Origin of the sequence: Pseudomonas yamanorum, from assembly GCF_013386765.1 — a bacterium.
Classification (GTDB): domain Bacteria; phylum Pseudomonadota; class Gammaproteobacteria; order Pseudomonadales; family Pseudomonadaceae; genus Aquipseudomonas; species Aquipseudomonas yamanorum_A.
Map to the genome: position 1 here is coordinate 1 of NZ_JACARE010000015.1, position 56258 is coordinate 56258.

Consider the following 56258-nt stretch of genomic DNA (forward strand, 5'->3'; position numbering starts at 1 on the left):
CAGTCAATTTCGCAGTTGATTGTGCATTGCGAAAGCGAATGGCACCGGCCACAACGTTGGGACATTTTGGATGAGATCTTGGGCCACAGTGGTTCGACTCCGCATTTGAATTGGTTGGCGGAGAAAGAGCGGATCCAGGCGTTGAGTTGGTGGGGGGAGGTGGCTGAGAAAGTGGGGTTGCCTCCTTACGGGAAGGTGTATCACTTTCATCCGGTGGGGATAGTAGGGCATTTTTATGTATTTCGGCGGGAGAACTATCTGGCCGTGAGGCAAGGCCAAGTTACCTTTGATGCAGAGGGGAATGATATTTTGAATAGTCCTTATTTTAGCCGAAGTTTACATTGGCCGGGAGGGGCCTCTGGTGTGACGTTAGGACGTGGTTATGATATGCGTCACAGGACGAGTAGTGCGGTCTATGATGACTTGATTGCAGCAGGTGTTGAGTCAAACTCAGCGGAGAACTTTTCTCGTGGGGCTGGGCTGTCTGGTCAGGTCGCTCGTGATTTTGTATATACAAATAAATTGGGTTTTGGAGTTATTTCACTGGAGGCGCAACGCGTCTTATTTGAAGAGGTGATCTACCCGCGATATGAAGTGGCAGCTCAAAAAAGGTATAGCTCCGCTATGGCGTCAAACTCTGTGCCATGGGAACAGCTTGATGGGCTTGTTAGAGATGTCGCTGTCGACCTGACCTATCAGCAAGGCAGTCTCTGGGATAGGCAGTTACCATATGTCTTTGCAAACAATCGCGGTGTGTTGGCGCAATATATACGAAATACGCCGGAATTAGCGCAATATGAGAATGGTAGGAATAGAGCGCGGTATTTAATGAGTGGGGGGTTGAATTGAAGCTGCTTAAAAGTTGTGCTCTGCCAATAGTTACTTTTTTTTTAATGTTGGAGGTTCACGGGGCGACTCTGGAGGTAGTGGGGAGGGACAAGTCGTCAAAGTACTTATGGGGCGGGCATTACTCAAGAGACAGTGATTTGTGCACTGATCCTGGTAGTGGGGCTTCTTGTTCTGAAAAGTTTCGTGACGTTCTGGATATACAGCCCAATGGTCAGCGCTATCTTGTAAGTTTGAATAGTACGCAGGCGGCACAGCATGTGTGTTCTTTTACATTTCAGATGAATTATGTGAGTGAGGCGCTTGTGTATAAAACAGAGTTTGGAGACGTTGTGATAAGAAAGAATGACAGTTCGCTCAAGATTTACTCAAGTGGAATTGATCCGACAGCATTGGGATTAGCGGTATGTGGAGCGCACGCTGATATCGATGGCCTGGAGTTTTCTTTGGATAGCAGAATGGACTGATAAAATCACCAAAAAATCGGACACTCTCCTTGCTCACCACCTCGAACCCTCGCTATACCGGCGCTGTAATCCCTGAGCATCTTTCGACCAGCAGCATCATCAGTATCGCTGATGCGTCGGGGGAGGGTTATCAAGAGCCACCAGCCTATTTTGACTACCTCCCCAACGATGCTTTTTCCCCAGACTGTGCTAAAAAGGCTGCCATGGCGTATCAGCCCTTGAATTCCAAGGCTTCTGGCGCTCATCCTGTGCAACATCAGGCAGTACACACCGAAAACCTATTCGCTGTGGCGATGGTAGAGCAGATATGGAACAGCATTCCAACGCCTTGAAAGTGATGGTGATCGACGATTCGAAAACGATTCGCCGCACGGCCGAAACACTGTTGAAGAACGTAGGGTGCGATGTCATCACGGCCATCGACGGTTTCGATGCCCTGGCCAAGATTGTTGACCATCACCCGCACATTATCTTTGTCGACATCATGATGCCGCGCCTGGATGGCTATCAGACCTGCGCGCTGGTGAAGAACAACCCGGCGTTCAAGTCGACCCCGGTGATCATGCTGTCGTCCAAGGATGGTCTGTTCGACAAGGCCAAGGGGCGTATCGTCGGTTCTGATCAGTTTTTGACCAAGCCTTTCAGCAAGGAAGAACTGCTGAGCGCGATCAAGGCCTATGTGCCGGGCTTCGCTGCAGTAGAACAAGCACACTGACGGGGGCCCCACGAGGGCTTGCGTCTACTAAAGAAGTGGGGAAAACCATGGCACGTGTTCTGATCGTCGACGATTCGCCGACTGAAATGTACAAACTGACCGAAATGCTCGAAAAGCACGGTCACGAAGTCCTCAAGGCCCAGAACGGCGGCGATGGCGTCGCGCTGGCCCGCCAGGAAAAGCCCGACGCGGTCCTGATGGACATCGTCATGCCCGGGCTCAATGGTTTTCAGGCTACCCGCCAGTTGACCAAGGACCCTGAAACCGGGCACATCCCGGTGATCATCATCACCACCAAGGATCAGGAAACCGACAAGATCTGGGGCGAACGCCAGGGCGCCAAGGATTACCTGACCAAGCCGGTAGATGAAGAGACGCTGATCGCCACCCTGAACAAGGTGCTGGCCGGCTGACGGCACGTTCCCATGACCGAGTCGCAAACCGCCTTCGAGCTGCTGCTGGACATCGACCGCCGCTGCCGCTTGCTGGCCGCCGACCTGCCGTCCCAGGAAACCCGGCTGCACAGCTGGAGCGGTATCGGCTTTCGCTTGGGCGAGCAGTGGTACGTGGCGCCCATGGGTGAAGTCGCCGAAGTGCTGCACGAACCACGCTGCACCGTGATGCCCGGGGTCAAGCCGTGGGTCAAGGGCGTGGCCAACCTGCGCGGGCGCTTGTTGCCGGTGATGGACCTGGGCGCTTTCCTCGGCCTTGAGCGGTCGGTGGCGCGCAAACAACGGCGGGTGCTGGTGGTGGAATATCAGGACGTGTTTGTCGGCCTGTTGGTGGACGAGGTGGTGGGCATGCAGCATTTCGCACAAGACGCACTGCACACGAGCACCGTGGCCGGCGCGCCGTTTATCCAGGGCCAGTTTGACGGCGACCAGCTGTGGCAGGTCTTCAGCCCCTTCGCCCTGGCCCAGGCTCCAGGCTTCATGGATGTAGCCGCATGAGTACCGTTACCCCGGTCAAACCTCAGGAGGCGTCCCGCAGCCGCTCGCAGATCATCGTGCTGTTTATCGCGCTGATCGTGTTCATCATGCTGCTGTTCGCCAACTTCGCGTACCTCAACACCCAGTCCACCTACGACAAACAGTACATCGGCCACGCCGGTGAGCTGCGGGTGCTGTCCCAGCGCATCGCCAAGAACGCCACCGAGGCCGCCGCCGGCAAGGCCGCTGCGTTCAAGCTGCTGGGGGATGCGCGCAACGATTTTGCCCAGCGCTGGGGTTACCTGAAAAAAGGCGACCCGGCCACCGGCCTGCCCGCCGCACCCACCGCCGTGCGTGCAGAAATGCGTGCGGTGCAGACCGACTGGGAAGCCCTGCTGAAAAACGCCGATGCGATTCTGGCCAGCGAGCAAACGGTGCTGTCGCTGCATCAAGTGGCTGCGACCCTGGCGGAAACCGTTCCGCAGCTGCAGATGGAATCGGAAAAGGTCGTCGATATCCTCCTGCAACGCGGCGCACCGGCCAGCCAGGTGGCGTTGGCCCAGCGCCAATCGTTGCTGGCTGAACGTATCCTGGGGGCGGTGAACACCGTGCTGGCGGGCGACGAGACCGCCGTGCAGGCCGCCGATGCCTTTGGCCGCGATGCCAACCGTTTCGGCGTGGTGCTCAGCGGCATGCTCAACGGCAATCCCGGGCTGCGCATCAGCCAGGTTGAAGACCACGACGCCCGCGCCCGTTTGGCGGAAATTTCCGAGCTGTTCGAATTCGTTTCGGGTTCGGTGGATGAAATCCTCGAAACCTCGCCGCAGCTGTTCCAGGTGCGGGCTTCGGCGAGCAATATCTTCAACCTGTCGCAAACCCTGCTGGACGAAGCCTCGCACCTGGCCACCGGTTTTGAAAACCTGGCAGACGGGCGCACCTTCGACACCATCGGCGGCTACGTGCTGGGCTTGCTGGCGCTGGCCTCGATCATCCTGATCGGCCTGGTGATGGTCCGCGAAACCAACCGCCAGTTGCGGGAAACCGCCGAGAAGAACGAGCGCAACCAGAACGCGATCATGCGCCTGCTGGACGAAATCGAAGACCTGGCCGACGGCGACCTGACCGTCACCGCCTCGGTCACCGAAGACTTTACCGGCACCATCGCCGACTCCATCAACTATTCCGTGGACCAACTGCGCGACCTGGTGGCCACCATCAACCTCACCGCCGGCCAGGTGGCGGGCGCGGTGCAGGACACCCAGGCCACCGCCATGCACCTGGCCCAAGCGTCGGAGCATCAGGCACAGCAGATTGCCGAAGCCTCCACGGCGATCAACCAGATGGCCCAGTCCATCGACCAGGTCTCGGCCAACGCTGCCGAATCTTCGGCCGTGGCCGAGCGCTCGGTGGAGATCGCCAACAAGGGCAACGAGGTGGTGCACAACACCATTCACGGCATGGACAACATCCGCGAACAGATCCAGGACACCGCCAAGCGCATCAAGCGCCTGGGGGAATCGTCCCAGGAGATTGGCGACATCGTCAGCCTGATCGACGACATCGCCGAGCAGACCAACATCCTCGCCCTCAACGCTGCGATCCAGGCGAGCATGGCCGGTGATGCCGGGCGTGGTTTTGCGGTGGTGGCCGATGAGGTGCAGCGGTTGGCCGAGCGCTCTTCGGCAGCGACCCGGCAGATCGAGACCCTGGTGCGAGCGATCCAGACCGACACCAACGAAGCCGTGATTTCCATGGAACAGACCACCACCGAAGTGGTGCGCGGTGCGCGGCTGGCCCAGGACGCCGGGGTGGCGCTGGAAGAGATCGAAGGCGTGTCGAAAACCCTGGCGGCGCTGATCCAGAGCATTTCCAACGCGGCACAGCAACAGACGTCGTCGGCGGGGCAGATTTCCCTGACGATGAACGTGATTCAGCAGATCACCACCCAGACTTCGTCAGGCTCCACAGCCACGGCCGAGAGCATCGGCAACCTGGCGAAAATGGCCAGTCAGTTGCGGCGTTCGGTGTCGGGGTTCACCTTGCCGGCGGCGAAGCAGGTGGATGAGTGAAATACTATCTGCCAAGCACCACCGAACCCCTGTGGGAGCTGGCTTGCCTGCGATAGCGGTGTGTCAGTGCCGAAGATGCAAACTGATGCACCGCCATCGCAGGCAAGCCAGCTCCCACATTCGATTTCCATTGTGCTTGGAATCGTCATTCACAAAGCGACAAATGAATTCAGGCGGGAGCAGTTATGGTTGATCGGCACGACTACGTGGCCCTCGAATGGGTCAAGGGCGAGATTGCCGAAACCCTGAAACAGGCCCGTTCGGCGCTGGACGCCTATGTGGAAGACGGCACCCGCGAGGCCATCGGCCAGTGCCTGGAATGCATTCATCAAGTCCACGGCAGCCTGCTGATGGTCGAGTTCTACGGCGCGGCCCTGTTCGCTGAAGAAATGGAACAACTGGCCCTCGCCCTGCAAGGCGCGCGCGTCAGCCAACACGATGAAGGCATTCGCCTGCTGCAACAGGGCCTCGGCCAACTGCCGCTGTACCTCGACCGTGTGCACAGCGCCCGACGCGATTTGCCCTTGGTGGTGCTGCCGCTGCTCAACGACCTGCGCAGCGTGCGCGGCGAAAGCCTGCTCTCCGAGACCAGCCTGTTCAGCCCGCAACTGCTGGTGATCCCGCCGCTGCCCGAAGAGGCACTGGCCCAGCGCACGCCGCAGGATTTCCCCGGGCTGCTGCGCCAATGGCGGCAGATGCTGCAACAGGCGTTGGTCGGTTTGCTGCGCGAAGACCACGGCCCCAGCAACCTGGAAGACATGGCGCGGGTGTTCGCCCGCCTCGAAGCCCTGTGCCATGGTGCGCCGCTGTTACCGTTGTGGCAGGTGACCTCGGCGCTGGTGGAAGGCATGCTGATCGGCGTGGTCGCCAACAGCCCGGCGTTGCGCAGCTTGCTCAAGGCCAGCGACAAGGAACTCAAGCGCCTGCTGCACCAGGGCATCAGTGGGATCAACACCCCGGCCCCGGACGAGTTGCTCAAGAGCCTGTTGTTCTACGTCGCCAAAGTCACCCGACCGACCCCACGGATGCAAAGTTTGAAAGAACGTTATGGCCTCGATGAAGCCCTGCCCGACAGCGCCGTAGTGGACGCCGAACGCGCCCGCCTGGCCGGCCCGGACCGCGACGCCATGGGCTCGGTGCTGGGCGCGTTGTGCGAGGAACTGGTGCGGGTCAAGGAACGCCTGGACCTGTTCGTGCGCAGCGACCGTCAACACGCCTCAGACCTTGAGGCCTTGCTGGCGCCGTTGCGCCAGATCGCCGACACCCTGGCGGTATTGGGTTTTGGCCAGCCGCGCAAAGTGATCATCGACCAATTGGCGGTGGTGCTCGGCCTGGCCCAGGGGCAGCGCGAGCCCAACGACGCGGTGCTGATGGACGTCGCCGGTGCGTTGCTCTACGTCGAGGCCACGCTGGCCGGGATGGTCGGCACGGTCGAGCCGGAACGCCGCGAAGAAAGCCGCCTGCCCACCACCGACCTGACGCAGATCCACCACCTGGTGATCCGTGAATCCTGTCAGTGCCTGACCCAGGCCAAAGAGCTGGTGATCGACTGCATCGAGGCCCACTGGGACCGCCAGCGCCTGGAGTCGCTGCCCGAGTTGCTGACCCAGGTGCGCGGCGCCCTGGCGATGATTCCGCTGCCCCGTGCGGCGAGCCTGATGCGCGGCTGCAATGACTACGTCAACGAGCAACTGATGGTCGGCGAGGCCGCGCCTTCCGAGGCGCAGCTTGAGCATTTTGCCGATGTGCTCACCAGCCTCGAATACTACCTGGAGCGGATGCTCCAGGACCACGACGCCCCGGGCGAGCGTGTGCTGGAAGTCGCCGCCGAAGGCCTCGCAGCGCTGGGCTATCTGCCGGCCGAAAAACCCTGGCGCCAGGCACTGCTTGCCCAGGACGACTCGCCTTCGGAGCAAACCCCGTTTCTCGCGGACGCGCTGGCCAGCCCTACCTCACGCCTCAACCCTCCGGCCCTGCAACGCCCTGGCAGCTTGCTGCCACCGCCTGCTGACGAAGAGGGCATCGACGACGAACTGCGTGAAGTCTTCCTCGAAGAAACCGCCGAAGTCCTCGACGTGCTGCACCGCTACGTGCCCGCAGGCACCGCTAGCCTGGAAGACAAGGCCACCCTGAGCGAAATGCGCCGCGCCTTCCACACCTTGAAAGGCAGTGGCCGCATGGTCCGCGCTTTGGTGTTGGCGGAGCTGGCCTGGGCCGTGGAAAACCTGCTCAACCGTGTGCTGGAGCGCAGCGTCGCACCGGGCCCGGAGGTGCAAGCAGTGCTGGATGACGTGCTGGAACTACTGCCGGAGCTGATCACCGATTTCGCCGCCGATGCCCAGCGCCAGCGCGATGACGTAGACGAGTTGGCCGCCCGGGCTCACGCCTTGGCCAGTGGTGTAGAACCGTCGGCCACGGCCCTCGACCCTCAGTTGCTGGAGATCTTCCGCAACGAAGCCCAGAGCCACCTCGACAGCCTCAACCATTTCCTGCAGCAGGCCGCCGAGCACCTGCCGCTGCAAGTCAGCGATGAACTGCAACGCGCGCTGCACACCCTCAAGGGCAGCGCCTACATGGCCGGCGTGTTGCCCATCGCCGAGCTGGTGCGGCCGCTGGACCACCTGACCCGCGAATACAAGGCCCACCGCCTGCCGCTGGACCTGGATGAAATCGAATTGCTGCTGGAGGCCGAGGCACTGTTCCAGCGCGGCGTGCGCCAGCTGGACAGCGATCCCCACGCGCCCATCAATGGCGCGGCCGGGTTGATCGAACGCACGCAAACCTTGCTGAACAGCCAGCTTGAAGCCCTGCTGAATGCACCCAACACTGGCCTGCGCATCAAGCGCGACCCGCAGTTGATCGCCAACTTCCTGGCCCAGGGCATGGACATCCTGCTGGATGCCGAAAGCCTGCTGCGCCGCTGGCAACAGCACCCCGGTGAGCGCCAGGAACTGAGTGCGCTGCTGGACGAACTGACCACCCTCGGCGAAGGCGCGCACCTGGCCGACCTGCACCCGATGGATGAACTGTGCGAAGCCTTGCTCGACCTCTACGGCGCGGTGGAAGAAAGCAGCCTGGCGGTCAGCGAGCGCTTCTTCCACGAGGCCGAACAGGCCCACGAAGCCTTGATCAACATGCTCGACCAACTGGCCGCCGGCCAGGAAATCAGCGCCGCCCCCGCCCGGGTGCGAGCCTTGCGCGAACTGCTGGATGAAGGCCTCGACCCGTCTGCCACCGGCCTGATCAAAACCGACGGCAGCCGCGCGCTGAGCATCTCCGAACTGGGCGCCGCCACGGCGAAGCTGGACCAGGGCTTTGCGGTGGATGACGAGATTGTCGAGATCTTCCTTGAGGAAGCAGTAGACATCCTCGACAGCGCCGGCCAGTCCCTCAAGCGCTGGCTGCTAGACCCGGATAACGCCGCGCCGCTGTCGTCGTTGCAGCGGGATCTGCACACCCTCAAGGGTGGCGCGCGCATGGCTGAAATCGGCGCGGTGGGCGATCTGGCCCTTGAGTTGGAAAACCTTTACGAAGGCTTGGTAGACCGGCGCTACAGCTACTCCAGCGAACTGGGGAACGTGCTGATGGCCAGTCATGAGCGACTGGCGCTGCTGCTTGAGCAGTTGCAACACCAGCAACCGCTGAGCGACTCGTCCGAGCTGATCAGCCGCTTGCGTGAATTGCGCCACGGCACCGGGCCAGCCGCACCTGCAGCGGCAGTCGAGGTCGAGACGCCGGGCACTGATCCCGAGCTGCTGGATATCTTCCTCGAGGAAGCCGCCGACATCCTCGACAGCTCCGGCGCCGCGCTGTTGCGCTGGCAGGCCGAGCCGAAAAATCGCCAGGAAGTCGAGACCCTGCTGCGGGACCTGCACACCCTCAAGGGCGGCGCGCGCATGGTCGAGATCGGCCCGATTGGCGACCTGGCCCATGAACTGGAATTTCTCTACGAAGGCCTGTCGGCCGGGTTGCTGGCGCCTTCGGCTGAACTGTTCGCACTGCTGCAAGGTTGCCACGACCGCCTGGCGCAGATGATTGATGCGGTGGCGGCGGGGCTGCCGGTGGGCTCGGTGGACCTGCTGATCGAGCGGATCAAAAGCCTGGTGCATCCGGCTGAAGTGAGCGCCGCGCCAGTGGCGTTGGCGGCGACCAAAACCGAGGCCGCGCTGGCCAGCGATCCGGCCGCCGACATGGTGAAAATATCAGCCGACTTGCTGGATGACCTGGTCAACCTGGCGGGTGAAACCTCGATCTTCCGTGGGCGTATCGAACAGCAGGTCAACGATGCACGTGTCGCCCTCAATGAGGTGGAAACCACCATCGAGCGCATGCGCGACCAACTGCGCCGGCTCGACACCGAAACCCAGGGCCGCATCCTCAGCCGCCAGCAGGCCGAGGCCGAGCGCCTGGGCTACGAAGAATTCGACCCGCTGGAAATGGACCGCCATTCCCAGCTGCAACAGCTGTCCCGGGCCTTGTTCGAATCGGCCTCGGACTTGCTCGACCTCAAGGAAACCCTTGAGCGGCGCAACCAGGATGCCCACAACCTGCTGCAGCAACAGGCGCGCATCAACACCGAACTGCAGGAAGGCCTGATGCGCACGCGCATGGTGCCCTTCGAACGCATGCTGCCGCGCCTCAAGCGCATCGTGCGGCAAGTGGCGGGCGAGCTGGGCAAGGACGTGGAGTTCATCGTCGGCAACGCCGAAGGCGAGATGGACCGCAACGTGCTGGAACGCATGGTCGCGCCCCTGGAACACATGCTGCGCAACGCCGTCGACCATGGCCTGGAATCCCGCGAGGCGCGTCTGTTGGCGGGCAAGCCGGAAAAAGGCCGCATCACCCTGGACCTGACCCACGAAGGCGGCGACATCGTTTTCGACATGCGTGACGACGGCGCCGGCGTGCCACTGGAAGCCGTGCGACGCAAGGCGATCAAGCGTGGCTTGCTTGACCCCAACCTGGAGATCAGCGACCGCGACGTGTTGCAGTTCATCCTGCAACCGGGGTTTTCCACCGCCGAAAAAATCACCCAGATTTCCGGGCGTGGCGTCGGCATGGACGTGGTGCATGAAGAAGTGCGCCAACTGGGCGGTTCGATGGTCATCGACTCGACGCCGGGGGAGGGCGTGCACTTTCGCATCCGACTGCCGTTCACCGTGTCGGTCAACCGGGCGATGATGGTGCAGTGTGCGGACGATCAATACGCGATCCCGCTGAACACCATCGAAGGCCTGGTGCGGGTCATGCCCCATGAGCTGGAAGGGCACTATCAGCAAGACCCGCCGCGCTACGAATACGCCGGCCAGCGCTACGAACTGTTCTACCTCGGCGACCTGCTGCACACCGTCGGCCGCCCGAATTTGCTCGGCCAGTATCAACCGCTGCCGGTGCTGCTGGTGCAATGCAACGAGCGGCGCGTGGCGGTGCAAGTGGACGCCATGGCCGGCACGCGAGAGATCGTGGTCAAGGGCCTGGGGCCGCAGTTTGCCGGGGTGAAGAGGCTGTCCGGCGCCACCATCCTCGGCGATGGTCGCGTGGTGCTGATCATCGACCTGCTGGCGCACATCCGCGCGCGGCCACCGGCGTTGCCGGCCCAGGCGGCCGACGCACCGTTGATCCTCAACGACCCGCTGAAAAAGCGCCCGCTGCTGGTGTTGGTGGTGGACGACTCGGTCACCGTACGCAAAGTCACCAGCCGGTTGCTGGAGCGCAACGGCATGAACGTGCTCACCGCCAAGGACGGCATCGACGCCATGGCCGTGCTGGAAGAACACACCCCGGACCTGATGCTGCTCGACATCGAAATGCCGCGCATGGACGGCTTCGAAGTGGCCATCCAGGTGCGCGACGACCCACGGCTGATGCGCATGCCCATCATCATGATCACCTCCCGCACCGGGCAAAAACACCGCGACCGCGCCATGGCCATTGGCGTCAACGACTACCTCGGCAAGCCTTATCAAGAGTCGGTGCTGCTGGAAAGCATCGCGTATTGGAGCAAGTCCCGTGCTTGATCACCGCGCTACCCAACTCACCGGCTTGCTGCTGCCATTGGCTGACCGCCACCTGTTATTGCCCAACGTCGCCGTGGCCGAGTTGATCGACTTCCAGCGCGGCGAGCCTGCCAGTGATGCGCCGCCGTGGTATTTGCGGCAGGTGACGTGGCGGGATCGGCAGTTGCCGTTGATCAGCTTTGAGGCCGCGTGTGGCGAGTCGGGCGTGGTGGGGGAACGGGCGCGGATTGTGGTGCTGAACACCCTTGGAGGACGGCCGACGTTGAAGTTTATTGCGTTGGTGATCCAGGGGATTCCGCGCTCGTACAAGCTCGATAGCCAGTTGAGTTATGTGGATGTGCCGTTGTGCCCGCTGGAACTGGCGGCGGTGCAGGTGGGGGAGCATGTGGCGAAGGTGCCGGATTTGATGGGGTTGGAGGCGTTGTTGGTGGAGGCGGGGTTGGCCTGAGTGTAACCGTCAGTCAATCCGTGCAAACCGCTCGATTTTCGGTTGCTCCCGATGCTCTGCTTGCCATAGGTCATAGGCACTTTGCATCGATAGCCACAAACGAGCTTTGCTAATACCTGCTCGTTCAAGCCTTACGGCAAGGTCTGGGCTGATCGGCGCATGCCCGTGGAGGATTCGAGAGAATGTCTCTCTGGCGAAGCCAAGGCGCCGTGCCATTTCAGTAATGGTGATGCCTAAGGCCGGGATCACGTCCTCAAGCAGGATTTCACCGGGGTGGGGAGGGTTATGCATGTCCATATCGATGCCTTTACTCAGTGGTAGTCCAGATAATCGACCAGTTCTACCTGGTCGTTGAACATCCGGAAAATAATGCGCCAGTTACCGCTGATACTGACGGACCAGTAGTCGATCAGATCGCCTTTCAATCGATGAAACCGCCAGCCGGGCAGGTCCAGTTCATCACGGTGTTTGGCTCTATTCAGAACCAGCAATACACGACGCAAGCGTTTTGCATGGTCTGCGTTGATACCTTTGGTAGAACCAGTCTCAAAAAAGACCCTGAGGCCTTTATGTTTCCAGCTAACGATCATGGCGAGATTGTGATGTGATACATCACGCTCTGCAATGGCCTTGTGTCGGGTTTGGATGTCAGATTCATAACGCTCCGTCGGGACGTGATTCGGAGCGAAAAGGCTAGAGAGGGCGGTTCCGAGCAACAACCCGAAAAGTTCGTAGGAACAATCAGCTTGTGATTTACCTTCGGATTTTTCCTGCAACTTCTCGCGCTGTGCATGAACTTGTTGTGCCCTGCGATCGCGCCTAGTCTTCGTCCGTCATCGCAAAAAACGGTGACACGGACGTGCAAGTCCGACGAAACTGTTTAGGCGTACAAACGCCCAGCCATCCAACGGGCGTTTTTTGTGCTCGCTGCTTTATGGCGGCTGCGCGCAGGAGGTCTTCGGACCTGCTGGGTGTCCTAAACAGGCCCGGTCTTGCACACCTGCGCACGGTCGCCACCCTCATTCGCGTGCAAGCGAACGGTGGCGCTCCTTACTCATCTGTTTAGGAGTTTCATCATGTTCAAACCTACCCCCAATCCGCCCCACAACGCCGAAATCGAACGCCGCAAACTCCAGGCTGCCGCCGAGCGTGCCATGGATCATTACTTTCCGACGTCTGCTTCATCCTCACTTTTTACCGTCTCTCCCTCTCAGTCCACTGAAGCCTTGCTGGCCAACGCCTCTGAAACCTTTGCCTCACTCAACGCCCTGACCTCCAACCTGGCCTTTGAATTGGAAGGCTCGCAGCGCGGCGTGGTGCTGGCCATTCAACAGATGAGTGAGTTGGGGCAGTTGTTGGTGGATCAGGCACTGGAGCAGGTCGCCCCCACTTCCGCCGCCTAAACTTGATCGTTCCCAAAAAGGGACCCATCGTTCCCTTTTTGGGACTCTCGCCAGCACCACCGATCAAAATGTGGGAGCTGGCTTGCCTGCGATGCAGGCAACTCGGTCTTCCGGGTACACCGCGGTGATGCCATCGCAGGCAAGCCAGCTCCCACATTTGATCTCGGTGGGTCCCAATCCCGCGTTTGCTGATGAACCATTACTCCAATCGTAACGATCCACCGCCCAGCTTGATTGATGCCCCCCCAATACCCTCCTAAGGTACAGCCCACGACAGCACATCCCGTGGAGCGACCATGACAACAACAACTTCCCCCGACTCGCGCTGGACGCGGCGGCGCGACGAGAAGCAGCGCCGATTAGCGTTAGTGCGATCCTTCGCCGATGGCGCCGTGCTCCCCAGCGACCGCATCGTCGAAGCCCTGGAAGCCCTGATCCTCCCCGGCGACCGTGTGGTGCTGGAAGGCAACAACCAGAAGCAGGCCGATTTTCTCTCCCGCTCCCTGGCGAAGACCGACCCCGCCAAGCTCCACGACCTGCACATGATCATGCCCAGCGTCGGCCGTTCCGAGCACCTGGACCTGTTTGAAAAGGGCATCGCCCGCAAGCTGGATTTCTCCTTCGCCGGCACCCAATCCCTGCGCATCAGCCAGTTACTGGAAGACGGCCTGCTGGAAATCGGCGCGATCCACACCTACATCGAACTCTATGCGCGGCTGGTGGTGGACCTGATTCCCAACGTGGTCCTGTCCGCCGGTTTCATGGCCGACCGCGCCGGCAATATCTACACCGGCCCGAGCACCGAAGACACGCCCGCGCTGATTGAGCCGGCGGCCTTCAGCGATGGCATCGTCATCGTCCAGGTCAACCAGTTGGTGGATGACGTCACCGACCTGCCCCGCGTCGACATCCCCGCGAGCTGGGTCGACTTCGTGGTGGTCGCCGACAAGCCCTTCTACATCGAACCGCTGTTTACCCGCGACCCACGGCACATCAAGCCGGTGCATGTGTTGATGGCGATGATGGCGATTCGTGGCATCTACGAAAAACACAACGTCCAGTCCCTGAACCACGGCATCGGTTTCAACACCGCCGCCATCGAATTGATCTTGCCAACCTACGGCGAATCCCTGGGTTTGAAGGGCAAGATCTGCCGCAACTGGACCCTCAACCCGCACCCAACCCTGATCCCGGCCATCGAAAGCGGCTGGGTCGAAAGCGTGCATTGCTTCGGCACCGAACTGGGTATGGAAAACTACATCGCGGCCCGGCCGGATGTGTTCTTCACCGGCCGCGACGGCTCGCTGCGTTCCAACCGAATGTTCTGCCAACTGGCCGGCCAATACGCGGTGGACCTGTTTATCGGCGCCACCCTGCAAGTCGATGGCGACGGGCATTCCTCCACCGTCACCCGTGGCCGCCTCGCCGGTTTTGGCGGTGCGCCGAACATGGGCCACGACCCGCGCGGTCGCCGCCATGGCACACCCGCCTGGCTCGACATGCGCCACGACGACGCCCCGGAAGCCTTGCTCGAACGCGGCAAAAAGCTCGTGGTGCAGATGGTTGAGACCTTCCAGGAAGGCGGCAAACCGACCTTCGTCGAAACCCTCGATGCAGTCGAAGTGGCCCGCAAAAGCGGCATGCCCCTGGCACCGATCATGATCTACGGCGACGACGTCACCCACCTGCTCACCGAAGAAGGCATCGCCTACCTGTACAAGGCGCGTTCCCTGGAAGAGCGCCAGGCGATGATCGCCGCCGTGGCCGGTGTGACTGCCATCGGCATGCGCCACAACCCCAAGGACACCGCGCGCATGCGCCGCGAAGGCCTGATCGCGCTGCCCGAAGACCTCGGCATCCGCCGCACCGACGCCACCCGTGAGCTGCTGGCCGCCAAGAGCGTGGCCGATCTGGTGGCGTGGTCCGGTGGTTTGTACAACCCGCCCGCCAAGTTCAGGAGCTGGTAAATGCACGCACTTAAACTGCACGACCTGACCCTGGCGGAACGCCTGGCCGACATGGCCGTCGATGCGCTGATTGATGAAGCCGACCTGTCGCCCAAACCTGCACTGGTCGACCGTCGCGGCAACGGCGCCCATACCGATCTGCACCTCGGCCTGATGCACGCATCGGCCCTGTCACTGTGGCCGGCGTTCAAGGAAATGGCCGAGGCCGCTATCGAATTTGGCGAAGTTGGTTTGCCCTTGCGCGAAGCCCTCGGGCGCATCGGTCGCGAAGGCGAACAGGCGATGCTCGTCACCACCAACGGCGTGAATACCCACCGCGGTGCGATCTGGGCGCTCGGCTTGTTGGTCGCCGCCGTCGCCCTGCAACCCGAGTCCAGCAGTGCCAACGCCGTGACGTTACGCGCTGCCCGCCTGGCCTTGCTCAACGACCGCTACGCACCACAACCGCTGAGCCACGGCGCCCAGGTCGCACAACGCTACGGCGCTCGCGGTGCCCGCGAAGAAGCGCAACTGGGCTTCCCATCGGTGTTGCAACGGGGCCTGCCGCAACTGAAAAAAAGCCGCCTGCACCAATACGGCGAACAGAACGCTCGCCTTGATGCCTTGCTGGCGATCATGACCGACCTGGCCGACACCTGCGTGCTCTACCGCGCCGGCCCCGAAGGCTTGCAGGCCATGCAACAGGGCGCCCAAGCGGTGCTGGACGCCGGTGGCAGCGCAAGCCTCGCCGGGCGCCGCCAACTGCACGAGCTGGACCAGCAACTGCTGGCGCTGAATGCCTCCCCCGGTGGGGCCGCCGACCTGTTGGCCGCCTGCCTGTTTATCGACCGCCTCGACGGAGCGCTGTGATGGAAACCTTATCCTTTGAATTCCCCGCCGGGCAGCCCGCCAAGGGCCGTGCGCTGGTGGGTTGCGTCGGCTCCGGCGACCTGGAAGTGCTGCTGGAACCGGGCACTGCCGGCACCCTGACGATCCAGGTGCAAACCTCGGTCAATGGTGCGCAGCTGCGTTGGCAGCACCTGTTTGAACGGATCTTCCAGGAACAGACGCCGCCCGCACTGAACATCGATATCCACGACTTCGGCGCCACCCCCGGCGTGGTGCGCCTGCGCCTGGAACAAGGCTTCGAGGAGATCGGTCATGACTGACTTGCGCAGCAAACACAGCTTCGTCGAACTCGGCGCCCGGCAGCGGGCCAAGGCTTTGCTCGACGCGGGCAGCTATCGCGAATTGATCGATCCGTTTCAGCGTGTCATGTCGCCCTGGCTGAGCCGCCAGGGCGTGGTGCCTCAGGCCGACGACGGCGTGGTGATCGCCAAGGGCAGCATCGACGGATTGCCGGTGGTGATCGCGGCCATCGAAGGCAATTTCCAGGGCGGCAGCCTCGGTGAAGTGGGCGGCGCAAAGATGGCCGGCGCACTGGAGCTGGCCGCTGAAGACAATCGCAACGGCATCCCGACCCGCGCCATCCTGCTGCTGGAAACCGGCGGCGTGCGCTTGCAGGAAGCCAACCTCGGCCTGGCCGCGATTGCCGATATCCACGCCGCGATTGTCGACCTGCGCCAGTACCAGCCGGTGATCGGCGTGGTGGCGGGCAGCGTCGGTTGTTTTGGTGGCATGTCTATCGCGGCGGGCTTGTGCAGTTATCTGCTGGTGACCCGCGAGGCGCGCCTGGGTTTGAACGGCCCGCAGGTGATCGAACAGGAAGCCGGGCTTGAGGAGTACGACTCCCGCGATAGGCCTTTCATCTGGAGCCTGATCGGCGGCGAACAGCGCTTTAACAGCGGCTTGGCCGACCGTTATGTGGCCGACGATGTGGCGCAGATTCAGCAGCAAGTCACTGAACTGCTGCATCAAGGCTTGCCGGAAAAACAGCGCAGCCGTCAGGTCGAACATTATCTGGAACGCCTGGCCGCACTGAACGCCGAACCGCAAATCGACCCGGCGACGGTTCGCGATCTGTATCAGGGAGAACGCTCATGAGAGGTTTGCAGTGGTTCAACGCATTGAGCGGCGATGCTACGCCGGTGAGCGGTTTGCCGAACTCGCTGAAGGTTGCCGACGGTGTACTCGGTGATCAGCCGGTGCGGTTTATCGCGGTGGTCACTGACCCGGAAAACCGCTTCCCCCGCGCGCGCAATGGTGAAGTTGGTTTGCTCGAAGGCTGGGGCTTGGCCAAGGCGGTTGATGAAGCGATCAATACGGGCGACAAGCGCCCGCTGATTGCCATCGTCGATGTGCCGAGCCAGGCCTATGGGCGTCGCGAAGAAGCCCTGGGCATCCATCAAGCCCTGGCCGCCGCCGCCGACAGCTATGCCCGTGCCCGTTTGGCCGGTCACCCGGTGATCGCGCTGCTGGTGGGCAAGGCGATGTCCGGCGCGTTCCTCGCCCATGGTTACCAGGCCAATCGCCTGATTGCCCTGCGCGACCCCGGCGTAATGGTGCATGCCATGGGCAAGGCCTCGGCGGCGCGGGTGACCCTGCGCAGTGTCGAAGAGCTGGAAGCCCTGGCCGCCAGCGTGCCGCCGATGGCTTACGACATCGACAGCTATGCCAGCCTCGGTTTGCTCTGGGAGACCTTGTCGGTCAGCCAGATCGAGCAGCCAACCGCCGAAGACGTAGCGCGGGTCAGCGATTGCCTGGTGCACGCGATCAAGGACGTAGAGGCGGGCGGCCGTGACTTGAGTGGTCGCCTGGGCGCCACCAATCGCGCCGCCTCCAGCCACGTGCGCCAACTGCTGCGGGAGCAATGGTGAACGCTCACGACTTGCTCTGGGGCATGACCCCGGCGCATGCGCCCGCCGATGCGCCGGCCTGGGTGCTGGAAGCATTGGCCGCCGGGCATCCGGTGGTGGTGCGGCGTGCCATTGCGCCGCCGGGGCATGTGGCGGTGGGTGTACGCGGGCGCTTGCGCGAGCAGCGCTTCGCCGGCGTGATGCCGATGACAGCCGTGCAACGATGCGTGGTGCCGGAAGACCTGCGCGACGTGATTTCGCCAAGGGATTTACCGGCGTTGCAGGCCCTCGCTCAACTGCGCCCGGTGTTGGCGAAGGAGAGTTGGGGCGTCACCGGCAGCGCGGGTTTCGAGCTGGCCAGCGGTATTGAAGCGCTGCACGCCAAGAGTGACCTGGATTTGATTTTGCGCACGCCCGAGCCGCTTGATCGCGGTGATGCAGAGGACCTGCTGGCGATACTGGACACCGCGGTGTGCGCCGTGGACCTGCAACTGCAAACGCCTTTTGGCGCGGTCGCCTTGCGTGAGTGGGCCGGTGGTTCACGTCGCGTACTGCTGAAAAATGCCAGCGGCGCGCAGTTGGTGATCGACCCATGGCAGGCCGTGGCATGAGCAGCCTCCTGGCGTTCCCGGGGCAGGGCGCCCAGCGCGCGGGCATGCTCCAGCAGCTGCCGCGCGCGGTGCTGGACGAAGCCAGTGCAGCCTTGAACGAGGACGTGTTGAAGCTTGATTCCGCCGAAGCGCTGGCTTCGACCCGCGCTGTGCAGCTCTGCTTGTTGATTGCCGGCGTCGCCAGTGCGCGCTTGCTGGAACACACACCCGATTACGTAGCCGGCCTGTCCATCGGCGCCTATCCGGCTGCCGTGATTGCCGGCTCACTGGACTTTGCCGATGCGCTGAAACTCGTCAGCCTGCGCGGCGAATTGATGCAACAGGCGTATCCCCACGGCTATGGCATGACCGCCCTTATCGGCCCGGACCTGTCCACCGTCGAAGCCTTGCTCGCCCAGGTCCACAGCCCGCAAACCCCGGTGTACCTGGCCAATATCAATGCCGACAACCAGACGGTCATTGCCGGCAGCGACGAAGCGATGAAAGCAGTTGCCATTCTGGTGCGCGGCAATGGCGTCGCCAAACGCTTGGCCGTCAGCGTGCCGTCCCATTGCGCGCTGCTGGAAAAACCCGCCGAGGCCCTGGCCGAAGCATTCGCCCAAGTGACGCTGAAAACGCCGGCCATTACCTACCTGAGCAGCACCCGCGCCCGGCCGATCCACAACACCGAACACCTGAGGGACGACCTGGCTTTCAACATGTGCCGCGTCGTCGACTGGCGCGGCACCGTGCAAAGCGCCTACGAGCGCGGGGTGCGCCTGCACATCGAACTGCCTCCCGGCGCCGTGCTCACGGGCCTGGCGCGCCGGGTGTTCGAGCAAGGCACCGTCATCGCCTTCGAAGGCGCCCGCCTGGACACCTTGCAGGCCTTGCTGCGAGAGGAGGGAAACCATCACCGATAGAGCTCCACCAAGGCTGATGCTGGTCGGTCAAGAGATAGAGCGGGTCACCAATGACCTGTGGCGAGGGAGCTTGCTCCCGTTGGAGTGCGCAGCGCTCCCAGGATTTCAGGGCCGCTACGCAGCCCAACGGGAGCAAGCTCCCTCGCCACAGGTACGGTATTCATCTTTATCGGATCGGCATTGCCGCCCAAGGCTTTCGAAGCACAAAAACAACAATTTCGATGAAGCACTTTGAGGACAACCATCATGATTATTTACGGTGTGGCGTTGCTGGCGATCTGCATGTTGGCAGGCGTGATTCTGGGAGACATGCTCGGCGTTCTGCTAGGCGTCAAATCCAACGTGGGCGGGGTGGGGATCGCGATGATCCTGCTGATCTGCGCCCGGCTGTGGATGCACAGGCACGGCGGCATGACCAAGGAATGCGAGATGGGCGTGGGCTTCTGGGGTGCCATGTACATCCCGGTGGTGGTGGCGATGGCGGCCCAGCAAAACGTGGTGACCGCGCTGCACGGCGGCCCGGTGGCGGTGCTGGCGGCGATTGGTTCGGTGGTGGTGTGCGGTTGCACGATTGCCTTGATCAGCCGTACGCACAAGGGCGAACCGTTGCCCGATGAAGAGCCGCTGATTGCGGCTGCACCTGTCGTGGGAGGTCGCTGATATGTGGGAACTCATTGAGAAAGGCCTGGCCAATAACGGGCTGGTGACGGCGTTTGCATTTGTTGGCGTGGTGATGTGGATTTCGGTGGTGTTGTCCAAGCGCCTGACGTTCGGACGCATCCATGGGTCGGCCATCGCGATTGTGATCGGGCTGGTGCTGGCGTGGGTCGGCGGTACGCTCACCGGTGGGCAGAAAGGCCTGGCGGACGTGGCGCTGTTTTCCGGGATCGGGTTGATGGGCGGCGCCATGCTGCGGGACTTTGCCATTGTGGCCACGGCGTTTGAAGTGCAGGCCACCGAGGCGCGCAAGGCCGGCCTGATCGGGGCGATTGCGCTGCTGTTGGGCACGGTATTGCCGTTCATTGTGGGCGCGAGTATCGCCTGGGCATTTGGTTATCGCGATGCGATCAGCATGACCACCATCGGTGCGGGCGCGGTGACTTACATCGTCGGGCCGGTGACCGGGGCGGCGTTGGGTGCAAGCTCGGATGTGGTGGCGTTGTCCATTGCCACCGGGTTGATCAAGGCGATCCTGGTGATGGTCGGCACGCCCATGGCGGCACGCTGGATGGGCCTGGATAACCCGCGCTCGGCCATGGTGTTTGGTGGTCTGGCCGGCACGGTGAGCGGCGTGACGGCGGGCCTGGCGGCGACGGACCGGCGGTTGGTGCCGTATGGCGCGTTGACCGCCACCTTCCACACCGGGCTTGGGTGCCTGTTGGGGCCGTCGGTGCTCTACTTCATCGTGCGCGGAATTGTCGGCTAGATCCAATGGCCTCATCGCAGGCAAGCCAGCTCCTACAGTTGACCGAGTACTCCCAGGCAACTCGGTCAACTGTGGGAGCCGGGCTTGCCCGCGATAGCGGTCTCAAGCCTGGCGATTCGCGTACATCCGGCACTCTGCCAACAGCGCGAGCAAGTTCGGGTCGCGCTCCTTGGCTTTCAGAAACACCACGCCAATGTGCTGCTGCAAGCGGTAGCGCGGTTGCAGGGGAATCAGCTTTACCCGGTTCTCGTACACCGCCGCAATCCGTCCCGGCAGCAGCGCATACCCCACGCCCGAGCTGACCATGCTCAGCAGGGTGAAGATGTCGTTGACCTGCATCGCCACCTTTGGCTCGAACCCTGCCTGCTTGAACACGCGGTTGCCATCCTGGTGGGTGGCGAAGCCTTGGGTGAGGGTGATGAAGGTGGCGTCGCGCACGTCCGCCAGGTCGATCTCCTGTTCGCGGTCGAAAGGTGAATCCGCCGGGGTGGCGAGGAAGATATCGTCGGAGAACAGGGCGATCTGCTCGCAGTCCGGGTCGTTGGCGTGCTCGTCGAGTGAGATCAGGATCGCGTCGACTTCCATGTTCTTCAGCTTGTACAGCAAGTCGAAATTGGAGCCGAGGATCAGGTCGATATTGAGTTCGCTGCGGCGGATCTTCAGGCCCATGATCAACTGCGGCACGGTCTTCACCGTCAACGAGTACAGCGAGCCCAGCTTGAAGCGCTCGGCGGAGAAACCGGCGGCCTCGCGGGTCACCCGCACGCTGTCCACCACATCCTGCACCAGCTTCTGCGCGCGCTCTTCCAGCACATAGGCGCTTTCCAGTGGCGTGAGGTTGCGCCCTTCGTGCTTGAACAGCGGGCAGCGCAGGGCGTTTTCCAGGGAGTGGATCGCCCGGTGCACGCTGACGTTGCTGGTCTGCAATTCAGCCGCCGCCCGCGCCAGGTTACCGGTGCGCATGAACGCCAGGAAGATCTCCAGTTTCTTGAGGGTGAATTCTTCGTCGATCAGCATGGCCGTGACTCTTGTTCGAATGCCGTCGATTGTGCCCCTAAAACCAGTTCACTCCCAGCCATGCACTGCACAGGCCCAACACCACGCCGAGGATGATCAGCCAGATCGCATTGAGCCGCGTGTAATACACCACGGCGGCGCTGGCGAGGGTCAGTACCAGGCTGGTGGCGTTGTTTTCCAGGCTGTTCATCAGGATGTAGCTGGCGGCCAGGATCAGCCCGATGGATATCGGCAACAGGCTGCCTTTGACCCGCTGCACCCACGGCGTCTTGGTGTGTTTTTCCAGCCAGCCGGCGCCGACGTAGGTCAGCACCGAGCAGGGCACCAGCTTGGCGGTCAGCGCCACCAGCGCCCCCGGCAACCCGGCGGCTTGCTGGCCGATAAACACCAGGAACATGCCGTTGGGCCCCGGCAAGGCCTGGGACAGGGCGAAGAAGGCGACGAACTGGGCGTCGGTGATCCAGTTCATGTCGGTGACGGTGTAGCGGTGGATATCGCTCAGGGCCACGGTGTTGCCGCCAATCGCCATCAGCGACCACAGCGCGCATTGGATCATCAGGTGGAACAGTACGCTCTGCATCAGCCGGCCACCTTCTGCTTGCCCATGAAACTCAAGGCCAGGGAGCTTGGGATGCAAATCAGCAAGACCATCCACAACGGCAGCACCAGCACCGCCATCAACACGAAGGTCAGGACGAACGCGCTGTAATTTGCCAGGGTGCGCGGCATGGCCTTGAGCAGGCGCAAGGTGGTGCCGAGCATCAGCCCGGTGGCGATCGGCATGACCGCACCGAAGATCTGTTGCACCACGTCATGGCTCCACCATTTGGCATAGGCGAAGCCGGCCAGCACGGTGATCAGCGAGGGGAACAGATACAGCCCGACCACGGTCACAACCGCACCCGGCAAACCGTGCAGGCGCCGGCCGTAGATGATGCCGACGTTGGCGATGTTCGGGCCTGGGAAGAATTGGCCGGTGGTCAGCAGCTCGTTGAAGCCTTGCTCGCTGACCCACTGCCGGCGGTCGACCATCATCTGCCGCGCCCAGGGCATCACGCCGCCGAAGCCGAACAGGCCGACCATGGCGAAGTTGTAAAACAACTGCCACAGACTGGGATGAGGCTGGGCAGGTTCGAGGTCAGGCATGGGGATTACCGATGAGGTGCTTTTATGTAGGAGCTGGCTTGCCGGCGATAGCGGTGTATCTGCAGCAGATGTAGGGCTGACCCACCGCTATCGCCGGCAAGCCAGCTCCTACAGGATGAAGCGAATCATCCATCGGCGTGTGCATTTGGGCAAATGAAGAAAGGTTGTTACCTGATATTGGCCGGGTGACGTCAGAATGGTCTGGGTGATAACGGTTATTCGAGGTGAGTGACACATGTATCACGGGGAACGATTCAACGCCTGGAGCCATTTGCTCGGGGCGGTTGCGGCTTTTATTGGCGCAGTGTGGATGTTGGTGGTGGCCGGTATGGACGGCAGCCCCTGGAAGATTGTCAGCGTGGCCATTTACGGTTTCACGCTATTGGTGCTGTACAGCGCGTCCACCGTGTACCACAGCGTGCGCGGGCGCAAAAAAGCGATCATGCAGAAGGTTGATCACTTTTCGATCTACCTGCTGATCGCCGGCAGCTACACGCCGTTTTGCCTGGTAACGCTGCGCGGGCCGTGGGGCTGGACGCTGTTCGGGATTGTGTGGGGGCTGGCGGTGATCGGCATCCTGCAAGAGATCAAGCCCCGCTCCGAGGCGCGGATCCTGTCGATTGTGATCTATGCTGTGATGGGCTGGATCGTGCTGGTGGCGGTCAAGCCGCTGATTGCTGCGCTGGGGCCTACCGGGTTTGCCTGGCTGGCGTCGGGCGGGGTGCTGTACACCGTGGGCATTATTTTCTTTGCCCTGGAGGACCGCCTGCGGCACTCCCACGGGATCTGGCATTTGTTCGTGATCGGCGGCAGCCTGCTGCATTTTGTGGCGATCATGGGGTACGTTTTATAGCCGGTCCAATTGCTCCTGGGCGCGGCTGCCGAAAATCTCCAGCAGGCTCGCCAGCATGTGTGGCGGCGGTTCGTCGGCGCGGGTCAGCGCATACAAGGTGATGGGCAGCGGCGGCGCCAGCGGGCGAATGCAGGTGGTGGCCGGTGACGCGCCGAGGGCGGTGAACGGGTCGATCACTGCCAGCCCGGCGCCCGACTCGACCATGGCCCTGGCCAGTGAATAGGTCTGTACCGCGATGCTGACTTGGGGCGGCGGATCCACTGCCTCCAGGTAGCTGTCCAGCTTGGCCGACAACGGGTCGGCGCTGGACAGGCCAATCAACGGCGCGCCCGCCAAAGCCATCAGCGGCAGCGGCTTGCCCAATTCGTTTTCCCTCCAGTAACCCAGCGGCGCCAGCGCCACCAATACGCCGTGGGCCAACGCCTGGGCGCTCAGCCCCGGGTGATCGGGCGGCTGCAGGGTCAGCGCCACATCCACTTCACGCATCAACAGGTTTTGCACCAGCTCGCGGCTGTGGGCGCTGGACAGCTCGCAGGCGATGTCCGGGTAGCGTTGGGTCCATTCGCGAATGGCCGGCGGCAGCAACGACAAGGCCAGCGCCGGCGTCGCGCCAATACGCAAGCTCTGGCCCGGCGCGCGGCGCAGGTTTTGCGCCAGGCGCCGCACGCCTTGCAGGCTCTCGGTCACCCTGTCGACTTCCCGCTCCAGCGCCAACGCTTCCGGCGTCGGTTGCAGCTTGCCGCGGATGCGCAGGAACAGCGGGAACCCCAACTGCAACTCGGCGTGTTGCAGCACCTTGCTCACCGCCGGCTGCGAGACATGCAGCAGTTGGGCAGCGGCGCTGATGGAGCCGGTCTGGCGGATGGCCTGGAAGATTTCGATATGACGCAAGCGCATGGGCAGTCCATAACCTTTGTTTATGGGTGACCCATCTTTATTCATTGTTCCGCCGCTGTCACCTGCCCCTAACCTTCAACCCAGACAACACAGGGTTAAGGAACAGACATGGCTCAGCAGGTTTGCATCATCGGTGGTGGGGTTATCGGCCTGGCGAGTGCCTATGCGCTGGTGCGTGCCGGTATGCAAGTGACGGTGGTCGAGGCCCGGGAAACCCTGGGCAGCGAGACCAGTTTCGCCAACGGAGGGCAGTTGTCCTATCGCTATGTCGCGCCCCTGGCCGATAAAGGCGTGCCGCTGCAAGCCATCGGCTGGATGCTGCGCGGTGACTCGCCGCTGAAGCTGCGCCCACGCATGGACCCGGCCCAGTGGCGCTGGATGGCGTCATTCCTGGGGGCCTGCCGTGGCTCGGTGAACCAGCGCAATGCGGCCCATCTGCTGCGCCTGGCGTCCCTGAGCCAGAACACCCTGCAACGCTGGCGTGAAGAAGACCAACTGGGTGACTTCCACTGGCGGCGCAATGGCAAGTTGGTGACCTTTCGCACACTCGACAGCTATGAGCGCGCACTGAATAAAGTGACCGACCCGTTGCAACAGCAAGTGCTCTCGGCGGCGGACTGTGAACGGCTGGAGCCGACCCTGGACGGCGGCAGCTTTTTTGGCGGCATCTACACGCCCAACGAAGAGGTGGGCGACTGTCATGCCTTCTGCCAGCAGTTGGCGGCGCGGCTTGAAGCGTCGGGGCGCTGTACGTTCCTGCTGGGGCGCAAGGTGACGCGCATCCATCATCACGCAGGCCGTGTGCACTCGATTGAAATGGGCGATGAGGCGATGTCTGTCGAACACCTGGTACTGGCCGCCGGGCACCGCAGCCCCGAGCTGGCCTTGCCTGGCATGTCGTTGCCGTTGTATCCGCTCAAGGGGTACAGCCTGAGTGTGCCGATCGGCGCGCAGCATCGGGCACCGAACATCAGCATCACCGACTACGACCGCAAGATCGTCTACGCGCGCATCGGCGAGCAGTTGCGAGTGGCGGCGATGGTGGACATCGTCGGCTTCGACACCCGCCTGGAGCCCAAGCGCCTGGCGCTGATTAAACGCCAGGCCCTTGAGACTTTCCCGCTGGCCGGTGACTACCCGCATGCGGTCGAATGGGCCGGCATGCGCCCGGCCACACCCACCGGCGTGCCGCTGATTGGCGCCAGCGCCTGCAGCAACCTGTGGCTTAACCTTGGCCACGGTGCCCTCGGCTTCACCCTGGCCTGCGGCAGCGGCCAGGTGCTGGCCGAGCTGATCGGCCGGCACACCCCTTCCATTGACATGCAGGGCTTCGCGCCCCGCGCCGCTTGAGGATGCCTCGATGACCATCACCCGAATCAACAGTAATAGCCGCCTGTCTGGCGCCGTGGTTTTCCAGGAACTGGTGTTCCTTTCCGGCCAGGTGCCCGGCGAAGGGCGGGACGTGAAGACCCAGACCGAGGAGGTGCTGGCCAAGATTGATGCGCTGCTGGCAGAGGCGGGCAGTGACAAGGATCATCTGCTGAACGCGACCATCTACCTGAACAATATCGAGGACGGGTTTGCGCCGATGAATGAAGTCTGGTCCGCCTGGCTGTCGCCGGGGCAGGCGCCGACGCGAACCACGTTGCAGGCACAACTGGCCCGGCCCGATGTGCTGGTTGAGATCAGCGTCATTGCTGCCCGCCGTCCATAAACAACTGGAAAAACCAACGGAGAATAACAATGCAAAAAATCCTGTTGATGAGCTTCACCTTGTTGATGTGCATTCAGGCCCATGCTTCTGAAGCCCCACTGGAAGGCACGCTAAGCAAGATCGCCAACGCCAAGAGCATCACCCTCGGCTACCGCGATGCCTCCGTGCCTTTCTCCTACGTCGGTGACCACAGCGGCAAACCCATGGGCTACTCGGTGGAACTGGCGAACAAAATCGTCGAGCGCATCCAGCAGAAAACCGGGGTGCCGAAGCTCAACGTGAAATACAACCTAGTGACCTCCCAGACCCGCATCGCCCTGGTGCAAAACGGAACGGTGGACCTCGAGTGCGGCTCCACCGGCGTGACCGCCGAGCGGCAGAAGCAGGTGGCGTTTTCCTACGGGTTTATCTATGTGAAGGGCCAGTTGCTGACCGCCAACGACAGCGGCATCAAAAGCTTCGCCGACCTGCGGGGCAAGAACGTGGTGACCACCGCCGGCACCACCAACGAGCGTTTCCTCAAGAGCTACAACGTTGATCACAAACTGAACATGTCAGTGATCAGCGCCAAGGACCATGGTGAAGCCTTCCAGATGCTGCAATCGGGCCGGGCGGCGGCGTTCTACATGGACGACGCGTTGCTCTACGGCGAGCGCGCCAAGGCCAGGGACCCGCATAAGTGGGTGGTGGTCGGGGAAGAACAGTCGCGGGAAATCTACAGCTGCATGGTCCGCAAGGACGACCCGCAGTTTCTCGCGGTGGTCAACGAAACCCTGGCCGGGCTGTATAGCTCGGGGGAGATCAACGGGATTTACCAGCGCTGGTTTGAACAGCCGATTCCGCCCAAGGGCTTGAACCTGGAGTTCCCGATGACCAGCGAGTTGAAGGCGATTATTGCCAAACCGGTGAGTGACCCGGTGGAATAGTGGAGTGGAAACCCGATCAAAATGTGGGAGCTGGCTTGCCTGCGATAGCGGTGCATCAGCAACAAATGTATGGCTGACCCACCGCTATCGCAGGCAAGCCAGCTCCCACATTTGATTGGGTTTGCAAAGCCTAGTTAGAAGTCGCCCCACAATTGCTGGGCTACCGACAGTGCCACGACTGGCGCTGTTTCGGTACGCAGCACACGTGGGCCCAGGCGTGCCGAATGGAAACCCGCCCCTTGTGCCGTTTCGACCTCTGCGTCGGTCAAGCCACCTTCCGGCCCGATCAGGAAGGCCAGGCTCCCAGGCTTGGCATGGCTCACCAGCGGCTCGGCCACCGGGTGCAGCACCAGCTTCAAATCCGCCTCGGCCTGTTTCAGCCAATCCGCCAGCAACAGCGGTGGATGAATCACCGGCACCCGCGAACGACCGCATTGCTCGCACGCGCTGATCGCCACCTGGCGCCAGTGCTGCAAGCGCTTGTCGGCGCGTTCGTCCTTGAGGCGCACTTCGCAGCGGTCGCTGAAGATCGGGGTGATTTCATTCACTCCCAGCTCGGTGGCTTTCTGGATCGCCCAGTCCATCCGCTCGCCACGGGACAGGCCCTGGCCAAGGTGAATCTGCAACGGCGATTCGACCTGCCCGGCGAAGGTTTCGCTGACCTGTACCACCACGCGTTTTTTACCGACTTCCAGCAAGCTGGCGCGAAACTCCTGGCCGGAGCCGTCGAACAGTTGCACGGCGTCGCCTTCGCTCATGCGCAATACGCGGCTGATGTAATGCGCCTGGGCTTCCGGCAACTCGTGGTCACCAAGGCTCAGGGGGGCGTCGACAAAAAAGCGGGACAGTCTCATTTCTGTTCTCGGAAGAAATACAAAACCTGTGGGAGCCGAGCTTGCTCGCGATGACGCAAACCTTGGCACCCGATTAATCAAGTGAACTCAATCAACCCGGATCACGAAACCCCGGGTGGAAATCCTTGGGCACCGCCACGCTGACCTTGCTGTTGGTGGCGATATCAATCCCTTCGCTCGCCACTTCCGCCAGGAAGTCGATCTGCTCCGGAGTAATCACGTACGGGGGCAGGAAGTACACCACGCTGCCCAACGGCCGCAGCAACGCGCCGCGTTCCAGGGCATGTTCAAACACCTTCAAGCCACGGCGTTCCTGCCACGGGTAGGCGGTCTTGGTGGCCTTGTCCTGCACCATCTCGATGGCCAGTACCATGCCGGTCTGGCGTACCTCAGACACGTGAGGATGGTCCACCAGGTGCGCGGTGGCGGTCGCCATGCGCCGGGCCAGGGCCTTGTTGTTCTCGATGACGTTGTCTTCTTCGAAGATATCCAGGGTCGCCAGGGCCGCCGCACACGCCAGCGGGTTGCCGGTGTAGCTGTGGGAATGCAGGAAGGCGCGCAGGGTCGGGTAGTCGTCGTAGAAGGCGTCGTACACATCGTCGGTGGTGACCACGGCGGCGAGCGGCAGGTAGCCACCCGTCAGCGCCTTGGACAGGCACAGGAAGTCCGGGCGGATGCCGGCCTGTTCACAGGCGAACATCGTGCCGGTGCGGCCGAAGCCCACGGCGATTTCGTCGTGGATCAGGTGCACGCCGTAGCGGTCGCAGGCCTCGCGCAGCAGCTTGAGGTACACCGGGTGGTACATGCGCATGCCGCCGGCGCCCTGGATCAGCGGTTCGACGATCACGGCCGCCACGGTGTCGTGGTTTTCGGCGAGGGTCTGCTCCATGGCCAGGAACATGTTCCGGGAGTGTTCTTCCCAGCTCATGCCGTCGGGGCGCAGGTAGCAATCCGGGCTCGGCACCTTGATGGTGTCCAGCAACAAGGCCTTGTAGGTTTCGGTGAACAGCGGCACATCGCCCACCGACATCGCGGCGATGGTTTCGCCGTGGTAGCTGTTGGTCAGGGTGACAAAGCGCTTTTTGTTCGGCAGGCCGCGGTTGAGCCAATAGTGAAAGCTCATCTTCAGCGCGACTTCGATGCACGACGAACCATTGTCGGCGTAGAAGCAGCGGGTCAGGCCTTCGGGCGTCATCTTCACCAGGCGCTCGGACAGCTCGATCACCGGCTGGTGGCTGAAGCCGGCGAGGATCACGTGTTCCAGCTGGTCCACCTGGTCCTTGATGCGCTGGTTGATGCGCGGGTTGGCGTGGCCAAACACGTTGACCCACCAGGAACTGACGGCATCGAGGTAGCGTTTGCCTTCGAAGTCTTCCAGCCAGACGCCTTCACCGCGCTTGATCGGGATCAGCGGCAGTTGCTGGTGGTCTTTCATCTGGGTGCAGGGATGCCACAGCACGGCGAGATCGCGTTGCATCCACTGATTATTCAAACCCATGTTCATTCTCCTCGAAGCGGCTCGCGGCAGGCGCGGGCGAAACAATCGCGCAAGCCTATGCAATGCAGGGCTGTGTCACAACCCAATTGCATGCTTGTAGGGCAAATCGCAGTAAACACAGGACGGTCTGTCACGTTTCTTGGGAATAGTCCTTAATCTCTTGTTAACTTACTGTGCATAGGCTCTTGATCGTATTTCTCGATATTTCAAAGCGAAAATTTCCGCTTTAATTCGATAGGTAAATCGATAGTCTTGGCCATAGCTCTTACGGGATTTGGGACATGCAACTACGTAATTCACCGGCCCGCTACGGCTGGGTCAGTATTGTTTTGCACTGGGGCGTGGCCCTGGTGGTGTTCGGTCTGTTCGCGTTGGGCCTGTGGATGGTCGGTCTCGACTACTACAGCACCTGGCGCAAAGACGCCCCGGACCTGCACAAGAGCATCGGCATCACGCTGTTCGCCATCATGCTCGTGCGCATCGTCTGGCGTCTGGTCAGCCCGCCGCCGCCACCGCTTGCCAGCTATAGCCGTATGACACGCCTGGGGGCTGCGTTTGGCCACGCATTCCTGTATCTGGGGCTGTTTGCCGTGATGATCGCCGGTTACCTGATTTCCACCGCAGACGGTGTCGGTATCCCGGTGTTTGGCCTGTTTGAGATTCCTGCACTGGTTTCCGGGCTACCGGACCAGGCAGACACTGCAGGCGTGGTGCATTTGTACCTGGCCTGGGTATTGGTGGTGTTCGCCGGCCTCCATGGCGTGGCTGCGTTGAAACACCATTTCATTGATCGTGATGTGACCCTGGTTCGTATGCTGGGGCGCAAAGCCTGATGTTCAACCTCGACTCACAAGGAATAGAAAGCATGTTGAAAAAGACTCTCGCCGCTCTGGCCATTGGTTCTGCTCTGCTGACTGCCGGTCAGGCGATGGCAGCTGACTACGTTGTCGACAAGGAAGGCCAGCACGCCTTCGTTGACTTCAAGATCAGCCACTTGGGCTACAGCTTCATCACCGGTACCTTCAAGGACCTGGACGGCAAGTTCAGCTTCGATGCCGCCAAGCCTGAAGACAGCAAGATTGAGTTCAACGTCCGCACCGCCAGCGTGTTCACCAACCACGCCGAACGTGACAAGCACATCGCCAGCAAAGACTTCCTGGACGTTGGCAAGTTTGCCGATGCCAAGTTCGTCTCCACCAGCGTCAAGACCACCGGCAAGAATGCCGCTGGCCAAGTCACTGCTGACGTGACCGGCGACCTGACCTTCCACGGCGTAACCAAGCCGATCGTCGTCAAGGCCACCTTCCTGGGTGAAGGCAAGGATCCATGGGGCGGCTACCGTGCCGGCTTTGAAGGCACTACCTCCTTCAATCGCCAGGACTTCGGCAAGCAGATGGACCTGGGCCCAGCGTCCAACACGGTTGAGCTGTACGTGACGTTTGAAGGTGTGAAAGCGAAGTAATGCTTCGTATGTAGGAGCCGGCTTGCCGGCGATGGGGCCGCACCGTATGTGACGTTCTCAAGATCGTCATCGCCGGCAAGCCGGCTCCTACAGTTTTCAAGCTTCAATGAAAAATGCCCCGGATCTCGCGATCCGGGGCATTTTTTATGCAGCGCTGAAAATCAGCGGTTGCGGGTCAGCAACGCCGGCTTTTCACCACGTGGACGGCCCGGCAGTTGATCCAACTGCTCAGGTGTCAGCGTGCGATCACTTTTCGACTCTTTGTGGATGATCTTCGGTGCCGGGCCGCCGCGCGGGTTTTGCACCGCTGGCTCCGACAAACGAGGTTGATCATCACGGGCCGGGCGACGGTTGCGCGACTCTTCGCGACGGGCCTGGCCGTCACGGGGTGCACCGTTACGCGGGCCGCTGCGCTTGGCCGGCGGGGTGCCGGTGGTAGCGCCGTTGCTGCTGCGCGGACCGTTCTGGCGACCTTGTGGCTGGCCGCCGGTGCGTGGTGCGGAACCTGCGCCTGCGCCCTGGGCTGGAGCGCCTGGACGACGACCACGACCCTGGGCCGGCTTGGCCTGGGGCACGTAGTCAACGCGGTTACCGAAGTTGTCCACGTCGTCGTCCAGGAACTCGTCCGGAGCACGGTCGGCGGCAGCACGTGGCGGCTGGCTCGGCTGGCGCTGTTCGCGGGCCGGGGTGCCTTCACGGGGCTTTTGCTCACGGGCCGGGCGTTCGCCACGGCCATTGGTCGCAGCCTTGTCCTTGCCGCCCTTGTCCTTGCCCTTGTCTTTACGACCGCCACCACCACCGCCGCCGTTCGGGCCATCGCCCTTAGGACCGCGTGGGTTGTTGCGCGGGTTACGCACGTCCGGACGCTCGCGCACTTCAGGCTTCTCGGCCTCAACAGCGCTGGAGTCGAAGCCCATCAGGTCGCCGTCGGCGATTTTCTGCTTGGTCATGCGCTCGATGCTTTTCAGCAGTTTTTCTTCGTCCGGTGCGACCAGGGAAATGGCCTCGCCCGAACGACCGGCACGGCCAGTACGGCCGATACGGTGCACGTAGTCTTCGTCGACGTTTGGCAGCTCGAAGTTGACCACGTGTGGCAACTGGTCGATGTCCAGGCCGCGAGCGGCGATGTCGGTGGCCACCAGGATGCGCACTTCACCGGCCTTGAAGTCGGCCAGGGCTTTGGTGCGGGCGTTCTGGCTCTTGTTGCCGTGGATCGCGACGGCGGTGAGGCCGTGCTTGTCCAGGTACTCGGCCAGGCGGTTGGCGCCGTGCTTGGTACGGGTGAACACCAGCACCTGTTCCCACGCGCCGGCGGTGATCAGGTGGGCCAGCAGGGAACGCTTGTGGGCAGCGGGCAGGCGGAACACGCGCTGCTCGATACGCTCCACCGTAGTGTTCGGCGGCGTGACTTCAATGCGCTCGGGGTTATGCAACAACTTGCCCGCCAAAGCGGTGATGTCGTTGGAGAACGTGGCCGAGAACAGCAGGTTCTGGCGTTTGGCCGGCAGGCGCGCGAGGACCTTTTTCACGTCATGGACAAAGCCCATGTCGAGCATGCGGTCGGCTTCGTCCAGCACGAGGATTTCCACGTGGGACAAATCGACGCTGCCTTGGCCGCACAGGTCGAGCAAACGACCCGGGCAGGCAACCAGTACGTCGACACCACGGGACATGGCCTGAACCTGTGGGTTCATGCCGACGCCGCCGAAGATGCAGGCACTGACGAACTTCAAGTCGCGGGCATACAGCTTGAAGCTGTCATGCACTTGGGCGGCGAGTTCGCGGGTAGGGGTCAGGACCAGTACGCGCGGTTGGCGCGGGCCATGACGCTGGGATTTGTCCGGGTGACCGTTGGGGAACAACCGCTCCAGGATCGGAAGGGCGAAACCGCCGGTTTTACCAGTACCTGTCTGAGCCGCAACCATCAGGTCGCGACCTTGCAACACGGCGGGAATGGCCCGCTGTTGCACCGGAGTAGGCTCGGTATAGCCCGCTGCCTCGATGGCGCGGACTAAAGCCTCGGAGAGACCGAGGGAAGCAAAGGACATGAGTAATCCTGTTTTAGTTAGGGCTTGGCCCAGAGGGATAGTCTTGCCTGGCGTGAATGGCGTTTAGATGAACGCAATCCCGTCCGGTCCTGCTGGGGCTGGCGGGCACTCAGACGGCTCGCGCGGGCTTGAAAGCTGCGCTGTAGCGGGGTCGGGTGCCTTTTGCAAGACCGAAGCGTCCGGGCGTAAGCCTGGCGGAAAGGCCGGAGTATAACAGAGCAATCACTCTGCGCTGCTTTCCTGCTGCTCAACGGTGCTTGCGGGCAGGGCCAGGGCGCTGGTTTGAGGGCTGCTGCCTGCATATTTGGCGCTCAAGGCCGCGTAGGCCGGCTCTTGCTTGAAGCGTTTGAGTTCGGCGGCAAAGCGTTGCACCAGCAAATCCATGCCGGCCCCACGGCGCACGGCCAGAAATTGCGGCTGGTGGCTGATCACCTGGGGCGCCTGGGTGATCTGGTCCTCAAGCCCGAGGGCCTTGAGCACATGCTGGCCGACCCGGCGGTCGGTGATCACCAGGTCGATCCGCCCAAGGGCCAGTTTGCCGAAGTTGGCCTCATGGCTGGCGGCCGGCTCCTGCTTGAACAGGGTGGATTCGCTGAATTCGGCGCCGTAGAGGTAGCCGGGCGAGGTGCCGATGGTCAGGCCGCGCAGGTCGTCGAAGGTCTGGAACGGGTGCGGGCGATCATTGGCGTAGAACAGCACGAACTCCACATCGGACAGCGGCTCGCTGGGGTACAGCAATACATTGTCCCGTTCGTGGCTGTGGAAAATATCCAGTGCGCCATCAGCCTGGCCTTGGTCGAGCATCGCCAGGCAGCGCTTCCAGGGCAGGAATTGCCAGTCCACATCGATGCCCAGGCGCTGGAACACGATCACCGTGGTCTCGTAGTCGAGCCCGCGCATGGTGCCGTTGTCGTCATACACATACGGCGCCCAGGGCTCGGTGACAATGCGTAATTTCTCGCCGTGGGCGCCGAGGCTCAGGCAAGCGAAAAGAACAGCGGTCAACAACCGGAAAGTGACAGGCATGCCCTGAGATTACGACTGTCGCGGGCTAAAGAGAAGCTCTGGCACAGTGATCTGCGGGCGGCTGGCGGATTACCGGCCTGGAGTTTTGATCAGGTGTTCGTAGATCGCCTCGCGGCGCTCGCCGAGAATCAGGCGCACCACGGGATTGGCGAACCAATGCTCCAGCAGATGGGCGTCAACGGGCTTGCCCTGGCGCTCTTCCTGATTTTGTCGGGCCTTGTCCCACCAAACCGGGCCACACGCCTGGTCGAACTCGTTTTCATGTTCGTAGCAGCCGTAGAGGATTTCCCGGATGAACTGCTGCTGATGCTTGGGCAATGCCAGGGTGATCAGCTTGTACATCAGGCGTTGCAGGCGCGGCGGGCGGGGCAGGTGGGCCGACACCTGGCGCGTGTCGTCCAAAGCCGTGACGCTGGTGGGGTTCGCCGCATGTTTGGCGATCCACGCCTTGACCTTGGCCCGGAACAGCTGCTTGCGGCTCCAGTAGTGGTGGATCAGGTCCGGGCATTCACGCACGTTGAGGGTGCGATAGGCAGCGATGGACAGGCAGAACTCTTCCAGGGTGTAGGCGCCCTGGGCATGGGGAAACAGTTCGTCCATCAACTCGATCGAGCGGTCGAGGATGTGCGCGTCCTGCTGCGTCAGGCCCATGACCCCGGAATTGAGGGTCATCATGTCGTCGTCGGCCACGCCCATGTCCAGCAGGCGCTGGTACAAGGCGCTGTACAGGATGCTTTCGTGGTTGTCGCCGTATTTGGTGTAGAAGGCGTTGCACAGCAGGGTGCCGGGCTGCACACGCTCAAACAACGCCAGGGGCGAATGGTGGAAAAACGTGTCGGTGTCGATCAGCAGCGCCACTTCGGATTCTTGCAGTACTTGCCGCAGCACCACGTGCTTGGTGCGAAAGTGGTAGCCATGAGGTTCGCACCAGCGTTTGCGCGTGGCTTCGTCCAGCGGGCGCACCGTCACCGGCAACAGGCGATAGGGTTCGGGGTTGTCGCTGAAGACCTGGATGTCGAGGCCGGCATCCGGCGTATCCCGCAGAAAGGCCAGGGCGCTGGCGATGCTGAATACGGCTTCCTGATGGTAAGTCTCTGCGCCGAACACGAGGTAGACCAATTGCGGGCGGGACATCGGGGTGGCTGTATTCATGAACTGCAGAATTCCGTGTACGTTTAGAACGGCAAAGGCCCTCATTATGAGGGCCTTGGCATTTCGGGACAGACCTTAGCGTGGCAGCTTCAGGTTGTTCCAGACAGCGAGGCTTGGCTCAGCCTGGTTCAGGGTATAGAAGTGCAGCCCTGGTGCGCCACCTTGCAACAATTGTTCACACATTTCGCTGATGACCTGTTCGCCGAACGCCTGGATGCTCTTGACGTCGTCGCCGTAGGCTTCCAGTTGTTTACGAATCCAGCGTGGGATTTCCGCGCCGCAGGCGTCAGAGAAACGCGCCAGTTTGCTGTAGTTGGTGATCGGCATGATGCCCGGCACGACCGGGATGTTCACACCCATCGCCTGTACACGCTCAACGAAGTAGAAGTAGCTCTCGGCGTTGAAGAAGTACTGGGTGATCGCACTGTTGGCGCCGGCGTTGGCTTTGCGCACGAAGTTCTGCAAATCGTCTTCGAAATTGCGCGCCTGGGGGTGCATCTCCGGATAAGCGGCCACTTCGATATGGAAGTGATCACCGGTTTCTTCACGGATGAAGCTCACCAGGTCATTGGCGTAGCGCAGCTCGCCGCTGGCCATGCCCATGCCGGACGGCAGGTCACCGCGCAGGGCGACGATGCGCTTGATGCCGGCTTGCTTGTATTGGGTCAGCAGGCCGCGCAGGTCGGCCTTGCTGTCGCCCACGCAGGACAAATGCGGAGCCGCAGGTACTTTGATTTGGCTTTCCAGCTGCAGCACGGTGTTGATCGTGCGATCGCGGGTGGAGCCGCCGGCACCGTAGGTGCAGGAGAAGAAATCGGGGTTGAAGCTGGCCAACTGCTTGGCGGTCGCCATCAGTTTTTCATGCCCAGCATCGGTCTTGGTCGGGAAGAACTCGAAGCTGTAGCGGCGGTCTTGGGACATGGTCATACCTATGGAAACTCATAAAGCCAGAAGGCGCACACCGTCAATGTGGGAGCGGGCTTGTGTGGGAGCCGGGCTTGCCCGCGATGCAGGCACCTCGGTGCGTCAGTCACACCGAGGTGATGCTATCGCAGGCAAGCCAGCTCCCACTTAAAGCCGGTGCCTACAGTAGGACTTAGTAGCGGTAAGCGTGCGGCTTGAACGGACCTTCAACCGTCACGCCGATGTAGTCGGCCTGGGTCTTGGTCAGTTGAGTCACCACGCCGCCGAAGCCGCGGACCATTTCCAGGGCCACTTCTTCGTCGAGTTTCTTCGGCAGTACTTCCACGGTCAGGCGCTCGGCTTTCTGGGCTGGCGACAGGTCGGCGTATTTCTGGCCGAACAGGAAGATCTGGGCCAGTACCTGGTTGGCGAACGAGCCATCCATGATGCGGCTTGGGTGGCCGGTGGCGTTGCCCAGGTTGACCAGACGGCCTTCGGCCAGCAGGATCAGGTAGTCATCGTTCTGCGGGTCGAAATCACCAGCGCCGGTACGGTGAACCTTGTGTACCTGTGGCTTCACTTCTTCCCATGCCCAGTTCTTGCGCATGAAAGCGGTGTCGATTTCGTTGTCGAAGTGACCGATGTTGCACACCACGGCGCGCTTTTTCAGGGCCTTGAGCATGTTCGAGTCGCACACGTTGACGTTACCGGTGGTGGTCACGATCAGGTCGATCTTGCCCAGCAGGGCCTTGTCGATGCTCGCTTCGGTGCCGTCGTTCTGGCCGTTGATGAACGGCGAAACCACTTCGAAACCGTCCATGCAGGCTTGCATGGCGCAGATCGGGTCAACTTCGGACACTTTAACGATCATGCCTTCCTGGCGCAGGGACTGGGACGAACCCTTGCCCACGTCACCGTAGCCGATCACCAGGGCTTGCTTGCCGGACAACAGGTGGTCGGTGCCGCGCTTGATCGCATCGTTCAGGCTATGACGGCAGCCGTACTTGTTGTCGTTCTTGCTCTTGGTCACCGAGTCGTTGACGTTGATGGCCGGGATTTTCAGCTCGCCCTTGGCCAGCATGTCCAGCAGGCGGTGTACGCCGGTGGTGGTTTCTTCGGTCACGCCGTGGACGCGGTCGAGGATCTGCGGGTACTTCTTGTGCAGCAGCTCGGTCAGGTCGCCGCCGTCGTCGAGGATCATGTTGGCGTCCCATGGCTTGCCATCCTTGAGGATGGTTTGCTCCAGGCACCACTCGTACTCTTCTTCGGTCTCGCCCTTCCAGGCGAACACGGCGATGCCGGCAGCGGCGATAGCGGCAGCGGCCTGGTCTTGAGTCGAGAAAATGTTGCAGGACGACCAGCGTACTTCGGCACCCAGGGCAACCAGGGTTTCGATCAGCACGGCAGTCTGGATGGTCATGTGGATGCAGCCGAGAATCTTCGCGCCCTTGAGCGGCTGCTCAGCGGCGTACTTGCGACGCAGGCCCATCAGGGCTGGCATTTCGGATTCGGCGATAAAGGTTTCGCGACGGCCCCAGGCAGCGAGGGACATGTCGGCGACTTTGTAGTCGGTAAAACCTGCAGGCGTGATTACAGCGCTCATGAAGAGCCTCCATTCGTAGTGTGCGAATGGGCGCCGTTGTGCGTTTAGTATCCAGCTGGCTAACCAGGCCGGACAACGCCCCATCCGAGCCTGACAGGTCGAGCCTGCTGCAGCGCCCCTCGGACAGGTGGCGGGAGAACGGTATCAATCGAAGATGACCGTTTTGAAGCGGAGGCGATTATAGCCGCCTGCGCCTGACTTCTAAAGCCTTTCTGTCGGCGGCATGAAGATCGCTCATGGGGCTGATAGGCAATGGCTCATAGAGCTTGGGCCCGGCCTCTGCCATGATGTTGCCCATCATTTCGCAACACGCTTTGGAGTGAACATGAACTTCCACACCCGCAAATGGGTAAAACCCGAAGACCTCAACCCCAACGGCACTCTGTTCGGTGGCAGCCTGCTGCGCTGGATCGACGAAGAAGCGGCCATCTACGCGATTGTCCAGTTGGGCAACCAGCGGGTGGTGACCAAGTACATCTCCGAAATCAACTTCGTCAGCGCCTCGCGCCAGGGCGACATCATCGAACTGGGCATCACCGCCACCGAGTTCGGCCGCACCTCCATCACCCTGACCTGCGAGGTGCGCAACAAGATCACCCGCAAGAGCATCCTGACCGTGGAAAAAATGGTCTTCGTCAACCTGGGTGAAGACGGCTTGCCGGCGCCCCATGGCCGCACCGAGATCAAATATGTGAAGGATCAGTTTCAGGAAGACGGCCTCAGCGAATAACGTCGTGCGGGCGTGACTTGTTTTGCAAGACGCTTCCGGATGGATCGTTCCAGGCTCTCTCGTCACACAGGACTACACCCTGTAGAGAGAGTCGACAATGGAACTGTTAAACCCTGCTCAGCCTTCATACCCTCAAACTTCGCCAGCCGCTGCCCGAGACATCGTGGGCAGTGGCCTGTCAGCGGCATTCGACACGGCCTCGGCACCGGTTGTCCAAAGGAGTGGCCACGCTACCGTTCAACCCCAAGGTACGAAAACGTCCCTGGTAGACGGCGCAGGTGAACGCAACCTGGCGTTGAGTCGCTACCCGAATGGCGTTGTGGAAGTGACGCTGTCCCCACCGCCGATCACTCAACTGGTACTCAGTGGCGGCGGTGCCAAGGGCATTGCCTATCCGGGCGTGGTCCAGGCGCTTGAAGATAGAAATGCCCTGAAGGATATCCGCAGTATTTCAGGCTCATCTGCCGGCGGTATTTCGGCAGCCCTTCTGGCCAGTGGGATGGGGGCCAAGGGCTTCGACACGCTGTCGGACCGCCTTGAATTGCCCAAGCTGCTGAACAGCAAATACGCCATTCCCGCTTGGCTGCAGGATGCGAGCTCGAGTGTCGGGAAGGTGGCGGGCAAGGTCAGCAGCCTGGCAGAGGTTTTGTTTAACGTGTTGCCACGCCTTGGCTCCAAGGCCGAACCCCTGGAGGCATTGGTGCGCGACGAGTCGCGAAAGACGGTGCTGGCGCACATTGCCGATTTGCCCAGGGACCAGCGCACACCACAAATCCTGGCGATTGCGGACAAATTAAGTGCGGGCGGCGCGACGACGTTCGGTGATTTGCAGGTGTTGAGCCGGCATATCCCGGCAATCAAAGAGCTCAATATCACGGGTACCGGCTTGTTCGATGGCCGACCGCAATTGGTGGTGTTCAATGCCAGTCTCACGCCGGACATGGACATCGCGCGCGCCGCGCATATTTCGGGGGCGCTGCCGGTGGTGTTCAAGGCGCCGCAGGAGCAAGGGCATGGGTTTCAGGAAAACGGCGAGAAAACCTTCTTTCAGGATGGCGGCCTGCTGCTCAACACTCCCGCCACTGACTTTTTCCAGCGCACGTTTCCCGCCAGTGCACTCGCCGATACTGAACAACTGATCTTGAAGTTCGACGGTGATGAGCCCGCGGCGGTGCGCGGCAGTCGCCTTGACGGTTTCAAGGACGGGTTTCTCGGGATCCCGAACGCGGCCAATCATGAGCTGATGGCCTCGAAACTCAACGTCATGAAGGATCAGACGGTCGTTATGCCATTGAAGACCGGGATGGGTGACTTCAGCGGATTTCTCAACGGCACGATCAATTTCACCATGCCGCTGGAGGTCAAGAATCACCTGCAGGAACTCGCACGGGCTGCGGTGAATGCCCATATGGAAAAACGCTCTGAAGTGCGGGAGCAGTATTTATTCGGCTCGATTGAAGGTGCTGTGTTGGCCATGAGCGATTCCATGCTTGCCAGCGAAAAGGACGCACTTGAGCAGGACGAAGCGTCCAGTGACGTGCTGCGTTTTCGAAACGAAGCCCGGCAGGGGCTTGCCATGCTTGATAAGGCTGTCGCGTCGGCCAATACCGGCGATCGGCTGCAAATGACGCCTGAATTGGCGTCGGCGTTGCGTAACCTGGACGCCCTGGCCAGCCGCCTGGAATACGTCGAGTGGCTGGGAGTTCGCCTCAATGATGCGGACAAGCCCAATTTTCAGCAGCTGCTGCAAGCGCCGCATCAGAACGCCTCAAGGGTCCTGGCCAGTGCCATCAGCGAAATGAAAAAGCGCAATATCGCGGTGATCGCCGACAACTTCACTCGGGAGGTTCTCTATCCCTCGTTGTTTCGCCCGGGCCAGCCGGATTCGAATGTCGCCCTGCTGCGTCGGGTTGAACACAACCTGGGCCGGGCAACGACGCCGGCCCAGGTCAACCAGGCGCTCGATGACATCGTTGAAAACTACGTGGCACGTAATAAACCCTGGTCGCAGCCGGGGCGCTCCACGACAGTGGAAATGGCCAAGGCATGGCGCCTGGCGGTTTAGTGGCTGAACAGTCCTGAACGCCGCGTGTCGTAGCTAAAAGCACACAACGGATTCAGGAACGCCATGGCCACTGAAAAAGACGGCAAGACCCCCAACCTGTCGCAGGAAGAGCAGCACGACGTCGACAAGAACCAGCCGCCTCGCGCGGCGGTTCTGCACGAAATCATCCGCACCCAAGGCGACCAGGAACTGGAGCGTACCGTGGCGGCACTGTGGTGGTCGGCGCTGGCCGCCGGCCTGACCATGGGCCTGTCTTTGATGGGCATGGGTTTGCTCAACTCGCGGCTGCCGGATGGCGAAGGGTTCAAGGTGATTGCCAGTTTTGGCTACTGCGCAGGCTTTCTTGCGGTGATTCTCGCGCGCCAGCAACTGTTCACCGAAAACACCCTGACGGCGGTGTTGCCGGTGATGAGCAAGCCCTCCCTGGGCAATGCCGGGCGCCTGTTGCGGCTGTGGACAGTGGTGCTGGTGGGCAACCTGTGCGGCACCTTGCTGGTGGCGTATGTGATGCTGCACCTGCCGATCTTCGACACCAAGACCGACCTGGCCTTCCTGGAAATCGGGCGCAAGGTCATGGAAAACGACCCCGGGCAGATGTTCGCCAAGGGCATCGTGTCCGGCTGGATGATTGCCACCATGGTCTGGATGATCCCGTCCATGGAAAGCGCCAAGCTCTGGATCATCATCTTGATCACCTACCTGATGGCGCTCGGGGATTTCACCCACATCGTGGTGGGCTCGGCGGAAGTGTCGTACCTGGTGTTTGCCGGCGAGTTGCCGTGGAAAGACTTCTGGCTGATCTTTGCCGGACCGACGCTGGCGGGCAATATCATCGGCGGCAGCTTCATCTTTGCGCTGATCAGCCACGCGCAGATTCGCAGCGAAAGCAGCCTGCCGGGCAAGGTTGCCGACCCGCGTCACCCTCAGAAGATCAGCAAGGAGCCGTAAGCCGATTCGTCATAAATGAATGGCAAAGTCGCGGCGCGGCTTTTCATTCATCAAGAAGGATCTTTATGCGGGCTTCCCCTCTTTTCCCATGGCGAAGGCTATTGGGGCTGGTGCTGGTATCAGGTGTGTTGGGTTCTGCGCAGGCCAGGGATGAGGGTGCAGACCCCTCCGTGACCGTCGAGAAAATGGCTCAGTCATTTGTGATCAACGCCGACGGCAGCTATGTGCAGGACTACGAGTCCGTGATGCGCATCAACGAAGAACGTGGCATACGGTCCCGCGCGCAGCAGCCGGTGAGTTACAACCGTTCTCTGGATACGCTGGAGATTGTCGAGGCGTTCACCCAAAAGCCTGACGGACGCAAGGTGGCGGTGAGTGCAGAGCAGATCAAGGAACAGCAGGAACGGGCTTCCGCCGATTCACCCATGTTCCAGGACTCTCGGGTCAAGGTGGTGATCTTCCCCGAGGTGGCGGTGGGTGATCGCCTGACCCTGCGTTACCGGCTCGTGCGCAAGACCGCGCTGTTCCCCGGCGAATTTATTGACTCCGCATCGCCAAGCCTTTATCCGATGGAGCAGTTCAACCTCACCTACGATTTGCCGGCGGATAAACCACTGTACGTCGACGCCAAAGGATTCAACGCTTCCACGCCGGCGGCCGCGCCCGGGCGCAAGGTGTATCGCTGGGACTACGTGCCTGCGGAAAAAACCCGACCCGAGCAAGGCGCCGTGGCCTACATGGATTACGGCCAGCACCTGGCGGTCTCGACCTTCCCGAGTTACCGGGCGTTGGCCAAGGCCTACGATGCCCGGGCTACCGTCGAAGTGACCCCGGCCATCACCGCATTGGCGAACCAACTCACGGCCAACCTGCCAACACCCCGGGCCAAGGCGTTGGTGTTGAGTGACTGGGTACGCCGGAACATCCGGTATGTGGCGGTGTACATCAATGCGGGCGGAGTGGTTCCCCACGCTGCGCAGTCGGTGCTGGAAAACCGCTACGGTGACTGCAAGGACCATGTGGCCTTGCTTGAAGCGTTGCTCAAGGCCGTCGCCATTGAAAGCTCCCCGGCGCTGATCAGCTACGGCAGTGCGTACACCTTGCCCAAGGTCGCGGCGTTGAGCCCGATCAACCACGCAATCACCTATATCCCCAGCCTGGACCTGTTCCTGGATTCGACCGCGACCGGCACGGCCGCCGGTTACCTGCCCAACCCCGATCTGGACAAGCCGGTGTTGTTGACCCGTACCGGCGAGATGGGCCATACGCCAGCGACCCAGGCTGGCAAGGAATCCAATGAGCTGGTGTTCAAGGTGGATGACAGCGGTGCGGCAGACTTTACCCTGGCCAAGCGTCTGGAAGGGTGGCGCGCGGAGTTTGCCCGTGCCTGGATCAAATCGATGAAACCGGCGGACCGTGATTTGATGATCCAGAAAATTTTGCACGGTTATGGCCAGGCGGGCAGCGGCACCCTGCAAACCGACGCCCTCGACAGCGACGCCCCAAGCTTCAATGCCATGATGGTGGGGCGTACGGACAACCTGGTGAATGTGCCCGGCCCGATCGGGGTGCCAGCATTGAGCAGCCTGGGCGGAGGGATTGCCCAGGAGGTGTTTGGCTTTGCCGTGGAAAAAGACCGCACGCAGGCCTTCACCTGCATTTCCGGAGAGACCCGTGAGACGGCCCGGTTCGAGTTTCCCAAGACCCTCAATATTCTGGCGGTGCCCAAGGCGGTGTCGCTCAAGGGCGCCGGCTTCGAGTACAGCGCCACCTATTCCCGGGAGGGCAACACCGTGCTGATTTCACGCACGGCCAGGTTTGCCCACCCGCAAGCGGTGTGCAGCGCCGAACTCTTCGCGCAGATGAAACCGGTGATCCAGGCCATGGCCAATGACCTGAAGAGCCAGATCGTCGTGCAGACGCTTTGACCGTCGGCTTCAGTGGTGAGCCTCGGGAGCAGGCTCATCCTTGGTCACATGCTTGACCAGCTTGCCGATGCTCAAGCCCTGCAACAGGATCGACGACAGCACCACGATGTAGGTGATGCTCAGCAGCAAGTCACGCTCCGGGCCCAGCGGCAGGGCCAGGGCCAGTGCCACTGAAACCCCGCCGCGCAAGCCGCCCCACGTCAGGATGCGGATGGTGCCGCGAGGCACCGTGCGCCAGCGCCGCAACAGCAGGATCGCCGGGGCCACTGTCAGCAGGCGTGACAACAGGATTGCCACGGCCAGCAAACTGGCCGCCAGCACATGCAGCCAGTTGAACGGCAACAGCAAAAGCTCCATGCCGATCAGTGCGAACAGCAGCGCGTTGAGCATGTCATCGAGCAGTTCCCAGAAACCGTCCAGGTAGCGCCGGGTCATGTCGTTCATCGCCAGCTTGCGGCCCAGGTTGCCGATGATCAGCCCCGCGACCACCATCGCAATCGGCGCCGAGACGTGCAGTTCGGTGGCCATGGCCGAGCCGCCGATCACCAGGGCGAGGGTCAGCATCACTTCGATCTGATACTGCTCGATGCTCTTGATCATCAAGTACACGATGTAGCCGATCAGCCCGCCGAACACCACGCCACCAATCGCCTCATGGGCAAACAGCATGGCAGTGGCGCCGACCGTGGGCGTCTCGCCCAACTGCGCGATGCCCAGCAACACGGTGAACACCACCACCGCCGTGCCGTCGTTGAACAGCGACTCGCCGACGATCGTGGTTTTCAGCGGTTTGGATGCGTTGGCGGTCCGCAGCACGCCGAGCACGGCAATCGGGTCGGTGGGGGAAATCAGCGCGCCGAACAGCAGGCAGTACAGGAAGCTCACGTGCCAGCCGAACAGGGCAAAGATGTAGTAGGCCAGGCTGCCGATCACTACGGTGGCGATCAATACGCCGAAGGTGGCGAGCAGGCCGATGGGCCAGCGGTAGCTGCGCAGGTCGCTCAGGTTGACGTGCAAGGCGCCGGCGAACAGCAGGAACGAGAGCATCCAGTTCATCAGCAAGTCGCCGAAGTCGATCTGGCCGATCAACTGCTGGATGCGCTCTTCAAGGCCGGGGTAACCGATAAAGCTCAAGCCTTGCAGCAGCAGGGAAAACATCAGCGCCGTCACCATCACGCCGATGGTGGGCGGCAGGCCGATGAAGCGGTAGTTCACATAAGTGAGCAGGGTGGTCAGGCAAATAAACGCAGCGACAAGTTCAAGCATCCGGGGTCCTTGGATGGGGAGTGAGTAGTGAGTTGGATAGGTGGACCGCAGCGAGGCGGCGACGTTGCAAGCAGATGGAGAAAAGTGCCGTCAGGCATACGCATGCCCACGCTCGGGTCGATGAGGATCGGGCAGCAGCAAAAAATTATGGGTAGAGGTCTTTGCGCAACTGAGTGCGGCGTGGTTGGCTTTAGTATAAACAAGTGCTGACATATGGCGCATCAATTCTGCTGTTTCTGACTGGGGAGTCACGAGTGATTGCAACAGCTCTGGTACTGGTAGCGGCGCTGCTGCATGCGACGTGGAACACCTTGATCAAATTCAGCGGCGAGCGCCTGTTGGTGATCGCCTGCATGGACACCGTGGCGTTGCTGTTTGTCTTGCTGGCGGTAGGTTTCGTGTCGTTGCCGCCGCTGGAAATCTGGCCATGGATCATCGCCTCGGCACTGTTTGAACTGCTCTATCGCTACCTGCTGATCCAGGCCTATCGGGTGGGCGACCTGGGATTGGTGTACCCGCTGATGCGCGGGCTGTCGCCCCTGGTGGTGCTGGTGCTGACGCTGGTGTTTGCCGGTGAGGTGCTCAGCACCCAGCAGATCCTCGGCATTCTGCTGATTCCGTTCGGCATGCTGTGCCTGTTGTGGCAGGGTGGCGGCGGTGACCGGTTGCCGTGGTCGATGCTGCCGGTGGTGGCATTGATCGGCCTGTGCATCGGCTGCTACACCTTCCTCGATGGCCAGGCATTGCGCCGTTGGTCACACCCGCTGGATTACCTGGTGTGGCTGACGCTGATCAGCGCCTGGCCGTTTCCGTTGCTGGCGGTGGTGCGCAAACGGGCAGCATTCGTGCTGTTCTGGCGCACACAGTGGCGGCTGGGGCTGAGCGTCGGGTTGTGCGTGTTGTTGAGCTACGCTCTGGTGCTTTGGGCCATGCAATTGGGCTCGATTGCCGAGGCTGCCGCGCTGCGGGAAGTCAGCGTGATCCTGGTGGTGCTGTTCGGCATGCGTTACCTGAAAGAACCTTTCGGCCGCCCGCGGCTCATAGCCTGTGGGTTGGTGCTGATCGGCATGTTCGTGATGAAACTCTAACCGTCGGATAAAACTAAAAAAGGAATGAGTTATGACAGTCGCTTTCTGGTGTGTGTTGATCGCAATCTTCCTGCCGTACCTGTGCACCGGCGTGGCCAAGTTCAGCGGCGGCAAGTTCGGGCCCCGGCAGAACCATGACCCGCGAGCGTTCCTGGACACCCTTGAAGGGTTCGCCAAGCGCGCCCACAGTGCGCAACTCAACAGTTTTGAAGTGACGCCGGCCTTTGCGGCGGCGGTGATCATTGCCCATTTGGCAGGCGCTGCATCGCTGGTGACGATCAACGTGCTGGCGGTGCTGTTTATCACCAGCCGGTTGCTCTACATCATCTGCTACCTGGCGGACTGGGCGATCCTGCGGTCAGTGGTGTGGGCGGTGGGGATGGCGTTGATTGCGAGTTTCTTCTTCGTCTCGATCTAAAGCCTGACGCTGTTCAAGTGTGGGAGCGGGCTTGCCCGCGATGCAGTCAACTCGATGTGTCAGTTACACCGAGGTGATGCTATCGCAGGCAAGCCAGCTCCCACAGAGTTCAGTGGTGTTATTCAGCTCCCTGTCGGCGCATCCGGCACTTTCGGCAGCGCCGCGCCTTTGGGCCACAGCATCCAGATCTGCCCCTGTTGCTTCATGTTGCCCGCCAACTCGCCTGCGGCATCACCGGTTCCCCAAAACAGGTCGGCCCGCACTTCGCCGGTAATTGCACCGCCGGTATCCTGCGCGGCCACCGGGCGGGCAATCGGCGCACCGTCCGGTCGCGTCGTCGACAACCACAACAGGCTGCCCAGCGGAATCACCTTGCGGTCCACTGCCACGCTGTAACCCGCCGTCAGCGGTACGTTCAGCGAGCCACGGGGGCCTTCGTTGCTGTCGGGGCGTGCGCTGAAGAACACGTAGCTGGGGTTGCTCGCCAGCAATTCGGGAATGCGCTGCGGATGAGCCTTGGCCCAGGCGCTGATGGCGCCCATGGTCACGTCTTCTTTTTTCAACTCGCCTTGCTCCACCAGCCAGCGGCCGATAGGGCGGTACGGGTAACCGTTCTGATCACCGTAACCGACCCGCAATTGGCGGCCGTCGGCCAGCTGAATGCGGCCCGAACCCTGGATCTGCAGGAATTGCAGGTCCATCGGGTTGGTCAGCCAGGCGATCGGCTTGGCGGTGGAACCTTGCTGGTTGATGGTGCTGGCATCGTCATAGGGCTTGAGTACCCGGCCTTCCAGGCGACCGCGCAGACGCTTGCCCTTGAGTTCCGGGTAGATGCTGTCCAGGTTGACGATGATCAGGTCGTCCGGCACGCCGAACACCGGTACATGGGCGGTGGGCGTTTCGGTGAGGCTGCCGGGGTAAACCGGCTCGTAGTAGCCGGTGATCAGGCCGTTGGGGCTATTGTCGGCCGAGCGCAAGCCGTAGACGTCGAGGTTGGCCTTGAGGAAGTCACGAATCGCCACGGCGGTTGATGGCACGCTGGCAGATGCCGCGCAGGTCGTGCCCCACACCGGGTCAGCCTTGAGCCGTTGGCAGGCGCTGCGCCAGGACTCGAAGCCGGCTTGCAGGTCGCTGTCCGACACGGCCGGCAGGTTTTCCCAGGTAGCGCCGACGTAGGTCGCAATGGCATGAGGCTTGGCTTTCTCGTCCTTGCCGGTGTCGCAACCGGCGAGCAACGCGATCATTGGCAGAGCCCACGCCAGGCGGCGACTCCAGGGTTTAAAGCGGGTATTCATACACATAGTTCCTGAAGCGATTGCCCGCGCCGGTCGGCGTTCGAGCAACCCTTATTATTAATAGGGGTATTGGTCTTTGCGGGCCGGGCGAGGATACTGGCCGCCGTTTCCCGTGACCTTGAGCCATCATGACTTTTAAAAGACTGACCGTTGTATTGCTGGCCTGCCTGACATTGTCCGCCTGCGGCGGGGTTGACCCGAACTCGCCCCTTGGCCAGCGCAAGGCGATTTTCAAGCAGATGCTCAAGACCGGCGAAGACCTGGGCGGCATGCTGCGTGGGCGCATTCCGTTCGATGGCGCCAAATTTGCCGAAGGCGCGGTCAAGCTCGATGCGTTGTCCCATGAACCGTGGAAACATTTCCCGAGCGTGCGCGAAGAAGACCACACCAGCGCCAAGGACGAGGTGTGGCAGAAACAGGCACGTTTCCAGGAAATGGCCCGAACCCTTGAAGCGGCCACCGGTGAATTGGTGATCGCCAGCCAGGTCCAGCCTTACAAGGCCAGCAACCTTGGCCCGGCCGTGCAGAAAGTCGAAGATGCCTGCACCGCGTGCCATAAACAGTTCCGCGATCACTGAGGCGTCTTACTTGTCCAGTTCGTCCAGGGCTTCCTGCAAGTCCTTGCGTGACTGGGCCAGCTTGTCCTTGCGCTTGTTGATCTTGTCGGAATCACCCTTTTTCATGGCCTTGTCGAGGTCGGCCTGACGGCGGCTGACTTCGTGCTTGGCGTCGAGCACCTTGTTTTCGCGCTCCTTCTTCAAGGAGGCGTCGGTGCAGTTGGCGGTGACTTCACTCAAGGCTTTTTCCAGGCCGGCTTGTTGCTCGCTGTTGCCGTGGGCCTTGGCTTGTTCGATCTGGGTACTGATGGCCTGGCGCTTGGCGGCGCAGCCGGTGAGTGGCGGGGCTTCCTCGGCGGCCAGCAGTGGCGTGGCCATGAAGGCAGCAACGGTCAGCAGGGCAAAAGGTGCAAGAAACTTCATAAACGCTCCATGGGAAACAAGGTCGCAATCAGGTGGGCAGGATGAATTCTGCCGTCACCGGGTATGCCGCTGGGCGGAGGTCAAAAACCTTCTATCCCGGCGGCCCGTAATGTTTCACTCAAGGCCTGCACCTGCGGGTCGCGAAAAAAAGCGCTCAGTTGCGCCGCGCGGCCCGGGCCAATGCCGTCTTCGGCCAGCCAGGCTTGAGTGTCTTTGGCGGCCAGGGTTTGCCAGCCGCCTTGCAGATTGTTGCGGGCCGTGGGCGGTACTCCCAGGGCCTTCAGCCATTGTGCGAACGGTCGCTGCCGGGCGCTGCGCAAGCTGTCGAGCAAACGCGCACTGCTGCGTTCGCCGAAGCCATCAATGTTAGCAAGCTCTGCCTCATCCAGGGTTAACCAATCGAGCAAGCCACCGATTAGACCGGCCTGGATCAAGCTGTTCCAGGTTTCGCGGCCGATATGCGGCAGCGCCAGGCCCTGGGCGCCGCTCAGCCAGGTCAGGCGCGCCAGCAACTGTTCTTCGCACCCGGGGGCTAGTTGCCAGCAACTCAACGGATGGAAGTCCTTGGCCTGCGGGACCTGCAATTCGGCCCGTGAATGGCTGCGCAGGATGACGTGGTCCAGGCGCGGGATGACTTGCCCGGCGAGGCTGATGGACACCTGGTCGCCAGGGCGAATATCCAGTTCCTGCCAGCGTTTCAGGGACCCCACACTGACCCGGCTGATTTTCCGGTCATCGAGCAGTACCGGCTCCAGCTCCAGGATGGAAGTGATGCGCCCGGTGCGGCCGATCTTGAAGTGCACCTTGCTTACATGGGCCAGTGCCTTGACCGTCGGGTACTTCCAGGCGACCGCCCAATAGGGCGCGCTGACCCGCCAGCGTTCCGCCGGCGGCCGTTGGCTCTGGTGCAACACCACCCCGTCACTGGCGAAGGGCAGTGGGTGGCTGTACCAATAGCTGCGCCAATGCGCCGCATCGGTGATGTCCTTGATCGGCTGGCTGTAGCGCCCGCTATCGGTGAACCCCCATCGCGCAAGCTGGCTCAGCGTCTCGGAAAAATCTCCGGGACCTTTGGGCCAGGCCCACACAAACAGACCGATATTGGCCGCCTGCGCCTCGCTCAACTGCCGACGGTTCATCAGCCCGGCCACTTTGCTGCGGGCGCCGAGGCCCCCTTCGTCCGCCTGCACATGGTCCCTCAGCCGCCAATAGAGTTCGCCTTGCAACAGCACGTCAACGGGCTCGGACAACTGCTGGACGATTCCGGGAATCCGGCGGGCGGAGGCTGACCAGTCCTGCCCCAACTGGCCATCGCCGCGACTGATGACCCGGCTCAGTCGGCCCTTGCGGTAAACCAGGGTCACGGCGACGCCATCGACCTTGGGCTGCACCCACACATCCTGGCGAGTGCTCAGCCAGGCCTGGACGGCGTTATCGTCCAGCAGTTTTTCCAGGCCGGTGTGTGGCGTCGGGTGGGGGATCGTGCCTCGTGCGCTGCCCAGCGGGTTGTCCGTGACTGCTACGGAGGGGGCAAAGCAGCTGCGCCATTGGGCAAGGCGCTGGCGGGCCTGGTCATAGAGCTCATCGCTGATCAATGACTGGCCGAGCCGGTGGTAGCTGTCATCCCACTGGCGAACCTGTTGCGACAGGGTGGCGATCTGGGCTTGCGCGTGATCGGTGTCCCAGTCGGGGCACTCCCGTGCCCACGCAATCAGTGGCGAGAAACTGAGTAAAAAGACAAGCAGTAGGCGCATAGGCGACATCATCATGAGCATCCTTGCTCTGAAAGGGCGCCCAGCCTATGCCATCCCTGCGGGCATAAAAAAGCCCCGCAGTCGCGAGGCTTTTTACCCGATGTTTCTGCTTACTTGAACAGACCGCCCAGGGCTTTCACTTTGTCGTTGCTGTCAGCCTTGGCCTGCTGCTTTTGCTGGCCGGCATCGAGCTTGTCCTGGGACTCGCCGACTTTTTTGCAACCTTTGTTGACTTGATCCAGGGCAGCCTGCATGGCCTTCACTTTCATGTCTTCGCCATTGGCTTTGGCAGCGTCGACCTTGGCTTGCAGGTCTTTGCCCTGTTTTTCGCAGTCGCCGGCAGACACACCCAGTTGCGAAGTCAGGCCGCTGAGTGCGCTCAGGTCGGCGTGCGCCGGCAGGGCGAACAGGCTGAGCAGAAGGGCGGCAGGGGCGAGTGTGGAAATGCGCATGAAAACCTCAATGTTCGATTGCCTGCGCGCTTATGGCTCCCGGGCAGGCGCAGTGCAATATCCAGTAAGAGGTGAAGGCCCGGGAGGGCGCGGATTCTAGAGGGCCATTATTTGGCCTGCAAGCATTGGATCCAAAAAACGTGAACATCGCCCGCAAATCATCCGGCAATAAAAAGCCCCGCCGGGATAACCCGGCGGGGCGTTGTGTACACCGTGATGCTTACAGGCCGGCGGCAGTGCGCAGGTCGTTGGCGCGGTCGGTCTTTTCCCAGGTGAACGTGGTGAAGGTGTCGTTGCCGACGGTCTTCTGTTCAGGGGTGCGACCGAAGTGGCCGTAGGCCGCGGTTTCCTGGTACATCGGGTGCAGCAGGTCGAGCATGGTGGTGATCGCGTAAGGGCGCAGGTCGAAGATCTCACGCACCAGCTTGACGATCTTGTCGTCGCTGATCTTGCCGGTGCCGAAGGTGTTCAGCGAGATCGACGTAGGCTGGGCCACACCGATGGCGTAGGACACCTGGATCTCGCAACGCTCGGCCAGGCCGGCTGCCACGATGTTCTTGGCCACGTAACGACCGGCGTAGGCAGCGGAACGGTCAACCTTGGATGGGTCCTTGCCGGAGAACGCGCCACCGCCGTGACGGGCCATGCCGCCGTAGCTGTCGACGATGATCTTGCGACCGGTCAGGCCGCAGTCACCCACCGGGCCGCCGATGATGAACTGGCCAGTCGGGTTGATGTGGAACTGGGTGTCTTTGGTCAGCAGTTCGGCCGGCAGCACGTGCTTGACGATCAGTTCCATGACGCCTTCACGCAGGTCGGCGTAGGAAACGTCCGGGTTGTGTTGGGTCGACAGTACGACTGCGTCGATGGCGACGACTTTGCCGCCTTCATAACGGCAGGTCACCTGGGACTTGGCATCCGGGCGCAGCCATGGCAACGCACCCGATTTACGGGCTTCGGCCTGGCGTTTCACCAACTGGTGGGAGAAGGTGATCGGTGCTGGCATCAGCACGTCGGTTTCGTTGCTGGCGTAGCCGAACATCAGGCCCTGGTCGCCGGCACCCTGATCTTCAGGTTTGGCGCGGTCGACACCCTGGTTGATGTCCGGGGACTGCTTGCCGATGATGTTCATCACGCCGCAGGTCGCGCCGTCGAAGCCGACGTCGGAGCTGTTGTAGCCGATATCGATGATCACATCACGAACGATCTGCTCCAGGTCGACCCAGGCAGAAGTAGTGACTTCACCGGCGATGATCGCCACGCCCGTTTTCACCAGAGTCTCGCACGCCACTCGGGCGAACTTGTCTTCAGCGATGATAGCGTCCAGCACCGCGTCAGAGATCTGGTCGGCGATTTTGTCCGGATGCCCTTCAGACACGGACTCGGAGGTGAAAAGGGAGTATTCGCTCATCTCGATGTTTTCCTGATATTTACCGATGGTGAGTGTCGCCAGCCGGCCGCTGAAAATGGCGGACCTGAATCTGGAAACCATTACGTAAACCTACATAGAGGCTTTCCCCGGGAACGAGTCCCGCAGCGGTGGCCCAGCGGGCCAAATCGTCCTGTTCAAAACCCAGCCAGAGATCACCGCAGGCCTCCCTGGCCCAACTCTGGTTGTGGCTGCATAAATCCGTAATCAGCAGGCTGCCGCCTGGTTGCAGCAAATTCGCCATCTGCTTGAGGGCTTCTGCCGGGGCGGCGAAATGGTGCAGGACCATGTTCAGCACCACGCAGTCGGCCCGCAGGCTGGTGTCATTCAGGGCGTCCGCCAACTGCAGGCGGACATTGCCCAGCGCCTCGCGCTCACACAACTGGCGGGCCAGCTCCAGCATCGCCGGGCTGTTGTCCAGCGCCGTGACCTGGTGAAAGCGCCGCGACAGCTCCGGCAGGAAACCGCCGTCGCCGGGGCCCACTTCAACTGCCGTGGCCTCATCACTGAAGCTCAGCTTGTCCAAAAGTGCCAGCACGCTTTCGCGGTATTGCGCCAATCCGGCGATCAGGTCCTGCTGGGCGCGAAACTTCTCTGCTACCCGTGAGAAAAAGTCCTGGCTGGCTGCTGCGCGTTGGCCGTGCACCTGGCTGATACGCGACTGCACGTCAGCCGGCAGGGCCAGGCTGTCGATTTCTTCCAGCAGCGCGGCGTGGAGCTTGCCGCCCAACTGTTCGGTGTGGGGCAGGGCGCGACGGTAAAAAATCGCATTGCCTTCGCGGCGGGTGGCCACCAGGTCAGCCTGGGCCAGCACCTTCAAGTGGTGGCTCATGCCGGACTGGCCGATGGCGAAGATTTGTGCCAGCTCCAGCACCCCGAACGAATCGTTGGTCAGCGCACGCAGCACATTCAGGCGCAATGGATCGCCGCCGGCCTTGCACAGGGCTGCTAGCTCGTCGCTGTCGTCGGGGCGAATGGAAGGTGCGCTTGAGTTCATAGGGCAGCAGTCTAGAGACGGTGGGAAAACCTCGCAAGGCCAATATCAAAAAGTTTTGATATTGGTCGATAATCGGTGGTTATAAGCAGCCGCTATAACCCATAGACGAAGTGCTGAACGGTTTCTCCAGCCAATCCACAGGAAAAACACCCTCAAGTGACTATCTGTCATTGCCCCGAGGGCCGTGGCTGAGGGAAAATGCCGATCCTTTTTTCCGTTTCTTTTATTCAACTCCAGGAGATCAGCGATGCCCAGCCGTCGTGAGCGTGCCAACGCCATTCGTGCCCTCAGCATGGATGCCGTGCAAAAAGCCAACAGCGGCCATCCCGGTGCCCCGATGGGCATGGCGGATATCGCCGAGGTACTTTGGCGTGACTACCTGAAACACAACCCGAGCAACCCGTCGTTCGCCGACCGTGACCGCTTCGTGCTGTCCAACGGCCACGGCTCGATGCTGATCTACTCGTTGCTGCACCTGACCGGCTACGACGTCACCATCGACGACCTGAAAAACTTCCGCCAGATCCACAGCCGCACCCCGGGCCACCCGGAATACGGCTACACACCGGGCGTGGAGACCACCACCGGTCCACTGGGCCAGGGTTTGGCCAACGCCGTGGGTTTTGCCCTGGCTGAAAAAGTCCTGGGCGCGCAATTCAACCGCCCGAACCACAACGTTGTCGACCACCACACCTACGTGTTCCTGGGTGATGGCTGCATGATGGAAGGCATTTCCCACGAAGTCGCTTCCCTGGCCGGTACCCTGGGCCTGGGCAAGCTGATTGCCTTCTACGATGACAACGGCATCTCCATCGACGGCGAAGTCGAAGGCTGGTTCACCGACGACACGCCAAAGCGTTTCGAAGCCTACAATTGGCAGGTGATCCGCAACGTCGACGGCCACGATCCTGAAGAGATCAAGACCGCCATCGAAACCGCCCGCAAGAGCGAGCAGCCGACCCTGATCTGCTGCAAGACCACCATCGGCTTCGGTTCGCCGAACAAGCAAGGTAAAGAAGACTGCCACGGCGCCCCACTGGGTGACGCGGAAATCGCCCTGACCCGTGCTGCGCTGAAATGGAACCACGGCCCGTTCGAAATCCCGGCTGACATCTACGCCGAGTGGGACGCCAAGGAAGCCGGTCTGGCTGCCGAAGCCGAGTGGGACCAGCGTTTTGCTGCCTACTCCGCCGAATTCCCTGAATTGGCCAACGAACTGGTACGTCGCCTCGCCGGTGACCTGCCTGCCGACTTCTCGGAAAAAGCCGCGGCCTACATTGCCGAAGTGGCAGCCAAGGGCGAAACCATCGCCAGCCGTAAAGCCAGCCAGAACACCCTGAACGCGTTCGGCCCGCTGCTGCCTGAGTTCCTCGGCGGTTCGGCCGACCTGGCCGGTTCCAACCTGACCCTGTGGAAAGGTTGCAAAGGTGTTTCGGCGGAAGACGCCAGCGGCAACTACATGTACTACGGCGTACGCGAGTTCGGCATGAGCGCCATCATGAACGGTGTTGCCTTGCACGGCGGCCTGGTGCCTTACGGCGCGACCTTCCTGATGTTCATGGAGTACGCGCGTAACGCGGTACGCATGGCGTCGTTGATGAAGAAGCGTGTGATCTTCGTCTACACCCACGACTCCATCGGCCTGGGCGAAGACGGCCCGACGCACCAGCCGGTCGAGCAATTGACCAGCCTGCGTACCACGCCGAACCTCGACACCTGGCGCCCATCGGACGCGGTCGAATCGGCTGTGGCCTGGAAGCATGCGATCGAGCGTAAGGACGGCCCTTCGGCGCTGATCTTCTCCCGTCAGAACCTGCAGCATCAAACCCGCGACGCGGCGCAGATCGAAGGCATCAGCCGTGGTGGCTACGTGCTCAAAGACTGCATCGGCGAGCCGGAGCTGATCCTGATCTCCACCGGTTCCGAAGTGGGCCTGGCGGTTCAGGCGTACGACAAGCTGACCGCCGCCGGTCGCAACGTGCGTGTGGTTTCCATGCCGTGCACCAGCGTCTTCGAAGCCCAGGACGCCGACTACAAGCAATCGGTGCTGCCGTTGCAGGTCAGCGCGCGTATCGCCATCGAAGCGGCTCACGCCGACTACTGGTACAAGTACGTGGGCCTGGAAGGCCGCGTGATCGGCATGACCACCTACGGTGAGTCGGCGCCGGCGCCAGCGTTGTTCGAAGAGTTCGGTTTCACCCTGGAAAACATCCTGGGTCAGGCTGAAGAGCTGCTGGAAGACTAAGTAAGTCTGCGTTGTCTGTGCTGTTGCTATCGCGGGCAAGCCCGCTCCCACTTTGGATCTCGGTCTAATGTGGGAGCGGGCTTGCCCGCGATGGCGATGGAACATTCAACACTGAACGAACATTGATCGAGAACCCCATGCCTCAACCGCGTCCTTACAAAGTTGCACTCAACGGCTACGGCCGGATTGGTCGTTGCGTCTTGCGTGCTCTGTTCGAGCGAGGGGCGGCGGCCGGGTTTGAAATTGTTGCGATCAACGATCTGGCCGACATGGCCAGCATCGAATACCTGACACGCTTTGACTCCACCCACGGGCGGTTCCCCGGCGAAGTGCGGGTCGAGGACGACTGTCTGCATATTAATGGCAACTGCGTGAAGGTATTGCGCAGTGCCACCCCCGAAGGCATTGACTGGGCGGCGCTGGACGTCGACCTGGTGCTGGAATGCTCCGGTGCCTATCACACCCGTGCCGATGGCCAGCGTTTTCTCGACGCCGGCGCGCCACGGGTATTGTTCTCCCAGCCGATGGCCAGCGAGGCGGATGTCGACGCCACCATCGTCTACGGCGTGAACCAGGACTGCCTGACCGGCGCCGAATTGCTGGTGTCCAACGCCTCCTGCACCACCAACTGCGGCGTGCCGCTGTTGCGCCTGCTGGACCAGGCGATCGGCCTGGAATATGTGTCGATCACCACCATTCACTCGGCGATGAACGATCAGCCGGTGATCGATGCCTATCACCACGAAGACCTGCGCCGTACCCGTTCGGCGTTTCAGTCCGTGATTCCGGTGTCTACCGGGCTTGCCCGCGGTATCGAGCGACTGTTGCCGGAACTTGCCGGGCGAATCCAGGCCAAAGCCGTACGGGTACCGACGGTAAATGTGTCGTGCCTGGATATCACCATGCAAACCGTCAGCGACACCGACGCCGGCGAGGTCAACCGGATCCTGCGCGACGCCGCCACCAGCGGCCCGCTCAAAGGCCTGTTGGCCTACACCGAGTTGCCGCACGCCAGCTGTGATTTCAACC

General features: G+C 61.6%; 54 protein-coding genes and 1 riboswitch (1 of these 55 running past the window's edge). Of the genes, 34 read left to right on the top strand and 20 right to left on the bottom strand.

Annotated elements, in window-relative coordinates; genetic code table 11:
• The 9 genes from HX875_RS10345 to HX875_RS10385 form a co-directional block, all read left to right on the top strand.
• Positions 1-849: pesticin C-terminus-like muramidase (locus HX875_RS10345; protein ID WP_256348085.1), on the top strand; the 849-nt coding region annotated here is incomplete at its 5' end.
• A complete protein-coding gene (locus tag HX875_RS10350; RefSeq protein ID WP_177043115.1) occupies positions 846-1313 on the top strand; it encodes a hypothetical protein in 468 nt (155 codons plus the stop codon). The genes HX875_RS10345 and HX875_RS10350, both read left to right, overlap by 4 nt.
• Before the next feature lie 29 nt (positions 1314-1342).
• On the top strand, positions 1343-1645 hold the full coding sequence (locus HX875_RS10355) for a hypothetical protein (RefSeq protein WP_177043116.1): 303 nt from the start codon (positions 1343-1345) through the stop codon (positions 1643-1645).
• The gene (gene pilG, locus HX875_RS10360) at positions 1621-2028 is read left to right on the top strand and encodes a twitching motility response regulator PilG (protein WP_010167670.1); all 408 of its coding nucleotides are present in this window, start codon (positions 1621-1623) and stop codon (positions 2026-2028) included. Before HX875_RS10355 ends, pilG begins: the two co-directional genes overlap by 25 nt.
• A gap of 47 nt (positions 2029-2075) precedes the next feature.
• A complete protein-coding gene (gene pilH, locus HX875_RS10365) occupies positions 2076-2441 on the top strand; it encodes a twitching motility response regulator PilH (protein WP_017476512.1) in 366 nt (121 codons plus the stop codon).
• 12 nt (positions 2442-2453) lie between these two features.
• Positions 2454-2978: a chemotaxis protein CheW gene (locus HX875_RS10370; protein WP_177043117.1), complete on the top strand. Its 525-nt coding sequence runs from the start codon at positions 2454-2456 to the stop codon at positions 2976-2978.
• Positions 2975-5026 (top strand): methyl-accepting chemotaxis protein, encoded by a 2052-nt coding sequence (locus HX875_RS10375; protein ID WP_177043118.1) that lies wholly within the window; start codon positions 2975-2977, stop codon positions 5024-5026. Before HX875_RS10370 ends, HX875_RS10375 begins: the two co-directional genes overlap by 4 nt.
• A 185-nt stretch (positions 5027-5211) precedes the next feature.
• Positions 5212-11043: an Hpt domain-containing protein gene (locus HX875_RS10380; protein ID WP_177043119.1), complete on the top strand. Its 5832-nt coding sequence runs from the start codon at positions 5212-5214 to the stop codon at positions 11041-11043.
• Complete coding sequence (locus HX875_RS10385) at positions 11036-11491, top strand: chemotaxis protein CheW (protein ID WP_088425480.1); 456 nt, start codon at positions 11036-11038, stop codon at positions 11489-11491. Before HX875_RS10380 ends, HX875_RS10385 begins: the two co-directional genes overlap by 8 nt.
• Before the next feature lie 9 nt (positions 11492-11500).
• Here HX875_RS10385 and HX875_RS10390 read toward each other — a convergent pair whose 3' ends face one another.
• Together HX875_RS10390 and HX875_RS10395 are read right to left on the bottom strand one after the other, a co-directional pair.
• Positions 11501-11788 (bottom strand): HigA family addiction module antitoxin, encoded by a 288-nt coding sequence (locus HX875_RS10390; RefSeq protein ID WP_177043120.1) that lies wholly within the window; start codon positions 11786-11788, stop codon positions 11501-11503.
• 14 nt (positions 11789-11802) lie between these two features.
• Entirely contained in the window at positions 11803-12081 is a 279-nt protein-coding gene (locus tag HX875_RS10395; RefSeq protein WP_177043275.1) for a type II toxin-antitoxin system RelE/ParE family toxin, read from the bottom strand.
• A gap of 486 nt (positions 12082-12567) precedes the next feature.
• Between HX875_RS10395 and HX875_RS10400 the strand changes: the two genes are divergently transcribed.
• The 10 genes from HX875_RS10400 (at position 12568) to madM (ending at position 20535) form a co-directional block, all read left to right on the top strand.
• The gene (locus HX875_RS10400) at positions 12568-12894 is read left to right on the top strand and encodes a DUF6124 family protein (protein ID WP_177043121.1); all 327 of its coding nucleotides are present in this window, start codon (positions 12568-12570) and stop codon (positions 12892-12894) included.
• Between the two features lie 296 nt (positions 12895-13190).
• Positions 13191-14861, top strand: coding sequence for a malonate decarboxylase subunit alpha (gene mdcA, locus HX875_RS10405; RefSeq protein ID WP_169386924.1), 1671 nt, complete (start codon positions 13191-13193; stop codon positions 14859-14861).
• Positions 14862-15710, top strand: a complete 849-nt coding sequence (locus HX875_RS10410) for a triphosphoribosyl-dephospho-CoA synthase (RefSeq protein WP_177043122.1) — start codon at positions 14862-14864, stop codon at positions 15708-15710.
• Entirely contained in the window at positions 15710-16009 is a 300-nt protein-coding gene (locus HX875_RS10415) for a malonate decarboxylase subunit delta (protein ID WP_003216806.1), read from the top strand. Before HX875_RS10410 ends, HX875_RS10415 begins: the two co-directional genes overlap by 1 nt.
• Entirely contained in the window at positions 16002-16844 is an 843-nt protein-coding gene (locus HX875_RS10420) for a biotin-independent malonate decarboxylase subunit beta (RefSeq protein WP_177043123.1), read from the top strand. The genes HX875_RS10415 and HX875_RS10420 overlap by 8 nt, the downstream gene beginning before the upstream one ends.
• On the top strand, positions 16841-17617 hold the full coding sequence (gene mdcE, locus HX875_RS10425) for a biotin-independent malonate decarboxylase subunit gamma (protein ID WP_177043124.1): 777 nt from the start codon (positions 16841-16843) through the stop codon (positions 17615-17617). Before HX875_RS10420 ends, mdcE begins: the two co-directional genes overlap by 4 nt.
• Positions 17611-18207 carry a malonate decarboxylase holo-ACP synthase gene (locus HX875_RS10430; protein ID WP_177043125.1) on the top strand — a complete coding sequence of 199 codons (597 nt, stop codon included), beginning with the start codon at positions 17611-17613 and terminating at the stop codon, positions 18205-18207. The genes mdcE and HX875_RS10430 overlap by 7 nt, the downstream gene beginning before the upstream one ends.
• Complete coding sequence (gene mdcH / locus HX875_RS10435) at positions 18204-19109, top strand: malonate decarboxylase subunit epsilon (protein ID WP_177043126.1); 906 nt, start codon at positions 18204-18206, stop codon at positions 19107-19109. The genes HX875_RS10430 and mdcH overlap by 4 nt, the downstream gene beginning before the upstream one ends.
• 246 nt (positions 19110-19355) lie before the next feature.
• A complete protein-coding gene (madL, locus tag HX875_RS10440; RefSeq protein ID WP_177043127.1) occupies positions 19356-19769 on the top strand; it encodes a malonate transporter subunit MadL in 414 nt (137 codons plus the stop codon).
• A 1-nt stretch (position 19770) separates the two neighbouring features.
• Positions 19771-20535 carry a malonate transporter subunit MadM gene (madM, locus tag HX875_RS10445; RefSeq protein ID WP_003216820.1) on the top strand — a complete coding sequence of 255 codons (765 nt, stop codon included), beginning with the start codon at positions 19771-19773 and terminating at the stop codon, positions 20533-20535.
• Between the two features lie 102 nt (positions 20536-20637).
• Here madM and HX875_RS10450 read toward each other — a convergent pair whose 3' ends face one another.
• From HX875_RS10450 to HX875_RS10460, 3 genes are read right to left on the bottom strand one after another with little or no spacing between them, the layout of a single operon-like run.
• A complete protein-coding gene (locus HX875_RS10450) occupies positions 20638-21552 on the bottom strand; it encodes a LysR family transcriptional regulator (RefSeq protein ID WP_010167642.1) in 915 nt (304 codons plus the stop codon).
• Between the two features lie 37 nt (positions 21553-21589).
• On the bottom strand, positions 21590-22132 hold the full coding sequence (locus HX875_RS10455; protein WP_177043128.1) for a chromate transporter: 543 nt from the start codon (positions 22130-22132) through the stop codon (positions 21590-21592).
• A complete protein-coding gene (locus HX875_RS10460; protein WP_003216826.1) occupies positions 22132-22698 on the bottom strand; it encodes a chromate transporter in 567 nt (188 codons plus the stop codon). The genes HX875_RS10455 and HX875_RS10460 overlap by 1 nt, the downstream gene beginning before the upstream one ends.
• Before the next feature lie 235 nt (positions 22699-22933).
• Between HX875_RS10460 and trhA the strand changes: the two genes are divergently transcribed.
• Positions 22934-23551, top strand: a complete 618-nt coding sequence (gene trhA, locus HX875_RS10465; RefSeq protein ID WP_177043129.1) for a PAQR family membrane homeostasis protein TrhA — start codon at positions 22934-22936, stop codon at positions 23549-23551.
• Here the strand turns inward: trhA and HX875_RS10470 are convergent.
• Positions 23546-24448: a LysR family transcriptional regulator gene (locus HX875_RS10470; RefSeq protein ID WP_177043130.1), complete on the bottom strand. Its 903-nt coding sequence runs from the start codon at positions 24446-24448 to the stop codon at positions 23546-23548. The two genes, trhA and HX875_RS10470, sit on opposite strands and share 6 nt — an antisense overlap.
• A 108-nt stretch (positions 24449-24556) precedes the next feature.
• On the opposite strand from HX875_RS10470, the gene HX875_RS10475 reads away from it, so the two are divergent.
• Genes HX875_RS10475 through HX875_RS10485 form a run of 3 tightly spaced genes read left to right on the top strand, consistent with a single transcriptional unit; the run spans position 24557 to position 27088 of the window.
• Entirely contained in the window at positions 24557-25798 is a 1242-nt protein-coding gene (locus tag HX875_RS10475; RefSeq protein ID WP_177043131.1) for a D-amino acid dehydrogenase, read from the top strand.
• A gap of 10 nt (positions 25799-25808) precedes the next feature.
• Positions 25809-26162 (top strand): RidA family protein, encoded by a 354-nt coding sequence (locus HX875_RS10480; RefSeq protein WP_177043132.1) that lies wholly within the window; start codon positions 25809-25811, stop codon positions 26160-26162.
• Between the two features lie 47 nt (positions 26163-26209).
• Positions 26210-27088 carry a transporter substrate-binding domain-containing protein gene (locus HX875_RS10485; protein ID WP_371321477.1) on the top strand — a complete coding sequence of 293 codons (879 nt, stop codon included), beginning with the start codon at positions 26210-26212 and terminating at the stop codon, positions 27086-27088.
• Between the two features lie 134 nt (positions 27089-27222).
• Here the strand turns inward: HX875_RS10485 and HX875_RS10490 are convergent, their stop codons facing one another.
• Both HX875_RS10490 and HX875_RS10495 read right to left on the bottom strand, forming a co-directional pair.
• A complete protein-coding gene (locus tag HX875_RS10490; protein ID WP_177043134.1) occupies positions 27223-27942 on the bottom strand; it encodes a 16S rRNA (uracil(1498)-N(3))-methyltransferase in 720 nt (239 codons plus the stop codon).
• A 91-nt stretch (positions 27943-28033) separates the two neighbouring features.
• Positions 28034-29440 carry an adenosylmethionine--8-amino-7-oxononanoate transaminase gene (locus HX875_RS10495; RefSeq protein WP_177043135.1) on the bottom strand — a complete coding sequence of 469 codons (1407 nt, stop codon included), beginning with the start codon at positions 29438-29440 and terminating at the stop codon, positions 28034-28036.
• A 281-nt stretch (positions 29441-29721) separates the two neighbouring features.
• Here HX875_RS10495 and HX875_RS10500 point away from each other — a divergent pair, with 281 nt between their 5' ends.
• Entirely contained in the window at positions 29722-30273 is a 552-nt protein-coding gene (locus tag HX875_RS10500; protein ID WP_063026565.1) for a cytochrome b, read from the top strand.
• Between the two features lie 32 nt (positions 30274-30305).
• Positions 30306-30902, top strand: coding sequence for a YceI family protein (locus HX875_RS10505; RefSeq protein ID WP_010167625.1), 597 nt, complete (start codon positions 30306-30308; stop codon positions 30900-30902).
• 161 nt (positions 30903-31063) lie between these two features.
• On the opposite strand, the gene HX875_RS10510 is transcribed toward HX875_RS10505, so the two are convergent.
• From HX875_RS10510 to ahcY, 5 genes are all read right to left on the bottom strand, one after another.
• Positions 31064-32950, bottom strand: a complete 1887-nt coding sequence (locus tag HX875_RS10510) for a DEAD/DEAH box helicase (RefSeq protein WP_017476487.1) — start codon at positions 32948-32950, stop codon at positions 31064-31066.
• 222 nt (positions 32951-33172) lie between these two features.
• Complete coding sequence (locus tag HX875_RS10515) at positions 33173-33976, bottom strand: substrate-binding periplasmic protein (RefSeq protein ID WP_177043136.1); 804 nt, start codon at positions 33974-33976, stop codon at positions 33173-33175.
• A 69-nt stretch (positions 33977-34045) separates the two neighbouring features.
• On the bottom strand, positions 34046-35128 hold the full coding sequence (locus HX875_RS10520) for a hypothetical protein (RefSeq protein WP_177043137.1): 1083 nt from the start codon (positions 35126-35128) through the stop codon (positions 34046-34048).
• Between the two features lie 75 nt (positions 35129-35203).
• On the bottom strand, positions 35204-36049 hold the full coding sequence (metF, locus tag HX875_RS10525) for a methylenetetrahydrofolate reductase [NAD(P)H] (protein WP_177043138.1): 846 nt from the start codon (positions 36047-36049) through the stop codon (positions 35204-35206).
• Between the two features lie 175 nt (positions 36050-36224).
• Positions 36225-37634, bottom strand: coding sequence for an adenosylhomocysteinase (gene ahcY / locus HX875_RS10530; protein WP_003216850.1), 1410 nt, complete (start codon positions 37632-37634; stop codon positions 36225-36227).
• Between the two features lie 21 nt (positions 37635-37655).
• Positions 37656-37761: riboswitch (S-adenosyl-L-homocysteine riboswitch) on the bottom strand.
• Positions 37762-37959: 198 nt separating this feature from the next.
• On the opposite strand from ahcY, the gene HX875_RS10535 reads away from it, so the two are divergent.
• The 4 genes from HX875_RS10535 to HX875_RS10550 all read left to right on the top strand — a co-directional run bounded on the left by HX875_RS10535 (position 37960) and on the right by HX875_RS10550 (position 43305).
• Complete coding sequence (locus HX875_RS10535; RefSeq protein ID WP_034128915.1) at positions 37960-38364, top strand: acyl-CoA thioesterase; 405 nt, start codon at positions 37960-37962, stop codon at positions 38362-38364.
• A 319-nt stretch (positions 38365-38683) separates the two neighbouring features.
• Positions 38684-40429, top strand: coding sequence for a patatin-like phospholipase family protein (locus HX875_RS10540; protein ID WP_371321476.1), 1746 nt, complete (start codon positions 38684-38686; stop codon positions 40427-40429).
• A gap of 63 nt (positions 40430-40492) precedes the next feature.
• On the top strand, positions 40493-41377 hold the full coding sequence (locus HX875_RS10545) for a formate/nitrite transporter family protein (RefSeq protein ID WP_177043139.1): 885 nt from the start codon (positions 40493-40495) through the stop codon (positions 41375-41377).
• A gap of 65 nt (positions 41378-41442) precedes the next feature.
• Complete coding sequence (locus HX875_RS10550; RefSeq protein WP_177043140.1) at positions 41443-43305, top strand: DUF3857 domain-containing transglutaminase family protein; 1863 nt, start codon at positions 41443-41445, stop codon at positions 43303-43305.
• A gap of 9 nt (positions 43306-43314) precedes the next feature.
• Here HX875_RS10550 and HX875_RS10555 read toward each other — a convergent pair whose 3' ends face one another.
• Positions 43315-44571: a cation:proton antiporter gene (locus tag HX875_RS10555; RefSeq protein WP_177043141.1), complete on the bottom strand. Its 1257-nt coding sequence runs from the start codon at positions 44569-44571 to the stop codon at positions 43315-43317.
• A 254-nt stretch (positions 44572-44825) separates the two neighbouring features.
• Here HX875_RS10555 and HX875_RS10560 point away from each other — a divergent pair, with 254 nt between their 5' ends.
• Positions 44826-45659 (top strand): EamA family transporter, encoded by an 834-nt coding sequence (locus tag HX875_RS10560; RefSeq protein ID WP_177043142.1) that lies wholly within the window; start codon positions 44826-44828, stop codon positions 45657-45659.
• Between the two features lie 31 nt (positions 45660-45690).
• Positions 45691-46077 (top strand): MAPEG family protein, encoded by a 387-nt coding sequence (locus HX875_RS10565; RefSeq protein ID WP_177043143.1) that lies wholly within the window; start codon positions 45691-45693, stop codon positions 46075-46077.
• A gap of 122 nt (positions 46078-46199) precedes the next feature.
• Here the strand turns inward: HX875_RS10565 and mltA are convergent, their stop codons facing one another.
• On the bottom strand, positions 46200-47372 hold the full coding sequence (gene mltA / locus HX875_RS10570; RefSeq protein ID WP_177043144.1) for a murein transglycosylase A: 1173 nt from the start codon (positions 47370-47372) through the stop codon (positions 46200-46202).
• A gap of 128 nt (positions 47373-47500) precedes the next feature.
• Here mltA and HX875_RS10575 point away from each other — a divergent pair, with 128 nt between their 5' ends.
• Positions 47501-47950: a c-type cytochrome gene (locus HX875_RS10575; protein WP_177043145.1), complete on the top strand. Its 450-nt coding sequence runs from the start codon at positions 47501-47503 to the stop codon at positions 47948-47950.
• A gap of 6 nt (positions 47951-47956) precedes the next feature.
• Here the strand turns inward: HX875_RS10575 and HX875_RS10580 are convergent, their stop codons facing one another.
• From HX875_RS10580 to HX875_RS10600, 5 genes are all read right to left on the bottom strand, one after another.
• On the bottom strand, positions 47957-48352 hold the full coding sequence (locus HX875_RS10580) for a DUF1090 domain-containing protein (protein ID WP_177043146.1): 396 nt from the start codon (positions 48350-48352) through the stop codon (positions 47957-47959).
• Between the two features lie 80 nt (positions 48353-48432).
• Positions 48433-50106, bottom strand: coding sequence for an NAD-dependent DNA ligase LigB (ligB, locus tag HX875_RS10585; RefSeq protein WP_256348086.1), 1674 nt, complete (start codon positions 50104-50106; stop codon positions 48433-48435).
• Between the two features lie 110 nt (positions 50107-50216).
• Positions 50217-50558: a DUF1090 family protein gene (locus HX875_RS10590; protein ID WP_177043147.1), complete on the bottom strand. Its 342-nt coding sequence runs from the start codon at positions 50556-50558 to the stop codon at positions 50217-50219.
• Between the two features lie 220 nt (positions 50559-50778).
• A complete protein-coding gene (metK, locus tag HX875_RS10595; protein WP_003216863.1) occupies positions 50779-51969 on the bottom strand; it encodes a methionine adenosyltransferase in 1191 nt (396 codons plus the stop codon).
• Positions 51970-51988: 19 nt separating this feature from the next.
• A complete protein-coding gene (locus HX875_RS10600; RefSeq protein WP_177043148.1) occupies positions 51989-52984 on the bottom strand; it encodes an ArsR/SmtB family transcription factor in 996 nt (331 codons plus the stop codon).
• A gap of 247 nt (positions 52985-53231) precedes the next feature.
• Here HX875_RS10600 and tkt point away from each other — a divergent pair, with 247 nt between their 5' ends.
• Entirely contained in the window at positions 53232-55229 is a 1998-nt protein-coding gene (gene tkt / locus HX875_RS10605) for a transketolase (RefSeq protein WP_177043149.1), read from the top strand.
• A 137-nt stretch (positions 55230-55366) separates the two neighbouring features.
• Positions 55367-56258: the 5' portion of an erythrose-4-phosphate dehydrogenase gene (gene epd / locus HX875_RS10610; protein WP_177043150.1), read on the top strand. The gene runs 164 nt beyond the window's last position; 892 of the gene's 1056 nt are visible here — the first part of the coding sequence; it begins with the start codon at positions 55367-55369; its stop codon lies off the right edge, out of view.

Excerpts from the sequence above, each read along its gene's own strand:
- mdcH (WP_177043126.1), top strand. The coding sequence starts at position 18,204 with ATGAGCAGCCTCCTGGCGTTCCCGGGGCAGGGCGCCCAGCGCGCGGGC.
- mltA (WP_177043144.1), bottom strand. The coding sequence starts at position 47,372 with ATGAATACCCGCTTTAAACCCTGGAGTCGCCGCCTGGCGTGGGCTCTG.
- HX875_RS10370 (WP_177043117.1), top strand. The coding sequence starts at position 2,454 with ATGACCGAGTCGCAAACCGCCTTCGAGCTGCTGCTGGACATCGACCGC.
- HX875_RS10475 (WP_177043131.1), top strand. The coding sequence starts at position 24,557 with ATGGCTCAGCAGGTTTGCATCATCGGTGGTGGGGTTATCGGCCTGGCG.
- HX875_RS10460 (WP_003216826.1), bottom strand. The coding sequence starts at position 22,698 with ATGCCTGACCTCGAACCTGCCCAGCCTCATCCCAGTCTGTGGCAGTTG.
- HX875_RS10505 (WP_010167625.1), top strand. The coding sequence starts at position 30,306 with ATGTTGAAAAAGACTCTCGCCGCTCTGGCCATTGGTTCTGCTCTGCTG.
- HX875_RS10555 (WP_177043141.1), bottom strand. The coding sequence starts at position 44,571 with ATGCTTGAACTTGTCGCTGCGTTTATTTGCCTGACCACCCTGCTCACT.
- HX875_RS10495 (WP_177043135.1), bottom strand. The coding sequence starts at position 29,440 with ATGGGTTTGAATAATCAGTGGATGCAACGCGATCTCGCCGTGCTGTGG.
- metK (WP_003216863.1), bottom strand. The coding sequence starts at position 51,969 with ATGAGCGAATACTCCCTTTTCACCTCCGAGTCCGTGTCTGAAGGGCAT.
- HX875_RS10600 (WP_177043148.1), bottom strand. The coding sequence starts at position 52,984 with ATGAACTCAAGCGCACCTTCCATTCGCCCCGACGACAGCGACGAGCTA.
- HX875_RS10415 (WP_003216806.1), top strand. The coding sequence starts at position 15,710 with ATGGAAACCTTATCCTTTGAATTCCCCGCCGGGCAGCCCGCCAAGGGC.
- HX875_RS10375 (WP_177043118.1), top strand. The coding sequence starts at position 2,975 with ATGAGTACCGTTACCCCGGTCAAACCTCAGGAGGCGTCCCGCAGCCGC.
- HX875_RS10400 (WP_177043121.1), top strand. The coding sequence starts at position 12,568 with ATGTTCAAACCTACCCCCAATCCGCCCCACAACGCCGAAATCGAACGC.
- pilG (WP_010167670.1), top strand. The coding sequence starts at position 1,621 with ATGGAACAGCATTCCAACGCCTTGAAAGTGATGGTGATCGACGATTCG.
- HX875_RS10450 (WP_010167642.1), bottom strand. The coding sequence starts at position 21,552 with ATGCTGATCGACGAAGAATTCACCCTCAAGAAACTGGAGATCTTCCTG.
- trhA (WP_177043129.1), top strand. The coding sequence starts at position 22,934 with ATGTATCACGGGGAACGATTCAACGCCTGGAGCCATTTGCTCGGGGCG.
- HX875_RS10510 (WP_017476487.1), bottom strand. The coding sequence starts at position 32,950 with ATGTCCTTTGCTTCCCTCGGTCTCTCCGAGGCTTTAGTCCGCGCCATC.
- HX875_RS10410 (WP_177043122.1), top strand. The coding sequence starts at position 14,862 with ATGCACGCACTTAAACTGCACGACCTGACCCTGGCGGAACGCCTGGCC.
- HX875_RS10420 (WP_177043123.1), top strand. The coding sequence starts at position 16,002 with ATGACTGACTTGCGCAGCAAACACAGCTTCGTCGAACTCGGCGCCCGG.
- HX875_RS10580 (WP_177043146.1), bottom strand. The coding sequence starts at position 48,352 with ATGAAGTTTCTTGCACCTTTTGCCCTGCTGACCGTTGCTGCCTTCATG.
- HX875_RS10430 (WP_177043125.1), top strand. The coding sequence starts at position 17,611 with ATGGTGAACGCTCACGACTTGCTCTGGGGCATGACCCCGGCGCATGCG.
- HX875_RS10545 (WP_177043139.1), top strand. The coding sequence starts at position 40,493 with ATGGCCACTGAAAAAGACGGCAAGACCCCCAACCTGTCGCAGGAAGAG.
- HX875_RS10395 (WP_177043275.1), bottom strand. The coding sequence starts at position 12,081 with ATGATCGTTAGCTGGAAACATAAAGGCCTCAGGGTCTTTTTTGAGACT.
- HX875_RS10550 (WP_177043140.1), top strand. The coding sequence starts at position 41,443 with ATGCGGGCTTCCCCTCTTTTCCCATGGCGAAGGCTATTGGGGCTGGTG.
- mdcA (WP_169386924.1), top strand. The coding sequence starts at position 13,191 with ATGACAACAACAACTTCCCCCGACTCGCGCTGGACGCGGCGGCGCGAC.
- HX875_RS10565 (WP_177043143.1), top strand. The coding sequence starts at position 45,691 with ATGACAGTCGCTTTCTGGTGTGTGTTGATCGCAATCTTCCTGCCGTAC.
- ligB (WP_256348086.1), bottom strand. The coding sequence starts at position 50,106 with ATGCGCCTACTGCTTGTCTTTTTACTCAGTTTCTCGCCACTGATTGCG.
- HX875_RS10575 (WP_177043145.1), top strand. The coding sequence starts at position 47,501 with ATGACTTTTAAAAGACTGACCGTTGTATTGCTGGCCTGCCTGACATTG.
- tkt (WP_177043149.1), top strand. The coding sequence starts at position 53,232 with ATGCCCAGCCGTCGTGAGCGTGCCAACGCCATTCGTGCCCTCAGCATG.
- HX875_RS10515 (WP_177043136.1), bottom strand. The coding sequence starts at position 33,976 with ATGCCTGTCACTTTCCGGTTGTTGACCGCTGTTCTTTTCGCTTGCCTG.
- HX875_RS10500 (WP_063026565.1), top strand. The coding sequence starts at position 29,722 with ATGCAACTACGTAATTCACCGGCCCGCTACGGCTGGGTCAGTATTGTT.
- HX875_RS10480 (WP_177043132.1), top strand. The coding sequence starts at position 25,809 with ATGACCATCACCCGAATCAACAGTAATAGCCGCCTGTCTGGCGCCGTG.
- madL (WP_177043127.1), top strand. The coding sequence starts at position 19,356 with ATGATTATTTACGGTGTGGCGTTGCTGGCGATCTGCATGTTGGCAGGC.
- ahcY (WP_003216850.1), bottom strand. The coding sequence starts at position 37,634 with ATGAGCGCTGTAATCACGCCTGCAGGTTTTACCGACTACAAAGTCGCC.
- HX875_RS10490 (WP_177043134.1), bottom strand. The coding sequence starts at position 27,942 with ATGAGACTGTCCCGCTTTTTTGTCGACGCCCCCCTGAGCCTTGGTGAC.
- HX875_RS10590 (WP_177043147.1), bottom strand. The coding sequence starts at position 50,558 with ATGCGCATTTCCACACTCGCCCCTGCCGCCCTTCTGCTCAGCCTGTTC.
- HX875_RS10470 (WP_177043130.1), bottom strand. The coding sequence starts at position 24,448 with ATGCGCTTGCGTCATATCGAAATCTTCCAGGCCATCCGCCAGACCGGC.
- HX875_RS10390 (WP_177043120.1), bottom strand. The coding sequence starts at position 11,788 with ATGGACATGCATAACCCTCCCCACCCCGGTGAAATCCTGCTTGAGGAC.
- HX875_RS10455 (WP_177043128.1), bottom strand. The coding sequence starts at position 22,132 with ATGCAGAGCGTACTGTTCCACCTGATGATCCAATGCGCGCTGTGGTCG.
- madM (WP_003216820.1), top strand. The coding sequence starts at position 19,771 with ATGTGGGAACTCATTGAGAAAGGCCTGGCCAATAACGGGCTGGTGACG.
- HX875_RS10485 (WP_371321477.1), top strand. The coding sequence starts at position 26,210 with ATGAGCTTCACCTTGTTGATGTGCATTCAGGCCCATGCTTCTGAAGCC.
- pilH (WP_017476512.1), top strand. The coding sequence starts at position 2,076 with ATGGCACGTGTTCTGATCGTCGACGATTCGCCGACTGAAATGTACAAA.
- metF (WP_177043138.1), bottom strand. The coding sequence starts at position 36,049 with ATGTCCCAAGACCGCCGCTACAGCTTCGAGTTCTTCCCGACCAAGACC.
- HX875_RS10380 (WP_177043119.1), top strand. The coding sequence starts at position 5,212 with ATGGTTGATCGGCACGACTACGTGGCCCTCGAATGGGTCAAGGGCGAG.
- HX875_RS10520 (WP_177043137.1), bottom strand. The coding sequence starts at position 35,128 with ATGAATACAGCCACCCCGATGTCCCGCCCGCAATTGGTCTACCTCGTG.
- HX875_RS10535 (WP_034128915.1), top strand. The coding sequence starts at position 37,960 with ATGAACTTCCACACCCGCAAATGGGTAAAACCCGAAGACCTCAACCCC.
- mdcE (WP_177043124.1), top strand. The coding sequence starts at position 16,841 with ATGAGAGGTTTGCAGTGGTTCAACGCATTGAGCGGCGATGCTACGCCG.